This is a genomic window from Streptomyces sp. DSM 15324, from assembly GCF_001514285.1.
Classification (GTDB): Bacteria; Actinomycetota; Actinomycetes; order Streptomycetales; family Streptomycetaceae; genus Streptomyces.
The window spans coordinates 170,832-227,636 of sequence record NZ_KQ949036.1; the positions used below are offsets into that span (position 1 = coordinate 170,832).

The following is a 56,805-nucleotide window of genomic DNA, read 5'->3' on the forward strand; positions in this document are numbered from 1 at the left end:
ACAACCCGCAGGGCGACGTCTTCTTCGGCGTCGACAACACCCTGCTGTCGCGCGCCCTCGACAACGGTCTGTTCCAGTCGTACGAGGCCACGGGGCTCGACCGGGTCGGCGGCGCGTACCAGCTGGACGCGGGCAAGCACCGGGTCACGCCCGTCGACTACGGCGACATCTGCGTCAACTACGACAAGAAGTACTTCGCCGACCACAAGCTGGCCCCGCCGACGTCCTACGACGACCTGATCAAGCCCGCCTACAAGAACCTCCTCGTCACCGAGAACGCCTCCACCTCCTCGCCCGGCCTCGGCTTCGTCCTCGGCACGGCCGCGAAGTACGGCGACGACGGCTGGGAGGGCTACTGGAAGAAGCTCAAGGCCAACGGGGTCAAGGTGGTCGACGGCTGGGAGCAGGCCTACAACGAGGAGTTCTCCGGGTCCGCCGGCGGCAGGAAGGCCGGCGCCGACCGGCCGCTCGTCGTGTCGTACGCCTCCTCCCCGCCCGCCGAGGTGATCTACGGCGACCCCAGGCCCAGCACCGCCCCGACCGGGGTCGCGACCGGCACCTGCTTCCGGCAGATCGAGTTCGCGGGGCTGCTGAGCAACGCGAAGAACGCCAAGGGCGGCAAGGCGTTCATCGACTTCCTGATCTCCAAGGAGTTCCAGGAGGACATGCCGCTCAACATGTTCGTCTACCCGGTCGTCGCGGGGGCGAGGGTGCCCGCGGAGTTCACCGCGTACGGGCCCGCCGCCAAGAACCCCGAGACCATGGACCCGGCGAAGATCGCCCAGGACCGCGACCAGTGGGTCAAGTCGTGGACCGCGCTCGTACTGAAGTGACCAAGCCGGCCGGAAGGCCTTCCGGGAGCGCGGCGCGGCTCGGGCTCATGGCCCTGCCCGTCGCGTTCTTCGGGCTGTTCTTCGCCTATCCCGTCGCCGCGATCGTGGCCCGCGGGCTGAAGGTCGACGGGATGTGGCGGTTCGGGCGGGTGGCCGACGTCCTGGGCCAGTCCGACATCCGGCACGTCCTGTGGTTCACCACCTGGCAGGCGGTCGCCTCGACCGCGCTCACCCTGGTGGTGGCGCTGCCGGGCGCGTATGTCTTCGCCCGCCTGGACTTCCCGGGCAAGCAGGTGCTGCGGGCCGTGGTGACGGTGCCGTTCGTGCTGCCGACGGTGGTCGTCGGCAGCGCGTTCCTCGCGCTCGTCGGGCGCGGCGGTCTGCTGGACGACCTGTGGGGCGTACGGCTGGACACGACCGTCTGGGCGATCCTGCTGGCGCACGTCTTCTTCAACTACGCCGTCGTCGTCCGGACCGTCGGCGGGCTGTGGGCCCAGCTCGACCCCCGCCAGGAGGAGGCCGCGCGGATGCTGGGCGCGTCCCGGCTGCGGGCCTGGCGCACGGTGATCCTGCCCGCGCTCGGACCGGCGGTGGCCGCCGCCGCGCTGATGGTCTTCCTGTTCACCTTCACCTCCTTCGGTGTGGTCCAGATCCTCGGCGGGCCCACCTTCTCCACCCTGGAGGTGGAGATCTACCGCCAGACCTCGGAGATCTTCGACCTCTCCACGGCGGCCGTCCTGACGATCGTGCAGTTCGCCGCGGTCGGCGCGATCCTCGTCCTGCACGCCTGGACGGTACGGCGGCGGGAGACCGCCCTGCGGCTGGTGGACGCGAGTCTGACCGCCCGGCGGCCGCGCGGCGCCGGGCAGTGGGCGCTGCTGGCCGGGGTGCTGGTGAGCGTCGCGCTGCTGCTGGTGCTGCCGCTCGCCGTGCTGGTGCAGCGGTCCCTGGACGCACCGGACTTCGCCTACTACCGGGCGCTGACCGGTGAGGAGGGCAATGTCTTCCTGGTGCCGCCGATCGAGGCGATCGGCAACTCGCTGGAGTACGCCGTCGCCGCGACCGTGATCGCGGTGCTGATCGGCGGCCTGGCCGCCGCGGCGCTCACCCGGCGCGACGCGGGCCGGCTGGTCCGGGGCTTCGACGCGCTGCTGATGCTGCCGCTGGGTGTGTCGGCGGTGACCGTCGGCTTCGGGTTCCTGATCACCCTGGACGAGCCTCCGCTGGATCTGAGGGCCGCCTGGATCCTCGTCCCGCTCGCTCAGGCGCTGGTCGGCGTCCCGTTCGTCGTCCGGACCATGCTGCCCGTGCTGCGGGCGGTGGACCACCGGCTGCGGGAGGCCGCGGCGGTGCTGGGGGCGTCGCCGTGGCGGGTGTGGCGGGAGGTGGACCTGCCGATGGTGCGGCGGGCGCTGCTGGTCGCCGCCGGGTTCGCCTTCGCGGTGTCGCTGGGGGAGTTCGGTGCGACCGTGTTCATCGCGCGGCCGGACCGCCCTACGCTGCCGGTCGCGGTGGCGCGGCTGCTGGGCCGGGCCGGTGAGCTCAACTACGGTCAGGCGATGGCCCTGTCCACGATTCTGATGCTGGTGTGCGCGGCGGCCCTGCTGGTGCTGGAGCGGCTGCGGACCGACCGGACGGGGGAGTTCTGATGCTGCTGGGACTTGAGGCGGCCACCGTGCGGTTCGGCGGGCGGGCGGTGCTCGACGGTGTGGATCTGGCCGTCGGTGAGCACGAGGTGGTGTGTGTGCTGGGGCCGAGCGGCAGCGGCAAGTCGACGCTGCTGCGGGCGGTCGCCGGTCTCCAGCCCCTCGACTCGGGCCGGGTGCTGCTCGACGGGCGGGACCAGGCGGGGGTGCCCGCGCACCGGCGGGAGCTGGGGCTGATGTTCCAGGACCATCAGCTGTTCCCGCAGCGCGACGTCGGCGGGAACGTGGCGTTCGGGCTGCGCATGCACGGCGCGTCACGGCGGGAACAGCAGGAGCGGGTAGAGGAGTTGCTCGACCTCGTCGGTCTCCCGGGTGCCGACCGCCGGGCGGTCGCCGCGCTCTCCGGCGGTGAGCAGCAGCGCGTGGCGCTCGCCCGGGCGCTCGCCCCGCGCCCCCGGCTGCTGATGCTGGACGAGCCGCTGGGCCAGCTCGACCGCTCGCTGCGGGAGCGGCTGGTGGTGGAACTGCGGGAGCTCTTCGGCCGTTTGGGAACCACGGTCCTCGCGGTGACGCACGACCAGGGTGAGGCGTTCGCGCTCGCCGACCGGGTGGTGGTGATGCGGGACGGGCGGATCGCCCAGTCCGGTACGCCCCTTCAGGTGTGGCAGCGGCCGGCTGACGCGTTCGTCGCGCGGTTCCTCGGCTTCGAGAACGTCGTGGAGGCGAACGTCACCGGCGAGGTCGCGGTCACCCCCTGGGGCAAGGTGCCGGTGCCGGAGGGCTCACCGCAGGGCCCGCGCACGCTCCTCGTCCGCCCCGCCGGAGTCCGTCTCGTCCCCGCCGACGAGGGCCTCCGCTGCACGGTCGCCGCCCGTACCTTCAAGGGCACCCATGTCGCCGTACACCTTCAGCCGGACGGCGCGCCGCGGCTGGAGGCGGCGTGCGCGCTGCGGGACGCGCCGGCGACCGGGGACCTGGTCGCAGTGGCCTTCGACGCGACGGAGACGGTGGTGCTGGGCCGCGCCTGAGCGGCCGCCCACGGGGTGTGGCCCGCGCTCCGGGCGGGAGGGCGGGCCACAGGGGTGGTGCGGGGGCGGGTCAGCGGTTGTCGGAGCCCCGTCGGCGCATCCCGAAGAAGACCGCGCCGCCGCCGATGACGACGAGCAGGGCGGCGATGCCGGCGATCAGGCCGGTGTTGGAGGCACCGGTCTCGGCGAGGTTGGCCTCCTGGACCGCGGGCGAGGGGGCGTTGTCCGTGGTGGTGGCCGTGCTGTCGTCCAGGGGAGAGGAGTCCGCGGGGCTCGCGGAGATCGTGTCGGCCGGCTTGGACGGCGTGCTCGACGGCGTCCCGGATGCCGACGCGGACGCGCTCGGGGACGGCGAGGCGGTGTCCTCGTCCGTCGTGCAGGCCTCGGCCGGGGTGGTCAGGTTGCCGGCGATGTCGTCGTCGACGAGGATCTTCTTGTTCTTGACGGCCTTGATATGGATCCGGTAGACGGCGTCGGGCGCCCAGTCCTCCGCGAAGGTGATGACGGCGCCCTTCTTGGACCCCTCGACCGTCTGCTCGCCGACCTGGCGCAGGTCGGCGCCGTTGTTCTCCAGGAAGACGGTGACGACGGCGGGCACGCCCGTGGCGTCCTTGTCGGTCACCGTGATGACGCCCTTGGCGCCGTCGCATCCGGCAGCGGCGGAGAAGTCACCTATCTCGCAGGCCAGCGCGCTGCCCGCGGCGGTGAGCGCGAGTGCGGCGGAGGCGGCGGTGACACCGAGGAAACGCACCGAACGAGCGGCGGTACGGCGGGAAAGGGACACGTTTGTCCTTAAAGGGAAGCGCAACTGCGGGGGGTGGAGGGGGAGATGGCGCCCCCGGTGATGCCGAGTGCGTCACCATCCCCAGCAGACTCACAGATCTATAAGCGTTTCATAAGAAGTGTCAATGCGAGGACCGCTCCCAGCGGTTGCCTTTACCCGCTTATTAACCAGCGAGACGTTTCAATGCCGCCGGAGCCTCCTCGATCCGGTCAACGAGGGCGATACGGGACTCCATCGACCGCTCCCGGGCGAGCGAGCGCAACAGCGGCCAGGCCGGCAGCCGTTCGGTCCAGTGCTCCCGGTCCACCAGCACCATCGGCGTCGGCTCGCCGCGCGACTCGTAGTAGTTGGGCGTCGCGTTGTCGAAGATCTCCTGTACGGTCCCGGCGGCGCCCGGCAGGAAGACCACACCGGCGTTGCAGCGGGCCAGCAGGCCGTCCTCGCGGGTGGCGTTGGAGAAGTACTTGGCGAGGTGCGCGGCGAAGGGGTTCGGCGGCTCGTGGCCGTAGAACCAGGTCGGTATGCCCACCGAGGGCCCGCCGTCCGGCCAGGTGGCGCGGACCTCGAAGGCGGCCCGTGCCCAGTCGGTGACCGAGGGCGTGAACGTGGGCGCCTTGGCGAGCAGCCGCAGGGCGTCGGTGAGCATCGCGGCGTCGAACGGGGCGGCGTACGCGCCGAGGTTCGCCGCCTCCATCGCGCCGGGTCCGCCGCCGGTGGCCACCGTGAGCCCGTCACGGGCGAGTTCACGGCCGAGGCGGGCCGCGCCGGCGTACGCGTCCGTGCCGCGCTCCATGGCGTGTCCGCCCATGACGCCCACCACCCGGGCGCCGGCGAGGAGTTCGTCGAGCGCGTCGGAGACGGCGTCGTCGTGGATCGAGCGGAGCATCGAACCGAAGATGTCCCCGTCGGACCTGGTCCGCTGGAACCAGGCGTAGGTCCGGGCGTCGGGGGTCGCCTCGTACCCCTCGTCGAGGCCGGCGAACAACTCGTCGGGGGTGTAGACGAAGCCGCGGTAGGGGTCGAAGGACAGGCCCGGCACGGGCGGGAAGACCAGGGCGCCCGAGGCGCGGGCCTTGGCCGCCGCGTCCGGCGTCATCGGGCAGCCCAGGAACAGGGCGGCCGAGGTGTCCAGCGAGAGCAGGACGTCCGTACGGTCCGTCAGGTCGACGGACTGGACTCGGAAGTGGTGGAGGGTGCCGAAGTCGCGGACCACCTCGTCGAATTCGGCGAGGGACTCGATCTCACGATCGTGGGAACCGTCGAACGGCTGGGCGGGTGTCGTCGGATGCACCCGCCCATGCTAGGCACTGCCGTGCCGGGCACTGCCGTGCCGGGCACGGCAGTGCGGCCGGGCGGATCAGCCCTCGACGGCCGCCGGGTCCATCCAGACGATCTCCCAGGTGTGCCCGTCGAGGTCGTCGAAGGAACGGCCGTACATGAAGCCCATGTCCTGCGTCTCGCCGCTGGGCGTGGCGCCGAGGGCGAGCGCGCGGTCGACCAGCTCGTCGACCTTCTCGCGGCTCTCGGAGCTGAGCGCGACGAGCACCTCGCTGGTCGTCGTGGCGTCCGCGATCTCCTTCTTGGTGAAGGTCGCGTAGAACGGCTTGGTGAGCAGCATCGCGACGATCGTGTCGCTGATGACCACCGAGGCCGCGTTCTCGTCGCTGAACTGCGGGTTGAGCGAGTAGCCCAGGCCGGTGAAGAACGCCTTCGAGGCGGCGAGGTCGCTCACGGGCAGGTTGACGAAGATCATCTGCTGGTAGGCGGGGGCGGTCATCGGTCTCTCCCATCGGGGTGGTTGCGGTGTGCGATGGGGTAGACCGCGGGTTCGCGCGGAACTCATCGCCGAGCGCGATCTTTTTTTCGTACGGGTCGTGGTCAGTGGGCCAGGGGGAGGGACGCCAGCTCCGCCACCATCAGGGTCAGGGGGGCGAAGAGGCTCAGGAGGGCGGCCGCGCGCAGGACGGCGGCGGTGCGCAGGATCTTGCCGGGGGCGCCGAGGCGGAGCAGGGCGGCGGTGGTGTCGGCGCGAGCCTGCCGGGCCTCGACGGCGGTCGTCAGGAGCGTGGCGACCGTGCAGCACGCCACGACCGCGGCGCCGAGCGTGGTGAGGGGGCCGGAGGAGGGGTCGGCGGGGTCGTACAGGGCGGCCACCGCGTACGCGCCCGAGGCCACTGCGCAGACCACGCCCAGCGGGCGGCCGATCCGGGCGGCCTCCTGCATCAGCCCGCGACCCGCGAGGAGGCGGAGGGCGCCGGGGCGGGCCGTCTGGAGGAGACGGCCGCACAGGTGGGTGAGACCGGGACCGGCGAGGGCCAGACCGATCGCCGTCAGGCACCAGCCGAGGAGGACCGCGGTGGGGGCGGTGGGCAGACCGGTGGGCAGCGGGAGGGCGGCGGCGGTGGGGGTCCGGCTGGCGTAGCCCTCCACGGCGAGGCCGGTGGCCAGGAGGGCGGCGCCCCAGGGCAGGGCGGTGGGGTGGGGCGGCCGGCCGGGGACGTCCGCGGTGCCGTCGGGCAGGGGCCCGGTGCGGTCCGGCGTGGGCCGGGTGCGGTCCGGCGTGGGCCCGGTGCCGTCGGGCAGGGGCCGGGTGCGGTCCGGCGTGGGCCCGGTGCCGTCCGTCGCGGGCCCTGCGCCGTCCGGCGTGGGCCCGGTGGCGCCCGCGCCCACGGGTGCCGCCCCGGCAATGCGGCGGCCCGCGGACTCCCGGGGTGGGCCGGCCCTGAGGATTCCGGAGGCCCGGCGGGCTGCCACGAGGGTGTCCCTGGGGCAGAGCATCAGGGCCACCGAGGCGGAGGTCGTGGCCGGCACCAGGGAGAGCAGGGTGAGGGCCGCCGGCAGCGGCAGGGGGTGGTCCGCGGCCAGGAAGTCGGTCGCCGCTCCGTCGAAGGGCATACCGGTGAGGTCGCCCCGGAGGTGGAGGAAGACGAGGAGGGCCAGCATCGAGCCGAGCAGGGTCGACAGGGCCGTCGTGGTCGCCGAGACGGCCATCAGACGGGCCGGGCCCAGGCCGATGGCCGCGAGACCGGGGCGGGGGCGGGTGCCGGGGTCGGTGCGGGCGACCGCCAGGGCGAGGTGGACGGTGGCGGCCAGGGGGACCGCGCACCAGGCGAGGCGGAGCAGGGAGCCCGGGGAGCCCTCGGGGTGGGTCAGGGCGTGTCCGAGCGTGGAGAGGAGGAGGAAACCGGTGGCCGCCGAGGCCGCCGCGACCAGGAGGCGGCGCGCCTGTACGGCGGGGTGCGCGCTGCGGGTCAGACGGAGAGCGAGCACGCGGCCCCCCGCCCTTCCGCCTCACCCCGACCGTCCGACGCCCCGGGCCCGCCCACCGCTCGCTCCGGATCCGCCGGCCCGTGCTGGGCCGGCCCGGTGCCGTCCGGCCCCGCCCCGGCGTCCGGCTCACCGGGAGCGGCCGGGTCCCCCCGGCCCACGGACGCGTCCGGGCCTTCCGGCTTCGCCCGGCCGGGCCCGGCCTCTCGGTCGCTCGGGAAGGGGGGAAGGTGAAGGGTGGTCACCCGGCGGCCGTCCAGCAGGGTCACGCGGCGGTCGGCCAAGGAGGCGGTTTCCGGGTCGTGGGTGGCGAGGACGACCGTGATGCCGTGGGAGCGGGCGGCGGTGGTGAGGGTGCGCAGGACGTGTGTGCGGTCGGCGCGGTGCAGCGGGGCCGTCGGTTCGTCCGCGAACAGGATGGAGGGGGCGGGGGCCAGCGCACGGGTGATGCAGACGCGCTGGCGTTCCGCCTGGGTCAGTTCGTGCGGCCGGCTGCGCGCCTTCGGGCCGATGTCGAGGCGCTCCAGCCACTCCAGCGCGGCGGCCTTGGCCCGGCGGCGGCTGGTGCCGCGCAGCATCAGGGGGAGGGCCGCGTTCTCCCACACGTTCAGCTCGGGGACGAGCACGGGGACCGGGTCGATCCAGCCGAAGCGGTCGCGGCGCAGCCGCTCACGCGCCATCGGGCCCATGGTGTGCACGGGGACGCTGTTGAACCAGACCTCGCCGCGCTGGGCGGGCAGCAAGCCGGACAGACAGTGCAGCAGGGTCGTCTTGCCGCTCCCGCGCGGCCCGCTGACGGCGAGGATCTCGCCCTCCCGCACACCCAGCGAGACCCCGCCGAGCGCCGGTGATCCGTCGCGGTGCGTGAAGTGCAGCGAGCGTGCCCAGAGCACGTCGTTGTCCGGCGGGGCCTCCATGGGCGTACACCTCGGTTCAGATCCGTGAGTTCCCTGGGTATCCCCCGTCCGGGGGAACGAACGGGGAACGAAGGCAGGGCCGATCGGTCACGAGCACGCTAAGGAGGTGGCGGCGGGCTTGCGGACAGCACACGGCCCCGGTGCGCCGTTTCTCACTCGCACGGCGGACACCGGGGCCGGTGTTGATCACAGGGTCAGTTGATCACAGCTTCGTCCAGGCCTCCGTCAGCGTGGCGCGCAGGATCTGCTCGATCTCGTCGAAGGTCTCCTGGTTCGAGATCAGCGGCGGGGCGAGCTGGACGACCGGGTCGCCGCGGTCGTCGGCACGGCAGTACAGGCCGTTCTCGAAGAGGGCCTTGGAGAGGAAGCCGTACAGGACGCGCTCGGTCTCGTCGGCGTCGAAGGACTCCTTGGTCGCCTTGTCCTTGACCAGTTCGATGCCGTAGAAGAAGCCGTTGCCGCGGACGTCGCCGACGATGGGCAGGTCGTGCAGCTTCTCCAGGGTGGCGCGGAACGCGGACTCGTTGTCGAGGACGTGCTGGTTGAGCCCCTCGCGCTCGAACAGGTCGAGGTTGGCGAGGCCGACCGCCGCCGACACCGGGTGGCCGCCGAAGGTGTAGCCGTGCAGGAAGGTGTTGTCGCCCTTGTAGAACGGCTCGGCGAGCCGGTCGGAGACGATGCACGCGCCGATGGGGGAGTACCCGGAGGTCATGCCCTTGGCGCAGGTGATCATGTCCGGTACGTAGCCGAACTTGTCGCAGGCGAACATCGTGCCGAGCCGGCCGAAGGCGCAGATGACCTCGTCGGAGACGAGCAGCACGTCGTACTGGTCGCAGATCTCGCGGACCCGTTGGAAGTAGCCGGGCGGGGGCGGGAAGCAGCCGCCCGCGTTCTGCACCGGCTCCAGGAAGACCGCGGCGACGGTGTCCGCGCCCTCGAAGAGGATCTGCTGCTCGATCTGGTCGGCGGCCCAGCGGCCGAAGGCCTCGGGGTCGTCGCCGAAGACCGGGGCGCGGTAGATGTTGGTGTTGGGCACCTTGTGGGCGCCGGGCACGAGCGGCTCGAAGGGCGCCTTCAGGGCCGGCAGGCCGGTGATGGACAGGGCGCCCTGCGGGGTGCCGTGGTAGGCCACCGCGCGGGAGATGACCTTGTGCTTGGTCGGCTTGCCCGTGAGCTTGAAGTACTGCTTGGCCAGCTTCCACGCGGTCTCGACGGCCTCGCCGCCACCCGTGGTGAAGAAGACCTTGTTCAGGTCGCCCGGCGCGTGGTGGGCGAGGCGCTCCGCCAGCTCGACGGCCTTCGGGTGGGCGTAGGACCAGACCGGGAAGAACGCCAGTTCCTGCGCCTGCTTGAAGGCGGTCTCGGCCAGCTCCGTGCGGCCGTGGCCGGCCTGGACCACGAACAGGCCGGCGAGCCCGTCCAGGTAGCGCTTGCCCTTGTCGTCGTAGATGTGGGTGCCCTCGCCCCGGACGATGGTCGGGACGGGGGAGTTCTCGTACGAGGACATGCGGGTGAAGTGCATCCACAAGTGGTCGTACGCGGTGCGGCTGAGGTCCTTCTCGGTCACGGTTATCGGGTTCCCCACATGTAGGTCTGCTTCTTCAGCTTCAGGTAGACGAAGCTCTCGGTGGAGCGCACGCCGGGCAGGGCCCGGATGCGTTTGTTGATGACGTCCAGCAGGTGGTCGTCGTCCTCGCAGACGATCTCGGCGAGGATGTCGAACGAGCCCGCGGTCATCACCACGTACTCGACCTCGGCCATCTCGGTGAGCGCTTCCGCTACGGACTCCACGTCACCCTCGACGTGCAGTCCGACCATCGCCTGCCGGCGGAAGCCCACGGTGAGCGGGTCCGTGACGGCGACGATCTGCATCACGCCCTGGTCGAGCAGCTTCTGCACGCGCTGGCGCACGGCCGCCTCGGACAGGCCGACGGCCTTGCCGATGGCGGCGTACGGCCGGCGGCCGTCCTCCTGGAGCTGCTCGATGATGCCGAGGCTGACGGCATCCAGGTGCGGGGTGCTGTTCCTGGACTCGCGGGAACTCCCGCCGTCCCTGTGCTCTGCGCTTCGACTGGCCACGGCCACACTGTGCACGACGTCTCGACAGTTCCGCAAGGCCATGGCGATGAAATTCGTTGTTTACGCCACTGAGATCTGCGGATTCCGCAGTCATTGCCGGATCGGGGGTGTTGAAAACGTGGGCGCGCGGATTACTGTGGGTGTCTCAGTCAATGGACACCCGAACTTGGAGGGCCGGTCAGTGAGCACCGAGCTGCGTCGCCTGCGCAACTACATCGACGGTGAGTTCCGGGACGCCGCCGACGGACGGACCACCGAAGTGGTCAACCCGGCGACGGGCGAGGCGTACGCGACCGCGCCGCTGTCCGGACCCGCGGACGTGGACGCCGCCATGGCCGCCGCGGCCGCGGCCTTCCCGGGCTGGCGCGACACCACCCCGTCGGAGCGGCAGAAGGCCCTGCTGAAGATCGCGGACGCCTTCGAGGAGCGTGCCGAGGAACTGATCGCGGCCGAGGTGGAGAACACGGGCAAGCCCATCGGGCTGACCCGCTCCGAGGAGATCCCGCCGATGGTCGACCAGATCCGCTTCTTCGCGGGCGCGGCCCGGATGCTGGAGGGCCGCAGCGCGGGTGAGTACATGGACGGGATGACCTCGATCGTCCGCCGTGAGCCGGTCGGCGTCTGCGCCCAGGTCGCGCCCTGGAACTACCCGATGATGATGGCCGTGTGGAAGTTCGCCCCGGCGATCGCGGCCGGCAACACGGTCGTCCTGAAGCCCTCGGACACCACGCCCGCCTCCACGGTCCTGATCGCCGAGATCCTCGGCTCGATCCTGCCCAAGGGCGTCTTCAACGTCATCACGGGCGACCGGGACACCGGCCGGCTGATGGTCGAGCACCCCACCCCGGCGATGGCCTCCATCACCGGATCGGTGCGCGCCGGCATGTCGGTCGCCGAGTCCGCGGCCAAGGACGTCAAGCGCGTCCACCTGGAGCTGGGCGGCAAGGCGCCGGTCGTCGTCTTCGAGGACACCGACATCCCGAAGGCCGTCGAGGACATCTCGGTGGCGGGCTTCTTCAACGCCGGCCAGGACTGTACGGCGGCCACCCGCGTCCTCGTCCACGAGTCGATCCACGACGAGTTCGTCGCCGCGCTCGCCAAGGCCGCGGCCGAGACGAAGACCGGGCAGCCGGACGACGAGGACGTGCTGTTCGGCCCCCTGAACAACCCCAACCAGCTCCGGCAGGTCTCCGGGTTCATCGAGCGGCTGCCCGCGCACGCCAAGGTGGAGGCCGGCGGCCACCAGGTCGGCGACAAGGGCTACTTCTACGCGCCGACCGTGGTCTCCGGGCTGAAGCAGGACGACGAGATCATCCAGAAGGAGGTCTTCGGGCCGGTCATCACCGTCCAGTCCTTCAACGACGAGGAGCAGGCGGTGACCTGGGCCAACGGCGTCGAGTACGCCCTCGCCTCCTCGGTGTGGACCAGGGACCACGGCCGCGCGATGCGCATGTCCAAGAAGCTCGACTTCGGCTGTGTGTGGATCAACACCCACATCCCGCTGGTCGCGGAGATGCCGCACGGCGGCTTCAAGAAGTCCGGCTACGGCAAGGACCTCTCGGGATACGGCTTCGACGACTACACGCGGATCAAGCACGTGATGACGTCGCTGGACGCGTAGTCGGCGGGCCGCCGCCGGGAGGGGCGTGCCGCGCGTACGCCCCTCCCCTCCCGCCGCTCCCTGCTGCGTTCCCTCGGCTCCGCCGCCGCGCTCGGCGCCCTCGCCGGCTGCGGGGCCCTCGCTGATGAACCGTCAGCAGACCGGCCGGGACCTGATCGTCGTCAGCGACTGGATGTGCGCACGGTTCGTACGGCTGGGCTGGGTCCAGGAGATGGACCGCGACCGTCAGCCGGTCGCACGTGGCCGAGTACCTGGACCCGCTGCTGCGTTCCCCCGCCTTCGACCCGGGCCGCACGTACAGCGTGCCCCATCAGTCGGGCATCACCGGCATCGCCTACAACCGGCGTGGGCTCGGCCGCGACATCCGGGCCGTCGCCGACCTGTGGGCGAGCGACCTCAAGGGCCGGGTCACCCTCCTCTCCGGGCTGGACGAGGCCGTCGCGCTGCTGATGCAGGGCAACGGCGTCGACATCACCCGGTGGACGGCCGACGACTTCCGCACGGTGTGCGCGCAGGTGGAGCGGCAGGTCGAAAACGGCCACATCCGCCGTGTCACCGGCAACGACTACACCTGGTCGGACTCCCTGATGATCCCCGACCTCGCCCGCCACAAGACCAACGCCGAGCGGCTCGCGACTACTCCTACGGACCCGAGGTCGCCGCCGAACTCGCGGCCCGGGTCACCTACGTCTGCCCCGTCCCCGCCGCCCAGGCGGTCCTCGCCGACTCGGGCGACGAGGAGACGGCCGCCCTCGCCGCCAACCCGCTGATCTTCCCCGACCGGGAGATGCGCGCCCGCCTCGCCGTCGCCCGCGACATCACCTCCACGGAACGGCTGGAGTTCACCCGGCGCTGGAACGCGATCGTGGGGCTGTGACCGTCTGCCTGATCCTCGCGCGCGCCCCGAGCCGGACGCTCAGGCGCCGCGCAGCGCCCTCTCCAGCCGGCGGCTCCAGCGCAGGGCCGCCGTCACGCACTCCCGCGTCCTCGGTTCCAGGCGGTGGCGCGGTCCGACGACCTGGACGGCCGCGACGATCTCGTCGGTGAAGTCGCGGACCGGTACGGCGACCGAGTACAGGCCCGGTTCGGCCTCCTCGTCGACGATCGAGTAGCCGCGTTCCCGGGTCACGGCCAGCCGGCGCAGGAAGTCGTCCAGGCCCGTGGGCGTGTTCGGGCCGTGCGGCGCGAACTCGGTGCGCGCGAAGACCGCGGCGACCTCGTCGTCGTCGGCGTCGCTCAGCAGGGCCTGGCCGCAGTCGCTGCAGTAGGCCGGGTACGGGCGGCCGATCCACGAGCCGAGCTGCCGGCTGCCTGGGGGCACCCGTTCGGCGATGGTCACGGTGGTGTCGCCGACCAGGACGCCCAGGTAGCAGCTCTCGCCGGTCTCGTTGGCCATGCCCTCCAGCGCGGTGAGCCCGTCGGTGCGCAGCCGGTGTGCGGTGAGATCGCGGGCCGTCGCGTAGAGCCGCCAGTGCGGGGTGACACCGCCCGAGACGTCGTCACGGGTGACGAACTCCTCCGCGGTCATCGCGGTCACGGTACGGGAGAGCTGGCTGCGGTCGCGGCCCATCCGGCGGGCCAGTTCCGCGACGGACGCGGCGGAGCCGTGCCGCAGGCCCTCGGCCGTCCCCCGGGCGAGCGCCGACAGGGCCTCCAGGCCCTTCACCACGGTCGAGTCCACGTGCGCACTGTACCGCTCCCCTCGCTTGAGATCATGAAACGTGCAGCATCTGCATCTTGCCGTGCATTTAATGCACGCTTAGCATCCTTGCATCAGCCGCCGCCGAACACCGAGGGACGCATGCGCATGGCTACGACGACGATCACGCCGGAAGCCGCCGGACCGGACCGGGGCTCCGCCGGGGGCGGGACCCGTGAGGGCGTCCGGCGCCGGACGGTCCGGACGGTCAAGGTCTACTGGCCGGTCGCGGCGGTGACGCTGGCCGCGTGCGGGCGGGGCGACCTCGACGTCCTGCGCGCGGACGAGTCCTTCGCCTCGCTGCTGCGGGTCCTGGAGACCACGCCCGAGCTGGGGGACTTCGGGGTCTACGGCGATGTCTTCGAGGTGGCCCTCGGCGCGGAGGGCTTCACCGTCCGGCCCGGCGCCCGGCCCGCCCTCGGCTCGGTCGGCGGACGCTTCCTCTCCTCGACCCTCGCCGTGACGACGCACGTCGACGCCGCGACGGACGACGACGCGCTGTCCCGGATCCTCGCCCGCCTCATCGACGCCCACCCCTGGGAGATCCCGGTCGTCGAACTGTCCGCCCCCCTGGACCTGGTCACCCCCGCCTGACCGACCCGGCACACCCCTGCGGCACACCCCGCCGACGCGCCCGCCCCCGCGCCCGCCCCCGCTCCCACCCCCTCCCTGGCCACGGCCACAGCCCCCGCGCGCCCACCCATCACGTGCCCCCGCGCCCGCACACCGTGACCCCATGCCGCCGACCGCGGCTCCGACCCCCCTCGAAAGTGGCCCCACCCCCCAGCCATGACCTCCCGATCACCCCCCACACCCCACTCGCACCCCCGTCCCCGCTCCGCAGAGGAGACCGCCATGTCCGTCTCAGCCGTACCGGAGAATCCACCGGCCGCCGCCGACTCCGCTTCCCGGCCGCCCGACGAGGGGCTGCGCCGTACGATGCGCTCGCGGCACCTCGTGATGATCGCGATGGGCGGCGTCATCGGCTCCGGACTCTTCCTCAGCTCCGGGTTCACCGTCTCCCAGGCCGGCCCCCTCGGCGCCGTCCTCGCCTATCTGGTGGGTGCCTTCGTCGTCTGGCTGGTGATGGCCTGCCTCGGCGAACTCGCCGTCGCCTACCCCGTCTCGGGCGCCTTCCACATCTACGCCTCCCGCTCGATCGGCCCCGCCACCGGCTTCACCACCGCCTGGCTGTACTGGCTGACCTGGGCCGTCGCCCTCGGCTCCGAGTTCACCGCGTGCGGGCTGCTCATGCAGCGCTGGTTCCCCACCGTCGGCGTCTGGGTGTGGTGCGTGGTCCTCGCCGCCGTCGTCTTCGCCGTGAACGCCGTCTCGGCCCGCGTCTTCGGCGAGACCGAGTACTGGTTCTCCCTGGTGAAGGTGGTCGCCGTGGTCGCCCTCATCGTGCTCGGCGGCGCGGCCCTGTTCGGCTTCCACCCCATGGCCCCGGACGGCTCGCACCCCTTCCTGCTGGAGAACTTCCGGACCCCGGACGGCCTCTTCCCCAACGGCTTCTCCGGCGTCCTCGTCACCGTGCTGGCCGCGTTCTACGCCTTCTCCGGCTCGGAACTGATCGGTGTCGCCGCCGGTGAGACCGAGGACCCGGCCACCGCCGTCCCCAAGGCGCTGCGGGTCACCGTCGTCCGGCTGCTCGTCTTCTTCGTCGGCGCGATCGCGGTGATCGCCGCCACCATCCCGTACGACAGGGTCGGACTGGACGAGAGCCCCTTCGTCACCGTCTTCTCCTCCGTCGGCATCCCCTACGCCGCCGACGTCATGAACTTCGTGATCATCACGGCGCTCCTCTCGGCCGGCAACAGCGGCCTGTACTCCTGCGCCCGCATGCTGTTCTCCCTCGCGGAGGAGAAGCAGGCCCCGCAGGCGCTGCGCAGGCTCAGCCGCCGCGGCATCCCGCTGACCGCGCTCTCGCTCAGCATGCTCGGCGGCCTGGCCTCCCTGGTGAGCAGCGTGACCGCGCCCGAGACGGTCTACCTCGTCCTCGTGTCGATCGCCGGGTTCGCCGCGGTCGGCGTGTGGATGTCCATCGCCGCCTCCCAGCTCATGCACCGCCGGGCCTTCCTGCGCAAGGGCGGTGATCCGCGGACCCTCGCCTACCGCACCCCGTTCCACCCGGTCGTCCCGCTCCTCGCCCTCACCCTGTGCCTGGCCTCGCTCATCGGCATCGCGCTGGACCCGGCCCAGGCCACGGCCCTGTACTTCGGCGTCCCGTTCGTGGCGGGCTGCTACCTGTACCACTGGCTGCGGTTCGGCCGGCACCGTACCCCGGGGGCCACCGCGTGAAGCCGCCCACCTGCGTGCTCCTCGACCTCGACGGCACCCTGCTCGACTCGGCCCCCGGCGTGATCGCGAGCGCGGCCCACGCGCTGCGGTCCGTGGGGGCCCCGGTCCCCGACGCGAGCGCCCTGCGCTCACTCGTCGGCCCGCCGATGTACGACAGCTTCCGTGACGTGGTCGGCCTGGACGAGCCCACGGCGCGCGCGGCCCTCACGGCCTACCGCGCCGAGTACGCCCGCAGCGGGGCGTCGGCCGCCACGCCGTACGCCGGGATCCCCGACCTGCTCGACGCCCTGGCCCGGCGCGGGCTCCCGATGGGTGTCGCGACCTCCAAGGTGGAGGACCAGGCCGAGCTGATGACCCGCCGGTTCGGCCTCGCGCCCCGGCTCCAGGCCGTCTGCGGGGTCTGCGACGCGGCCGGCCGGACGACGAAGCGGCGGGTCATCCGCGAGTGCGTGGCCCGGCTGCGGGCGCGCGGCGCGGACGTGCGTCGGCCGCTCATGGTCGGCGACCGCGCCTACGACATCGAGAGCGCCGCCGCCGAGGGGATCCCCGCCGTGCATGTGCGGTGGGGATACGGCGGCCCGGCGGAGTCGGCCGGCGCGGTCGCCTCCGTCACCGCACCCGCCCACCTGATCGACCTGCTGGACAGCGTCGCGCACGACCGAGCCGAGTAGACACGAAGAGGACGGACAGCCATGACCTTCACCACCACCGAGCCCCCGCTGTGGGCCCTGCACCGGGACCTGATCGCGAAGACGGTCCGGACGGACCTCACCCACGCCTTCCACCCGGGCCAGCCGCACTTCCCCGCCTTCCCGGACGAGAAGCGGGAGATGCCCTTCGACATGTCCCGCGGTGACGGCTTCAACGTGCACCTGTACACGATCGTCGGCCAGTGGGGCACCCACGTCGACCCGCCCGTGCACTTCGTGGCCGGGGCCCGCCCGCTCGACGAGATCCCCGTGGACGAGATGATCCTGCCCCTGGTCGTCCTCGACATCACCGAGCGCGTCGCCGCCGACCCGGACGCCGTACCGACCCTGGAGGACGTGGCGGCCTGGGAGGCGCGCCACGGGCGCGTCCCGGAAGGGGCGTTCGTGGCGCTGCGCACCGGCTGGGGCCGGCGCTGGCCCGACCCGGCCGCGATGGCCAACAAGGACGAGCAGGGCGTCAGCCACTACCCCGGCTGGTCGGCCGAGGTCCTGCGGTACCTCTTCGAGGAGGCCGGGGTCACCGCGATCGGCCACGAGCAGACCGACACCGACCCCGGACTCGCCACCTCCGCCGGTGACTTCAGCCTGGAGAGCTACGTCCTGGAGCGGGACCGCTGGCAGATCGAGCTGATGGCCCACCTCGACCGGGTGCCCGAGGCCGGCGCGCTGATCGTCGCCACCTGGCCCAAGCCGCAGGGCGGTTCGGGCTTCCCGGCGCGGGTCTTCGCCCTGCACCAGCAGGACTGATCCGCCCCGGACCCGCACAGCTGAGCCCCGGCGGCCACCTCGGCCGCCGGGGCTCAGCGTCCGTCGGGAGTCATCACGTCAGGAGACAGCCATGGACACCATCGACGAGCAGATCATCAGCGAACTCACCCGCAACGCCCGTATCTCGCACGCGGAACTGGGCCAGCGGGTGAGCCTCTCCCGCAACGCCGTGCGCCAGCGCGTCGAGCGGCTGGAACGGCAGGGGCACATCTGCGGCTACACGATCGTCCGCCCGTCGGACGGCCCCGACCGCGCGACGGTGACCGCGCACGTCCTGGTCTACCGCCAGGACCGGATGCGCGGCGGAGACGTCCTCGCCGCGCTCCGGCGCATCCCCGAGGTGGTCTCCTGCGACGTCCTCAGCGGCCAGTTCGACCTGCTGGTCAGTGTGGAGGCGGCGTCCCTGGAACGCGTACAGGGCATCTGGGAGCAGATCGCCCAGATGCCCGGTGTACGGGACACGGTGACAGCGCTGGCACTGTCCCGGGTGGTCAGCCGGCGGCGGCCATGAGGGCCCGCGGGGTCCCGGGGCCGAGCCGCCCGCGCCGGGTGACGACCTCCAGCACGCCGGCCCCGGTCGCCAGGGCCTCCCGCGCCACGGCCGACGCGGCCTCGTGCATGATGCCCGGCGCCGGCGCGGTCACCGCGCCGACCGCCGCGTCCGCGGTGTGCGCGCCCCCGTACGCCTCGGCCGGCACGCGCACCTCCCCGAGGGAGTCGGACGCGGTCCGGAAGGCGCCGGATCCGCTCACGTCCCGGCCCCGTTGAGGCAGACGACCTTCGGCTGGGTCATCTCCTCGTACGCGAAGCGCACGCCCTCGCGGCCCATGCTGCCGTACTTGGAACCGCCGAACGGCATCGCGTCGAAGCGGTAGTCGGAGGAGTCGTTGACCATCACGCCCCCCGCCTCCAGCCGACGCGCCGCCGCCATGGCCCGGTCCAGGGACGAGGTGAAGATCCCCGCGTGCAGGCTGAAGTCGATCTCGTTGGCCCGCTCGATCGCCTCCTCGAAGGAGTCGACGGCCTGGAGCACGACGACCGGCGCGAACGCCTCGTCCCGCCAGACGGCCGCCGTGCCCGGCACGTCCTCCAGCACGGTCGGCGGGTACAGGGCACCGTCGCGCTCGTGCCCGCACAGCAGCCGCGCCCCGTCCGCCAGCGCCGCGGCGACCGTGGTCTCGGCCGCGACCGCCGCCGGCTCGCTGATCAGCGGGCCGACATCGGTGCGCTCGTCCGCCGGGTCACCCGTGCGCAGCAGCCGGGTGCGGGCGACGAACGCGTCCCGGAAGGCCTCGTACACGCCCCGCTCGACCAGGATGCGCTGGGTGCCGATGCAGTTCTGCCCGGCCGCCCAGAACGCCCCGGAGACACAGGCCTCCACGGCCGCGTCCAGGTCGGCGTCGGCCAGGACGACGACCGGCGCGTTGCCGCCGAGGTCCATGGCGAGCTTCTTCAGCCCGGCCGAGCGCGCGATGGCCTCGCCGGTGCGGAAGCCGCCGGTGAACGAGACCATGCGCACGTCCGGCGCGGCGACCAGGGCCGCCCCCAGCTCGGCGCCGCCGTTGACGACGGTCACCACCTCCTCCGGCAGCCCGGCCTCGACGAGCGTGTCGACCAGCCGCAGCGCGGACAGCGGGGTGAGCAGGGACGGTTTCAGCACCACCGCGTTGCCGCCCGCGATCGCCGGCCCGAGTTTGTGCGCGACCAGGTTCAGCGGGTCGTTGTACGGAGTGACGGCCGCGATGATCCCGAGCGGTTCCCGGGTGAACCAGCCCGAGCGGCCCTCCGAACCGGCGTACGCGTCGAACGGCACGACCTCACCCGCGTTGCGCCGCGCCTCGGCCGCCGACAGCCGCAGGGTGTTCACCGCGCGCCCGGTCTCCTTGCGGGCCTGGACGATCGTCTTGCCGGCCTCGGAGACGATCAGCCGGGCGAAGGACTCCGCGCGCTCCTCGATGAGGCGGGCGGCGCCGTCCAGGACGGCGCCCCGGGCGGCGCGGGACAGCGTCCGGGCCGTCGTGCGGCCCCTGCGGGCCCGGCGCAGGACCTCGTCCACGGCGTCCGCCGAGGTGAGGCAGACGGAGCCGATGGTCTCGCCGTCGTAGGGGCTGCGCACGGGGGACATGCCCTCGCCGACCGGCAGCGGGGCCGTGTCCACGGTGGTCTCAGCCACGGTGGGCCTCCTGGAGGATGCCGGTGCCGGAGACGGCCCGGTCGTGGATGCCGATGACGTCGGAGAGCAGGGCGTACGCCGTCTCGGTGCGGCCGGCGCCGGGCCCGCCGACCGTGACGGTGCCCAGCAGGTCGGTGTGGAAGGCGAGGGCGTTGGTGGGGCCCGAGACCCCGGCCAGCGGGTGCTCGGCGGGCAGCGCGACCGGCGCGACCCGGGCGGTGACGGTGCCGTCGGCGTGCCGCTCGGCGGAACCGATCAGCTTCCAGCGCAGCCCCTCGGCGGCGGCCCGCCGGACGTCCTCGGCGGTGAGAGCGGAGATCCCGGCGCACGGCACGTCCGCGCGGGTCAGCTCGGCGCCCAGCACCTCGTGCGCGAGGATCATGACCTTCAGCTGGACGTCGTACCCCTCGACGTCGGCCGTCGGGTCGGCCTCGGCGTACCCCAGCGTCTGGGCCTCGGCGACGGCGTCCGCGAAGGACAGACCGGACTCCAGCCGGCCGAGGACGTAGTTGGAGGTGCCGTTCATGATGCCCTCGAAGCCGTTCACGGCCAGGCCGCCGAACATCCGGCGCGCGGTGCGCAGGACCGGCGTCCCCGACATCACCGTCCCCTCGAACTCGAAGGACACCCCGGCCTGCCGCGCCAGCTCCTTCAGCGCGGGACCGTGCAGCGCGACGGGCCCCTTGTTGGTGGTGCACACGTGTTTGCCGGCCTCGATGGCCCACCGCACGTGGGACAGGGCGGGCTCGCCGTCCGTGGGGTTGGTGAAGGTGGCCTCCGCGACGATGTCGGCGGGCACCTCGCGGATCACCCACTCGTTGCGCGGCAGCGGGCTGCCTCCCGGCAGGCCGGAGAAGTCCAGCTCGCCCGGGGCGGCCGCGAGCAGCGGGGCCAGCGCGATGCCGTCGCCGTCGGTCCGCACCAGCGATCCGGCCCGCAGGTCGGTGATGGCCACCACCCGCAGGGCGAAGCCGAGTTCGGCCTCCAGGGTGTCCGAGCGTGCGGCGATCAGCTCGGCGAGCGCGCGGTTCACCCCGCCGAATCCGATGAGCGCGATGTCGTAACGGGCCATCGGGACGTCACCTTCCTCTCCCTCTCGTGTCCGCCGGTCGGGCCACCGGCGGGGACACGCTCAGCCTCGGGGCGCGGGGTGTCAGTGCGGCCCTGCCGATCCGCCCGGGAGGGCTGCCGATGTGCTCGGGCCGCCGGGCGTTCGTCCTGCGGCCTCGCCCCGTCGCCGCGCCGGGGCGGCTGGCTATAGTGCCGAGGTGACGACCAACGGCCCCGCGCCCGGTCGGCCCCAGGGTCCGACCACGGCCTCCTCCCTGCGCATGGCCCTGCGGATGGTGAGCGCGGTGCTGGACCGGGAGACGTCCGGCCGCGGCGGCTTCAACGTCAGCCGGCTCGCCGACGAGGTCGGCGTCGAGCGCAGCAAGGCCTCCCGCACCACCCAGGACCTCTGCGACCGGGGCTTCCTGGAACGCGGTGAGGACGCGACGCTGCGGGCCGGCGAGTCGTTCTTCGCGGTGGCCGCGTCCCTGCACCCGGGGCTGCTGCGGCGCAGCCGTCCCGTCCTGCGCCGGCTCGCGGTCGCGTACGGCGCCGGCGCGCGGCTCTCGGTCCGCGACGGGGTGCAGGTACGGCTGCTGCGGTCGGAGTCCGCCGCGGGCACCGCGCCGGACTGGCTCGGCCGGGCGAGTCTGGTCACCCCGTGCTGGTGCACCGGAGCGGGCCGCGCGCTCCTCCTCGACCACACCGCCGAGGACCTCACCGCGCTCCTCGACGACTACGAGCTGATCGGCGTCGGCGGCCCCAACGCCGCCCGTTCGGTCGCCGAACTCGTCGCCGCGGGCGACCGCGACCGGCTGCGGGGGGTCGTCGCGGCCCACGGCGAGTTCGAGCACGGCGTCACCGAGTACGCCGTGCCGGTGCGGGACGGGGGCGGACACATCCGGGCCGCGGTGTCCGTGGTCGGCAGACAGCAGGACCTGCGGCCGCACGAGCGCGCGATCCACGCGGAGCTCACGGCGGCGGCCGACGCGCTGGCCCGGTCCGTCGGCGGCTCCTGAGTGGCCCGGTCTGTCGGCGGCTCCTGAGCGCCACGGTCGGTCGACGGCTCCCGAGTGGCCCGGTCCGTCGGCGGCTCCCGAGCGGCCCGGCCCCTGCGGCCGGCTCCTCAGGCCGCCTCCACGCCGTCGGCCTCCCGTGCGTCCTTCAGTCGACGGGGAGCGTGCGGAGGGCGGCGATGTCGAACTGGAGCCGCACCTTCTCGCTCACCATGGCGCCGCCCTGGGCCAGCCGCTGGTTGTACGTCAGTCCCCACTCGGACCGGTTGATGGTCGTCGTCCCGTCGAAGCCGACCCGCTCGTCGCCGAAGGCGTCGACGACATGGCCCAGGTAGGCCAGCTCCAACTCGACGGGGCCGGTGGTGCCCTTGATGGTGAGGTCGCCGCTCATGCGGTAGACGTCGGCACCCGTGAGCCGGACCGCCGTACTGACGAAGCGCATCCGCGGGTGGGCCGCGGCGTCCAGGAAGTCACGCCCGGTCAGATGGGCGTCGCGCTGGTCCACACCGGTCCGGACGGACGCCGTGGACAGCACGATCTCCGCGTGGGAGCGGGCCGGGTCGCGTCCGTCGAACCACAGGCGGCTGCGGTACTCGGCGAAGGCGCCGCGCACGGTCGTCACCAGGGCGTGGCGCACGGAGAACCCGATCCGGCTGTGCGCCGGGTCGATCATCCACTCGCCGGTCAGCGCGGCCAGCCGGGGGTCGGGCGCCGGTCTGCCGATCCGGGTTAACGGCCTTGTCTGGTAGGGGAGTTGGGGAGGCATGGGGGGTGCCGGGCGGCGCCGGAACGCAGCACGGTTGAACAGGTTCATGATGCACGTGCTTACGGCACGGGGGAGGCGCCCGCAAGGTGCTTCAGAAAACGCTTACAGGTTCGCCACGACCCCCTCGGCCCGCCCCCGATCCCCCCACGACTCACCCCTGGGCCGGCCCCGTCGACCGGCCGATCAGCTGGTCGATCCGGGCCTGCGGGAGGGCGTCGACGGGGTAGGTGTCGTCGGGCGCGCCGGGCTCCGCGTACGCGTCGAGGTTGTCGTCGGTGATCTCGGGGAGCGGGACGTCGATGGCCGCGGGCACCTTGACCCCCTCGCGCTGGGCGACGGCCGCCTCCAGGGCGACCACCGAGAGATAGGCGGGCTGCGCCGTGGCCCGCGCGGAGAATCCTTCCGCCCGCTTGCTCCGCCACAGCTTCAGGAAGCCGTTGTAGTTCTCGCCGGCGACCGGGACGAGCCTGCCGCCCTCCCCGGCCAGCGTCCGCAGCGCGGCCGCCGACAGCGTCCCGCCCAGCGCGAAGACGCCCCGGATGTCCGGGTGTTCGGCGTACGCCGAGGCGAAGGCCCGAGCGGCGGGGGCCGCGGAGTACGGGCTGTGCACGGTCTTCACGACCCTGATCCCCGGGTGGCGTGCGAAGACGGCGGCGGCCCCCGCCCACCGCTCGTCGTCGCCCGCGGTCGCGGCGGGGCCGGTCATCGCGATGATGTCGCCCCGGCCGCCGACCGCGTCCACCAGCCACTGGGCCAGCATCGAGCCCCAGGCCCACCGGTCGGTGCCCACCTTGAGGACCACGGGGCTGGTCGGCAGCGCGTCGAAGGCGACCACGGTGATACCGGAGGCGACGGCCTCCTCCAGCACCGGGTCGAGCGCGGTCGGCGAACCGGCGTCGACCAGGATCACGTCGTACGTCTGCCGGATCATGGCCCGGATCTGCGCGATCTGGCGTGGGGTGTCGCCGTCCGCGTCGAAGGCCTGGAACGAGCCCACTTTGCCCGCCGATCGCAGCCGGTCGACGTCCCCCTGGAGCGTCGCCAGCGTCTGGCGCATCCACGCGGTCGTCAGCGAGGTCGTCGACCAGCCGACCTTCAGGTTCTTCGCCTGGGCGGGCGCGCCGCTCACGTCCTCGGCGCCGGTGTCGGGCCGGACGGTGCACGCGGAGAGCGCGACCAGCGCGCACAGGGAGGCGGCCACCGCCACCGCACCGCGTACCGAACGAGCGTTCATCGAACTTCCCTCTCATCCCTCGGAAGGGGACAGCATTTCCCGCTTTGCCAGTTCTTTACAACCCGGGTCCGGGCCGCCTCGTCTCTCCGCTCGGTCACCACGCACCGACGAAAGAGAGCGACAGATGCGACTCATGTCCCGAACGGGCGCCGCCGCCCTGGCCCTCGGCACCGCACTCCTGGCGGGCGCCTCCCCGGCCTTCGCCGACGCGGCGCCGTCCGCGGTCCCCAGCCCCACAGGGACCGACAGCCCCGCGGCGACCGACAGCCCCGTTGCCTCGCCCACCGAGGACGCCCATGACACCGGTCACAGCGGTCCCGCCCGGGAAGCTACCAAAGCCCCCTCGGCCGCACCCGGCCAGGTCGGCGTCGTGCCCAGGGGCGCCGCCGACACCGGCGTCGCGGAGGCCGACGGGGGCCACGGCACGCTGATCGGCGGCGGTGCGGCCGCCGCCGTGTTCGCCGCGGCCGGCGCGGGCTTCCTCGTCGTACGGCGCCGGAGGGCGACCGGCGCATGAGCCCGCTCTCCAGGCGCGCCCTGGCCGCCGCGGCCCTCACCGTCGTGCTGACGGGCTGCGGCGGTCCGGCCGGCCGCACCACCGACGGGGCCGGCACCTCCGCCGTCCCCCGCACGCCCTCGGCCTCCCCGACCCGCACCGCCCAGGCCGCGCGCCCCCTGGCGCGCTCGGCGCCGGTCGCCCTGCGCATCCCGGCGATCGGGGTCGACACCCCGCTGATGCGGCTGGGACTGCGGGCCGACGGCACCGTGGAGGTGCCGCCGGTCGAGGCGCACGACCGGGCGGGCTGGTACGGGCACTCGCCGACGCCGGGCCAGACCGGGCCGTCGGTGATCCTCGGTCATGTCACCGTCGGCGAGTACGGCGACGGTGTCTTCCGGCACCTGGACCGGCTGCACCGGGGCGACCGGATCGCGGCGCGCCTGGGGAACGGCACGACGGCCGAGTTCGCCGTCACCGAGGTACGGACCGTCGACAAGGCGCGGTTCCCGACCGAGGACGTCTACGGGAACGTGGACCGGCCTCAGTTGCGTCTCATCACCTGCGGCGGTCCCCGCAGCGGGGACGGCTACCGCGACAACGTGATCGTCTTCGCCGCGCTGACCTCGGACTCCACCCACACCTCCGCGGGAGAACGTTGAAACGGCCCGCCCGCTCCCGGGAGCGCGAGAGGGCGGCGTCCGACCTGTTCGCCGCCCTCTACCCCCGCCTCGCCGGCTGGTGCCGCCGGCTCGTCGACGACGACGGGACCGCCCACGAGATCGCCTCGGAGGCCTTCACCCGGCTCTGGGCCCGCTGGACGTCCGTCGCGGAACCCCAGGGCTTCCTCTACGTCACCGCCGCCAACCTGGTCCGCGACCACTGGCGCAAGCTGGAGCGGGAACGCCGCGCCGTGCGCCGGGCCACCGCCGAGGCCGCGGTGGTCCCGCCCGCCGAACCGGACGACCCCTCGGTCCGGCTGCTCGTGCAGTCGCTGCCGGACCGGCTGCGCGTGCCGATCCTGCTGCACTACTACGCTGACATGCCGATCCGGGAGGTGTCCGTGCTGACCGGGCGCAAGGAAGGAACCGTCAAGGCCGACCTGCACGCGGCCCGCGAACTGCTCCGCGCCCACTTGAGGAGAAGCCTTGATCACACCCACTGACGACTTCGACGACGGCCCGGACCTCGAGCGCCCCGACCCCGACGACCCGCTCACCGTCATCCTGCGCCCCGCCGCGGGCCATCTCGCCCCGCCGCCCGGCCACTACGAGGAGATCCGCCGCGGCGCGTCCCGCCGCCGGCTGCTGCGCACCGCCGCCGGGGTCGGCGCCACCTGCGCCGTCGCCGCGCTCGCCGTCCTGCTGCCGCTGCGGCCGGCCACGCCCGACACCCCCGCCCGCCCGGTCGTCCCGCTGGGCCCGGCCCCGGCGGTCAGCCCCTCCACCCGACCGGACCCGTCGGCCAGCCCCGTCCCCTCTCTCGCCCCGGACGCCTCGGCCTCCGACCGCCCGGACACCCCCACCCCGTCCAAGGCGTCCCGGACCTCCCACCCCCGCGAGGCCGAGGACGCCACCTCCGCCGTCGACACCGCCCGCCCGACCCGCGCCGAGGCGCCGTCCAGCGTGCCCTCGGCGGCGAGTACGCGCCGTTGAGGCCGATTCACACGCCGTAGCCGTGGACCGGTCCCTGCTCCTACCCTGGAAGTCGCCGTCGGGGGAGGGTGGGGGACGTGTCGCGCAGCCAACCGCAGCCGCCGGGACGCCGGCTGGAGGACTCGATCGCCTGGGCCGTCCGCAACGCGGACGGGGTCGTCGCCATCGGGGTCGCCCTGACCGTCGGTCTGCTGGACATCACCGGCCAGGCCTTCGACCGGGACAACAACGTCGTCACCGGATCCATCCTGCTCGTGCTGGCCTCCCTCGTGTACGGCTCGCTGACCGAGCGCCGGCGGCGGATGGCCGACATCCGCGCCGCCACCGCCGCGACCGGCCGGGCCATCGAGGACCTGGCCATGGTGCGCTCCCTGGCCGGACCCGAGGTCACCCTCGCCCACGAACAGGCCCGCCGCTCCACCACCCGCTGGGTGTTCAAGGGCGGCACCGGCACCTATCTGCGGGCCGTCACCCTCCCCCAGTGCGTCCTGGAGGCCCAGCGCCAGCGCCGCGCCCTCAGCATGAAGATCGACATCGTCAACCCGGCCGACGCCCGGGTCTGCGAGGCCTACGCCCGCTTCCGCCGCACCTTCGGCCACGACGACGCGGGCGGCTGGACCACCGAACGCACCCGCAAGGAGTCGTACGCCACCGTCCTGGCCGCCGTCTGGCACCGGCAGCGGCTGGACACCCTGGAGATCGACGTGCACCTGAACTCCGTGGCCCCCGCCCTGCGCTTCGACCTCTCCGACAGCTGCCTGATCATCACCCAGGACGACCCGCGCCGCGTCAGCCTCTGCGTGCAACGGGACCGGCCGCTGTACGACTACTACGTCACCGAGTTGCACCAGAGCCGCGAGCAGGGCCTCAAGCTCGATCTGCGGGAGGCCTGCGAGCTGAGCGACGAGCCCACCGTCGACGAGGTCAGACGCCTGATGGACCGGCTCGGGGTGCCCCTGCCGACCAGCTTCACCGACCGCGACGTCGGCGAGATCGTCGACAAGGCACTGCACGCCGAGGACCCCTACCGCAGCTGAGCGCGTCCGACTCCGGCCCTGGGGGGCGACCATGGACTACCCGGCCCTGGAACGGGCCGCCCGGCGGGGTGAGTCCGCCGAGCTGGTGCGGCACGCCGCATCGGAACTGCAACAGGTCGTGAACGGCCACCGCGTGCTGCGCGCGGTGCGCCATCCACTGGGGTTCGTCTGTCTGCCCGTCCTGCGGGAGGGAGCCGACGGCGTCTGCGTCCACGTCTTCGGACCGACGGACCCGATCCTGACCGATCACCAGGTGCACTCGCACAGCTGGGACTTGATCAGCACCGTGCTGTACGGCCGCCTGGACAACCGGCGGATGGGGGTGGCCGACGGGGCCGCGGAACCCACCCACCGGGTCTTCGAGGTGCTCAGCCGCCCCACCGGCGTGGACGAACTGCGGCCCACCAGACGGCTCGTGCGCTGTGTGCCGGGTCCCCGCCAGACCAGCTACCGGGGCCAGACCTACGCCCTCCCGGCGGGGGAGTTCCACACCACCGTGGTCCCGGACGGCCGTCCGACCGCCACGCTGGTGCTGGGCCGGACCCTGCCCGGCCGGGCGGACCTCTCCCTGGGCCCGCTGCGGGCACCGGGTCACCGGGTGGTCCGCAGGATGTGCGACGCGGCCCAGACCGCCCGGATCGCCCAGGCCGCGCTCAGGAGGATCCATGAGCCCGAACCCCCGTGTGCCGGCTGACCTCGGCCCCGAATGCCGTACGGCGGTGGCGGCCGCCGAGGCCGCGGGCGCCCTGCTGCGCTCGCGCTTCCCGGGCGGCTTCACGGCCCGGCCCAAGGGCGGCGGCGGTGACGTCGTCACCGACCTGGACCTGCTGGCCGAACGACTGGTGACGGACCGGATCCGGGAGGACTTCCCGCACGACCGGATCCTCGCGGAGGAGTCCGGTGACACGGGGGCCGGGGACGCAGGCGGCCGGACCTGGCTCGTGGACCCCCTCGACGGCAGCAACAACGTGGTGATCGGGCTGCCCGTCTACGTCGTCGGCATCGCGCTCTGCGTCGACGCGCTGCCCCGGGTCGGCGTGGTGCACGAGCCGCTCACCGGCCGGACCTGGTCGGCCGTCCACGGGGCCGGCACCCACGGCCCGGACGGCAGGCTCGCCCCCGTCCGCCGCCCGGCCGCACCCGCCGGACCGCTCCTCGCCTGGACCCAGGGGCACGCGGTCCGCCGCGACGACCCCGCCGCCCGCGCCCTGCGCCACACCCTCGAACTGCGCTCGCGCCGACTGCTCCAGCTCTGGGCGCCCCTGGTCGCCTGGGCCATGCTCGCCCGCGGTGACATCGACGGCTTCGTCGGCTACCGCGCCGAGGCGATCGACCTCCCGGCCGGCGCGCTGCTCGCCCGCGAGGCCGGGGTGACCCTGTGCCACCTGGACGGCCGCGACTTCCCGGCGTCCTTCACCGGCCCCGACACGGACCGCTCCTTCGTCGCCGCCCGCCCCGAGCTGCTGCCCGGGCTGCTGGACCTGGTGGCCACCGCCGCCACGGCCACCGCCGCCGCGCCCGCCGCGCCCACCGCGGTCACCGGGTCAGCGCCAGCGCCGTCACCGACGCCCCGACCGCGCTGACCGCCAGCACCGCGCCCGTGCCCATCAGCCGGGCCACCGGCACCCGTACGCCGTACGCGACACACCGCTCGTACCAGAGCAGGGTCGCCAGGGAGGCCCACGGAGTGATGACCGGGCCCGCGTTGGTGCCGATCAGCAGGGCCAGGAGCTGGTCGTGGTTGCCCACCGGGACCGCGCCCTCGCCCGCCAGATAGACGGGCAGGTTGTTCAGGACGTTGGACAGCCCGGCGCCCATCGCCGCGGCACGGAACTGGCCCAGGATGCCGCCTTCATGGCCGACCGCGGAGGACAGCAGCGCGTGCAGCCCGTGCGCGTTGACCGTCTCCACCACCAGGAACATCCCCGGCACCATCACCAGCAGCCGCCACGGCACCAGCGACCAGCGCAACGCCTTCCGCTCCCGCGCCGCGAACGCCACGACGGCCACCGCGGCGGCCGTCGCCGACGCCACCCACAGCTCCACGTCCGCGACCAGGATGGCCAGCAGAAAACCCGCGCACGCCAGCGCACAGGCCCGGAACACGACGGGATCACCGGGCCGGTGCACCCCGGGCGGCACATACCGCAGGCCCCTCTCCGCGCCGCCCTCCGTGCCACCCGCCCGCCGCGCCGCGCCCCGCGTCCCGTCGGCCTGTCCCGCGTCGACCCGGGCCGCGTCGGCCGGTGCCGACGGCGTGGCCGTCCTGCTGTCCCGGCGCCAGTAGAAGCCCCACAGGCAGGCCATCGTCACGGCGATCGCCGCCAGCTGCGGGGCCCACATCCGCCCGGCCAGGCCCAGGGAGGACAGCGCCACCCGGTCCGCCGCCAGCAGGTTCGTCAGATTGGAGACGGGCAGCAGCAGGCTCGCCGTGTTGGCCAGCCACACCGTCGTCATCGCCAGCGGCACCGCCGCGATGCCGACCCGGCCGGCCATCGCCAGCATCACGGGCGTCAGGAGCACCGCCGTGGTGTCCAGGTTCAGCGAGATCGTCGTGATCGACGCGAAGGCCACGCAGAGGAGGAAGAGCAGGGGGTAGCTGCCCCGGCCCGCCCGGGCCACCCGCGCCGCCACCACGTCGAACACCTCGGCCCGGCTGGTCAGTTCGGCCAGCACGATCACCGTGGCGAGGAACGCCAGCAGCGGCGCGATCCGGCGCATCGCGTCCCCCGCGTCCGCGGCCGGCAGCAGCCCCGAGGCCACGCACAGCAGTCCGGTCGCGAGCAGGGCGATCGCCACCCGGTCCAGTACATGCAGACGCCGTATGACAGACACGGGGGAAGGGTCGCACAGTTGTGCTCCCACGTGACCAGGGGGTTGGCGCGAAATCAGTCCAAAACGGCGCTCGTCCATTGCATCATGAATACATGGGGGACCGTCAGATGACCGGTAGCACCGGGCCGTTGGACTTCTTCGTCAGTTACTCGCCGGCCGACGAGCGCTGGGCGTCCTGGATCGCCTGGACCCTGGAGGAGGCCGGCTACCGGACCGTCCTGCAGGCCTGGGACTTCGTGCCGGGCACCAACTTCGTCGACTTCATGGACCGCGGGGTGAGCGAGTCCGCGGCCGTCATCGCCGTACTGTCGCGGAACTACGAGCGGTCGCGGTACGGCCGGATGGAGTGGCAGGCCGCCCTGCGCGCCGACCCGGACGTGCCCGAGCGGCGGCTGATCACCGTCCGCGTCGAGGACATCCCCGTCGAAGGGCTCCTCGCCACCATCACCTACGTCGACCTCGTCCCGGTGACCGATCCGGCCGCCGCCCGCGACCTGCTGCTCACCCGGGTCCGGCAGGCCCTCGACGGCCGGGCCCGCCCCAGTCTGCGGCCCGGCTACCCCGGCGAGGGCCGGCCCGTGCCGCCCGCACCGGCCGTGCCCGTCGCACCCCCACCACCCCGCCCCCTCGGCGGTCTCGGCTGGGCCGGCCGCCGCCGACCTCCCGCCCCGCCCGCCTACCCCCGCACCGGCGCCGACCCCGCCCTCCGCGAGGCGGTCACCGTGCTGCACCTGGCCGGACCCGCCTTCGGACGCGGCCAGGACCCGGCCGAACTCCAGGCGGCGATCTGGGGCGACCTCGTCGAGCTCACCGACTCCGGGGCGCCCTCCCCGGACCTGCTGGTCGTCACCGGCGACCTCACCGCCTCCGGCAGCCCCCGCGAGTTCGACCAGGCGCTCGCCTTCCTCACCGGACTGCGCGCCCTGCTCGGCCTCGAACCGCACCGCGTGGCCCTCGTCCCCGGCGGCCACGACGTCAACCAGGCCGCCTGCCGCGCCTACTTCAGCACCTGCGAGGCCGACGAGATGCCGCCCCGGCCGCCCTACTGGCCCAAGTGGCGCCACTTCGCCCGCGTCTTCCAGGAGCTCTACCAGGGGCTCGACGTCGTCTTCGACAGCGACCAGCCCTGGACCCTCTTCCCGGTGCCCGAACTGCACACCGTCGTCGCCGGCCTCAACTCCTCCATGGCGTACAGCCACCGGCTCGACGACCAGTACGGCATGGTCGGCCGCGAGCAGGCCGCCTGGTTCGCCCAGGCCCTCAGACCGTACGAACAGGAGGGCTGGCTGCGGATCGGCGCCCTGCGGCACGCCCCCGGCACCACCCCGCAGGGCGTCCTGCGTACCGCCGCCCGGGACGGCTCCGGCCCGCTGCGCGACACCGAGGTCCTCGCCCGCCTCACCGCACCCCGCCTCCATCTGCTGCTGCACGGCCCGGCCGGACCCGGCACCCGCCCGCTGCTGACCACCTCCACCGGCGAACTGCCCCTGCTCGGCACCGCCGCACCCGCCCGGCACCGGCTGCTGCGCATCGGCCGCGACGGACTCGCGACCTGGCCCGGCCCCGGCGAACCCCGGCAGGACCGGGTCGAATGGCACCGCGCCCACCGCGCCTTCGGCCCCGCCGACCCCACAGCCGCCGACCCGGAGGCCGCCCGCGCCCCGGACCCCGAGCCGCGCGCCGTGCAGTCCCCGGCCGAGGTGCTGCTCGCCCGGGTCGCCGAGGTCTGCCGCACCCGGCACGAGGGCGCCCAGATCCGCCCCGTCGACGGACCCGTGCCCCAGCTCCTCGTCACCTGGACCCAGTCGGGCTTCGTCCGCCAGCAGCGCGTCGCCGTCCACCCCGGCACCCCCACCGCCCAGGACGTCGACCGGGTCGTCGCCCTGGTGCACGCCGCCGACTCCGAGACCGAGGCCGAACTCGTCCACGACGGCCCCCCGCCCGCCCGCGACCTCAGGGACCTGGCCCGCCGCAGAGGCGTCCGGGTGCGCAGCTTCACCGAGTTCCAGGGCCTGCTCGACCTGCGCGCCTACGTCGGCGCCCAGAGCGAACGGCTGCGCACCGACCCCCGCTACCCCCCGGGCATGTACCTCCCGCAGCGCTACCGCGAGATCGAGCGGCTCGACGCGGAGGACCGGGACGGACTCGTCGACGCCATGCTCCGCCTCCTCGACTCCGACCAGGGCCGCTTCCTGCTGCTGCTCGGCGACTTCGGCCACGGCAAGACCTTCGCCCTGCGCGAGCTGGCCCGCCGGGTCCCCGCCGAACTGCCGCACCTCGTCCCGGTGCTGGTGGAGCTGAACACCCTCGACCGCGCCTACTCCTTCGAGGGCCTGGTCGCCGCCCACCTCGCCGCGCACGGCGTCGACAACATCGACCTGCGGGCCTTCCGGTACATGCTCCAGCAGGGCCGGATCGTGCTGCTCTTCGACGGCTTCGACGAACTCGTCACCCGCGTCACCTACGACCGGGCCGCCGAGCGGCTCCAGGTGCTGCTGGACTCCGCCGTGGACAGCGCCAAGATCGTCGTCAGCAGCCGCACCCAGCACTTCCGGTCCCAGGGCCAGGTGCTCACCGCGCTGGGCGAGCGGGTCGGGATGCTGCCGCACCGACGGGTGCTCGCCGTCCAGGAGTTCACCCCGCGGCAGATCCGCGCCTACCTGGTCAACCGCTACGACGGCGACGAGCGCGCCGCCGACCGCCGGATCCGGCTGCTCGACGCCATCCCCGATCTCCTCGCCCTGTGCCGCAACCCCCGCCTCCTCGGCTTCGTCGCCGACCTCGACGACGACCAGCTGCGCGCGGTCGCCGGAGCCGGCCGCGCCCTCAGCCCCGCCGGGCTCTACCAGGAGGTCCTCACCGCCTGGCTGACCTTCGAGGAACAGCGCGCCGGCGGTGGCCCGGGGCGCGCCCCCGGACTCGGCGTCGACCAGCTGTGGAGCGCGGTCACCGCGCTCGCCCTGCGACTGTGGCAGACCGGCCAGGAGTCGCTGCGGCTCGACGAGCTGACCGATGTCGCCGAGACCCTCACCGGACTCGCCGCGAGCCGGCTCTCCCCGGGGCAGGCCGCGCACGCCGTCGGCTCCGGCAGTCTGCTGGTGCGCAGCGAGGACGGGGTGTTCCGGTTCATCCACGGCTCGGTGGTGGAGTGGCTCATCGCCCGCGAGTGCGCGAACAGGCTGGCCGGCGGGGACAGCGCCCTGCTCGCCCGGCGCCGGCTCAGCCAGCTCGCCGTGGAGTTCCTGTGCGACCTCGCCGACCACCGCGCCTGCCAGGAGTGGGCCGAGCGCACCCTCGCCGACGACGAGGACGAGGTGGCCCGCGCCAACGCCGTGAAGATCCTCTCCCGGCTGCGGGTGCCCGCCCACACCGATCTGCGCGGGGCCGCGCTCGCCGGGGAGGACCTCTCCTACCGCGACTTCTCCGGCGTCGACCTCACCCGCGCCGACCTCACCGACGCCCGGCTGGTCGGCGCCAACCTGGCCGGCGCGGTCCTGCGCGACGCCCGGCTGACCGGCGCCCGGCTCGACGGCGCCGACCTCTCCGACGCCGATCTGCGCGGCGCCGACCTGCGCCGGGCCCGGCTGATCCGCACCGACCTGACCGGCGCCCGGGTCGAGGGCGGCCGCTGGCAGCGCGCCGCCCTGGTCGCCGCCACCGCCGACCAGCGGCTGCTGCGCGCGCCCGAACTGGCCGCCGCCGCCCTGGCCCCGGGCATGGCCGTCGACTCGGGCTTCCGGCCCTCCGCGGTGGGCGTGCCGTACGGCTTCGACATGCGCACCAGCCGGCTGCCCGAACCGATCTCCTACAGCCCCGACGGCGAACTCCTCGCCGTCGGGGCCGAAGACGGCGGGGTGCTGGTCTGCGACGCCGCCACCGGCACCGCCCTGCGCACCCTGGAGGGCCACACCGACCGCGTCTACGCGGTCAAGTTCCGCGCGCGGATCCTCGCCACCGGCAGCGCCGACGGGACCGTCCGCCTGTGGGACCCGGTCTCCGGGCGCTGTCTGCGGGTGCTGGACATCCATCCGCGCGGGGTGTGGCCCGTCGCGCTCGACGCCGACGGCTCCTTGCTGGCCACCGGGGACGCCGACGGCGTGGTCACCGTCTGGGACACCGCCACGGGCACCCCGCTGCACCGGCTGCCCGGCCACGCCGCACCCGTCTACACCGTGGCCTTCGACCCCGGCGGCGCCACCCTGGTCACCGGGGACGCCTCCACCTCCGTACGGCTGTGGGACCTCGCGACCGGGCGGTGGACCGGGGAACTGCCGGGCCATCAGGAGGCGGTGTACCGGGCGCGGTTCAGCCCGGACGGCACCCTGCTCGCCACCGGCGACCGCGGCGACGAGCGGCAGGGCGGCACGGTGCGGATCTGGAACACCGCCGACCGCAGCCTGCGGCACGAGTTCACCGGGCACACCGGCCGGGTCTACACCCTCGACTTCCACCCCGGCGGCCGCTACCTGGTGAGCGGCGACACCGAGGGGGAGGTGCGGCTGTGGGATCTGGCCGAGGGGGCCGGCGCCGGGCTGCTCGGCGGCTGCCGGGGCGCCGTCTACCAGGTGCTCTTCGCCCCGGACGGCACCCTGCTCGCCGCCGGGGACAGCCAGGGCGTGGTCCGGCTCTGGAGGGTCGAGCCGGGCGCCGACCCGGTGGCGGTGCCGCTCACCCGCCAGCCCGCCGAGCACCGCGGGTCGGTCTGGGTCTGCAAGTTCCGCCCGCACGGCGACGGTCCCGCCCCGGACACCGGCGCCCTCCTCGTGACCGGCGGCAACGACGGGGTCGTACGGCTGCACGACCCCGCCACCAGCCAGGGCCGGCGCATCCTGCGCGGCCACGGGCGGCGGATCGGCACGCTCTCCTTCAGCTCCGACGGCTCGATACTGGCGGCGGGCGGCAACGACGGCGTGATCCGGCTGTGGGACCCCGGCACCGGGCAGCGGCTGCGCGAGCTGACCGGGCAGAGCGACCGGCTGGTGTCGGCCGTGTTCAGCCCGGGCGGCAGCCTCCTCGCCACCGCGAGCAGCGACGGCGACATGTACCTGTGGAACGCCTCGACGGGCGAGTACCAGCGCGAGATGGACGTCGAGACCGACCACGTCTGGGCCGAGGCGTTCAGCCCCGACGGCGAACTCCTCGCCACCGCCAACGACGACGACACCGTCCGGCTCTGGTACCGGGCCACCGGCGCCCATGTCGTCACCATCGGCGAGCACTTCGGCCGGGTCCGCTCCATCGCCTTCCGGCCCGACGGACAGGTCCTCGCCACCGGCTGCGACGACCGCCGGGTGCGCCTGTGGCAGCTGGACGAGCGCCGGATCACCGCCGTCCTCGACGGCCACACCGACCGGGTGTACGCGGTGGCGTTCGCCGCCGACGGCTCCTGGCTCGCCAGCGCCTCCTGGGACGGGGACGCCGTGATCTGGCGCGACGGGGTGGCCGTGCACCGGCTGTCCGCCCACACCGGCAAGCTGTGGACGGCCGCCGCGCATCCGCTGCGCCCGCTGCTGGCGACGGCCGGCGACGACCGCACGGTCCGGCTCTGGGACGCCCACACCGGCCGGGAGAAGGCGGTGCTGAGCGGCCACACCGGCCGGGTCCTGGCGGTCGCCTTCAGCCCCGACGGCTCCCTGCTGGCCGGCGGCGGCGAGGACGGCACGGTCCGGCTGTGGGAGGTCCCGGCCGACGGCCCGGCGGCCCTGCGCGCCACCCTGGTCGGCCTGCCGGGCGGCTGGGCCGCGCTGGCACCTTCCGGCGGCTACAAGTACGAGGGTGACGTCACCGGCGAGTTCTGGCACGCGGTCGGCATGTGCCGCTTCGAGCCGGGGGAGCTGGACGGCCATCTTCCGGGCGTACGGAACGTGGCACCGGAGGAGCCGCTGAGGTGAGGGCCAGGACCCCGCCGGGAGGTACCCCGTCACCTGGCGGTGCCGAGGCCGGGCGGCGGCGGCGGCGGGCCACCGTCGCCGCCGCGCAGGCGCCCGTGACCGGCAGGCGCTGGACGAATCCGGGCTGGTGGCCGTCGCCGTGCGTCAGATCCACGACCGGGCGCGCCGCCCGACCGGTCCGTGACACCGGCGGCGACGACACCCCCGTGCCGCAGTACGCCACCCGGGGCGCCCCGGCCGCCGACCCGGCGACGGTCCGTCAGGCCTCCCGGGCCCCGCCGTCGACGGGCTTCGCCATGGGCTGCCGGGGCTGACGGGTGTCCCTGAGGGCGGTCAGGACGTCGATGCGGTTGGTGGTGATCGAGTCGACGCCCAGGGCGATCAGCCGCCGCATCGCGCGGCGGGTGTCCGGGGTCCACACCGACAGCAGGTGGCCGCCCCGGTGGACCCGGCCGGCCAGGGCCCGGTCGACCAGGGAGAAACGGTAGTTCAGCCAGCGCGGCTTGACCGCGTCGAGCAGGACCGGGCGCGTGGGGGCCAGGCTGGTGCGGGTCAGCGCGATCTCGGCGGCCGGGTCGGCCGCGCGGACGGCGAGCATCTCCTCGGCGCCGGCGCAGTAGTAGGCCCGGTCGGCCGCCCCCGCCTCGCGCACGGCGTCCACGACCCGCCGTGCCTGCCGTACGTCCCGGGTGCCCGGCAGGTCGATCATCACCCGGCTCTCGCCGGTCGCCGCGAGCGCCTCCGCGAGCGTGGGTACCCCGCCGTCCGTCAGCCCGCGCACCTCGGCCGCCGACAGCGACCGCAGCGGCCGGTCCGCACCCCACAGCCGCTTGAGCGTCTCGTCGTGCAACAGCACGGGCACACCGTCCCGGGTGAGGCGTACGTCGAACTCGACGGCGTCCGCGCCCTGGACGAGCGCGGAACGCAGTGAGTCGAGCGTGTTCTCACGGAAGCGGTAGGGGGCGCCGCGATGGGCCACGGCAGTCAGCGTCTGCATGGGCCCATTGTGTCCGGGGCCGGAGTCCGCCGATCAGGCGGACAGCCACCCGGTGGTGTAGGTGTCGATCTCGGCCGCGATCCGCGCCTTGCCGGGCGCGTCCAGGAAGGACGCCTCGACCGCGTTCTTCGCGAGGTCCGCCACGCCCCGCTCGTCGAGGCCGAGGAGCCGGGCGGCGACCGCGTACTCGTTGTTCAGGTCGGTGCCGAACATCGGCGGGTCGTCGGAGTTGATCGTGACCAGGACGCCCGCCCGCACGAACTCCTTGATCGGGTGCTCGTCGAGGGTGCGGACCGCGCGCGTGGCGATGTTCGAGGTGGGGCACACCTCCAGCGCGATGCGGTGCTCCGCCAGATGCGCGAGGAGCTTCTCGTCCCGGGCCGAGCTGGTGCCGTGCCCGATCCGCTCGGCCCGCAGGTGGGTGAGCGCGTCCCACACGGTCTGCGGGCCGGTCGTCTCACCGGCGTGCGGCACGGACCTCAGGCCCGCGGCGATCGCCCGGTCGAAGTAGGGCTTGAACTGCGGGCGCGGCACACCGATCTCGGGCCCGCCGAGACCGAAGGAGATCAGCCCCTCGGGCCGCAGCCGGTCGTCGGTGGCCAGCCGCGCGGTCACCTCGGCGGACTCGAGCCCCGCCTCACCGGGAATGTCGAAGCACCACCGCAGCACCGTGCCGAACTCCGCCTCGGCTGCCTTGCGGGCGTCCTCGATCGCGTCCATGAAGGCCCGCTCGTCGATGCCGCGCCGGGTCGAGGAGTACGGCGTGATGGTCAGCTCGGCGTACCGCACCTGCTGGCGGGCCAGGTCCCGGGCCACCTCGTAGGTCAGCAGCCGGACGTCCTCCGGCGTGCGGATGACGTCCACGACGGACAGGTACACGTCGATGAAGTGCGCGAAGTCCGTGAAGGTGAAGTAGTCGGCGAGGGCCTCGGGGTCGGTGGGCACCTTGGAGTCGGGGTGCCGGGCGGCCAGCTCGGCGACGATCCGGGGGGAGGCGGAGCCGACGTGGTGGACGTGCAGCTCGGCCTTGGGCAGCCCGGCGATGAACGCGTGCAGATCGCGGGCTCCGGCGTGCGCGGTGGGGCCGGCGGGCGTGCCGGACGCGGCGGAGGCGTCGAGGCGGTCGGTCAAGGGGTCCTCCCCTGGGACGGCGTCCCCGGCCGTGAGAGGGGCCGGACGGGACGCGGGTGATCGGCTGATCGGTGAGTCAGGATCATCGTAGGCGGCCCGGGCGACGGCATGGGGGGCGGGCGACCGCGTGCGGGGGAGGGCGGACGGTCATGGGTGGGCGTGGCCAGCGCGCTGCCGGCTCCGCGGCACGGCCTTCGGGGCTGCGGCTCGGGCCTTAGCATGACGGAACGTTCGACAGAGGGGATCCCGTGCATGTCCGACGACGCGCCGACTCCGGCCGGTGACGCCGGTCGCGACACATGGCCCGCACCCGCCTCCGCCGAGCCGGCCGGTCCCGGGGACGCTGCCCCCGGGGTGACGCTGGGCAAGACGGCGGAAGGGAGCGGGGCGGACGCGACACCCTCGGACGAGGCCCCGTTGGGCGAGACCCGGTCGGGCGAGGCCCCGTCGGACGAGCCCCGGTGGGGCGGAGCGCGGTCCGGCGACGTGCGAACCGACGACGTGCGAACCGACGAGGTGCGGTCCGGTGACGTGCGGTCCGACGACCTGCCCCTGGCGGAAGGCTCCGCCCCCGAGCCCGCGCCCGCGTCCGCGCCCCCTCCCTCCACCGACGGCGCCGCGCAGCCCGGCCCCTGGGCCGCACCCGTCGCTCCGCAGCCCCACGGTGCCTTCGCCTCCTTCCCGCCCCCGGATCCGGCGACGCTGGCGGCCGGTCCGCCGCCCCACCCCTTCGCGCCGCCCCTCGCCCCCACCGGTGCGGTGCCTCCGCCGCCGATCTCCCCGGACGGTCCCGGCCGTGTGCCGTACGGCCACCCCGGAACCTACGGCCACCCCGCCCTGGCCCAGGCCGGCTACCCCTGGCCCGGTATGCCTCCCGTCGAGAGCAACGGGATCGGTGTCACCGGCATGGTGCTGGGCATCGCCTCGGCCGTGTTCTTCTGCGTGTGGCCGGCGGCGATCGTGGTCGGTGTCCTGGGCGTGGTCTTCGGCGCGATCGGCCGCCGGAAGGCGAGCCGGGGCGAGGCCACCAACCCGGGGCAGGCCCTGGCCGGCATCATCCTGGGCATCGCGGGCGTCATCCTCGGAGCGGGCCTGGGCACCCTGGTCTTCCTGATGCCGGTCTGATGCCGGTCTGATCCCGGTCTGATCCAGGTCTGATCCAGGTCCGAGGCCGGGTCACCCCTCCCGCAACCGCTCCCGCGCCGCCATCAGGGCGAAGCCCAGCAGGTTCGGCCCCCGCCAGCGCTCCGGGTCGGCCGCCGCCTCGTCGGCGGCCGCCAGGCCTATGCCCCAGACGCGGTCCACGGGGCTCGCCTCGACCAGCACGCGGTCGCCGGTGCCGAGGAGGAAGCCGGTCAGTTCGGGGGTGGAGCGGAACTTGTGGACGCTGCCCTCCACGACGATCCGGAACCGCTCCCGCTGCCAGGTCTCCTCGTCGAAGCCGCGCACCAGGCGGCCCGCCTTCTTCGCCTGGGACGGGTGCGAGGCGGCCAGGGCCCGTCGCTCCGCCTCCGGGTCACCGAAGAGGCGGGCCTTCTCCGCCATCATCCAGTGCTCGGCCGTCGCATAGGTCACCCCGTCCACCACGAACGGTGACGGCCACCACTGGCTCAGGCACCCCGGACCCAGCCGGCCGTCCGGGCGCGGCCGGTGGCCCCAGAAGTGCAGGTACGTGATCCTCGCCCCCGCCCGGACCTCCCTGACCAGGGTGTCCAAGCCATCGATCGTCTCCATGCACGCCAGCATGGCAGGCACCACTGACACTGCGTCCTGCCTTTTCCGTCCCGACTCGACACCTGGTCGACAGATTCCGTCGCGTAACCAAAAGGCAACAACGGAATCACTTGTTGGAGTGCCATTGCTCTGTCAGGATCGGCACTCAAATCAGGCTGGAGCTACGCCACCGGCCCCCGCGCAAGGCGGGGCGAAGGCGGAGGAGAGCGACATGCAGAACCCGGGCACCGCCACCCCGGACACCCCCGACCGGTTCCCCGCGCGGGAACGCTTCACGGAAGGCGCTCAGTACATCGCGGGCCGCCTCACCCGGGGCACCTCGGGCCGCACCCACGCCGTGATCGACCCGGCCACCGGCGAGGAGGTGTACACCTACGAGCTGGCGTCCGCCGCCGACGTGGACGCGGCCGTCGCCGCCGCCCGCGCGGCCTTCCCCGGCTGGTCGGGCGCCACGCCCGGCGAGCGCTCGGACGCCCTGCACCGCCTCGCCGCCGTCCTCGCCGACCGTGCCGAGGACTTCGCCCGCGCGGAGTCCCTCCAGTGCGGCAAGCCGCTGAAGCTGACGCGTGAGTTCGACGTGCCGGGGACGATCGACAACACGGCCTTCTTCGCGGGTGCCGCCCGCCATCTCCAGGGCCAGGCCGCCGGGGAGTACTCCGGCGACCACACCTCGTACGTCCGCCGTGAGCCCATCGGGGTCGTCGGTTCCGTCGCCCCCTGGAACTACCCCCTCCAGATGGCCGCCTGGAAGATCCTCCCGGCGATCGCCGCGGGCAACACGATCGTCCTGAAGCCCGCCGAGCTGACCCCGCTGACCTCGCTGCTCTTCGCGCAGGCGGCGACCGACGCCGGCATCCCCGACGGAGTGATCAACATCGTGACGGGGACCGGCAAGGAGGCCGGTGAGCACCTCGTGGGCCACCCCGACGTGGCCATGACCTCCTTCACCGGCTCCACCGCCGTCGGCCGGCGCGTCGCCGAGATCGCCACGGCCACCGTCAAGCGCCTCCACCTGGAGCTCGGCGGCAAGGCCCCCTTCGTGGTCTTCGACGACGCCGACCTGGAGGCCGCCGTCCACGGCGCCGTGGCGGGCGCCCTCATCAACACCGGGCAGGACTGCACGGCCGCCACGCGCGCGTACGTGCAGCGGCCCCTGTACGAGGCCTTCGTCGAGGCGACCTCCGCGCTCATGGCGGGCGTCCGGGTCGGCGACCCGTTCGCGGCCGGCACGGACATCGGCCCGCTCGTCTCCCACCTCCAGCGCGACCGCGTCGCCGCGATCGTGGAGCGGGCCCGCGCCTACGCGCGCGTGGTGACCGGTGGCGAGGCCCCGCAGGGCGAAAGGGGAGAGCTGAAGGACGGCGCGTACTACCGTCCCACGCTCGTCGCGGACGCCGCCCAGGACAGCGAGGTCGTCCAGTCCGAGATCTTCGGCCCGGTACTGGTGGTCCTGCCGTTCGACACCGACGACGAGGGCATACGGCTGGCCAACGACACCCCGTACGGGCTCGCCGCCTCCGCGTGGACCCGGGACGTCTTCCGGGCGGGCCGCGCGACACGCGAGATCCAGGCCGGGTGCGTGTGGATCAACGACCACATCCCGATCATCAGCGAAATGCCCCACGGCGGCTACAAGGCCTCCGGCTTCGGCAAGGACATGTCAGCGTATTCGTTCGACGAGTACACACAGATCAAGCACGTTATGTTCGATAACACGGCGGTCGCCCGGAAGCCCTGGCACCGCACGATCTTCGGGGACCGATAGTCAAGGCCCCGGCCGCCCACCGCGGCCGGCTTCCCGAAAGGGCATCAAGCGCATGAGGCAGTACGAGCCCGACCGCCTGACCCCGGTCGAACTGGCCGCCGTGCGGCGCAGTCTCCGCAGTGGCAGGGCCACCATGACCCGCCGGTCGCTGATGGGCGGCGCGCTCGCGCTGGGCGGCGTCGGGGCGCTGAGCGCCTGCGGCATCCCCGCGGCCGGCAAGAGCCAGGGCGGCGTCTCCGCCGACGACCACTCCGCGCAGGAGAAGGTCGTCAACTTCTCCAACTGGCCCGAGTACATCGACGTCGACGACAGCGGCAAGCGCCATCCGACGCTGGACGCGTTCCGCGAACGGACCGGCATCTCCGTCAAGTACACCGAGGACATCAACGACAACGACGAGTTCTTCGGCAAGATCCAGCCGCAGCTCGCCGCCGGCCAGGACACCGGACGTGACCTCATCGTCCTCACCGACTGGCTGGCCGCCCGCATGATCCGGCTCGGGTACGTCCAGAAACTCGACGCGTCCCACCTGCCGCACGCCTTCGCCAACCTCTCGGAGCAGTTCAGGAGCCCCGACTGGGACCCGGGGCGCGCCTACTCCTACCCCTGGCAGGGCATCTCCACGGTCGTCGCCTTCAACAAGAAGGCGCTCGGCGGCGTCGAGGTGAAGTCGGTCTCCGACCTGCTCGACAACCCGGCGCTCAAGGGCCGGGTCGGCCTGCTGACCGAGATGCGCGACACCGTCGGCATGACCATGCTCGACATGGGGCTGGACCCGGCGACGTTCACCGACGACGACTACGACAAGGTCATCGCCCGCCTCCAGAAGGCCGTCGACAAGGGCCAGATCCGCCGCTTCACCGGCAACGACTACACGTCCGACCTCAGCAAGGGCGACCTGGCGGCGTGCGTCGCCTGGGGCGGCGACATCGTGCAGCTCCAGGCCGACAACCCGGACGTCGCCTACGTCATCCCGGACAGCGGCTACATGACGTCCACCGACAACATGCTGATCCCCAACAAGGCGCGCCACAAGACCAACGCCGAGCGGCTCATCGACTACTACTACGAGCCCGAGCCGGCCGCCCAACTCGCCGCGTACATCAACTACGTCAGTCCGGTCGCGGACGTGAGGCCGTACCTCGCCAGGATCGACAAGTCGGCGGCGGACAACCCGCTGATCCTTCCCGACAAGGCCACGCAGGCCAAGTCCCACGCCTTCCGCTCCCTGAGCTCGAAGGAAGAGACGGCCTACCAGCAGAAGTTCGCGAAGCTCACAGGGGCGTGACGACCATGACCAAGGACAGCAGCGGCGACGTCCGCCTCTCCGGCATCGGCAAGACCTACGGCGCCTTCACCGCCGTGCACCCGCTCGACCTGACCGTCCCGCAGGGCTCGTTCTTCGCTCTGCTCGGCGCCTCCGGCTGCGGCAAGACCACCACCCTGCGCATGATCGCCGGCCTGGAGGAGCCCACCAGCGGCACCGTCCACCTCGGCGACCAGGACGTCACCGCCCTGCCGCCGTACAAGCGCCCGGTGAACACCGTCTTCCAGTCCTACGCCCTCTTCCCGCACCTCGACATCTTCGAGAACGTCGCCTTCGGCCTGCGCCGGCGCGGCATCAAGTCGGTGAAGAAGCAGGTCGAGGACATGCTGGACCTGGTGCAGCTCGGCGAGCAGGCCCGCAAGAAGCCCCACCAGCTCTCCGGCGGCCAGCAGCAGCGCGTCGCCGTCGCCCGCGCCCTCATCAACCACCCCAAGGTGCTCCTCCTCGACGAGCCCCTCGGCGCCCTCGACCTCAAGCTGCGCCGCCAGATGCAGCTGGAGCTCAAGCGCATCCAGACCGAGGTCGGCATCACCTTCGTGCACGTCACGCACGACCAGGAGGAGGCCATGACCATGGCCGACACGGTCGCCGTGATGAACGCCGGCCGCGTCGAGCAGCTCGGCTCGCCCACCGACCTCTACGAGAACCCGCAGACCACGTTCGTCGCCAACTTCCTCGGCACCTCCAACCTCATCGAGGCCGAGGTCGACACGAGGAACGGCGACGACATCGTGCTGCGGGCGGGCGGCGGCAAGCTCGTCCTGCCCGTGGCGCGCTGTTCGGCGCCCACGACGGCGGGCGGCAAGGTCCTGGTCGGCGTCCGCCCGGAGAAGATCTCCCTCACCCACGCCGACGACGCGGGCGAGATCCCCGAGGGCCGCAACCGCATCACCGGGAAGATCGCCCACTCCTCCTTCATCGGCGTCTCCACCCAGTACGTCATCGACAGCGCGGTCTGCCCCGAGTTCGAGGTCTACGCCCAGAACATCGACCGGGACGCCCGACTGGCCCCCGGCGCCGACGTCGTCCTGCACTGGAGCCCCGGCCACACCTTCGGGCTGGACGCCGCCCAGGACATCGACGCCGGCATCGACGAACAGGCGGCGGTCTGAGATGGCCACACTGACCGAGGCGCCCCCGCCGCTCTCCCCGGCGGAGCCCCAGAAGAAGCCGCCGCGCAAGCGGGGCCGGCTGACGCCGTACTGGCTGCTGCTGCCCGGCCTGCTCTGGCTGGTCGTGTTCTTCGCCCTGCCGATGATCTACCAGGCCTCCACGTCCGTGCAGACGGGCTCCCTGGAGCAGGGCTACAAGGTCACCTGGCACCTGGCCACCTACTGGGACGCGCTGAGCGAGTACTGGCCGCAGTTCCTCCGCTCGGTCCTCTACGCGACCGCCGCGACGATCCTGTGCCTGATCCTCGGCTACCCGCTGGCGTACCTGATCGCCTTCCGCGCCGGACGCTGGCGGAACCTGATCATGATCCTGGTGATCGCGCCCTTCTTCACCAGCTTCCTGATCCGCACCCTCGCCTGGAAGACGATCCTCGCGGACAGCGGCCCGGTCGTGTCGTTCCTCAACACCGTGCACGTCCTCGACGTCACCGACTGGCTCGGCTGGACCTCCGGCGACAGGGTCCTCGCCACCCCGCTCGCGGTGGTCTGCGGACTGACGTACAACTTCCTGCCGTTCATGATCCTGCCGCTCTACACCTCGCTGGAACGCATCGACGCCCGGCTGCACGAGGCGGCAGGCGACCTGTACGCCACCCCGCTCACCACCTTCCGCAAGGTGACCTTCCCGCTGTCGATGCCCGGAGTCGTCTCCGGCACGCTGCTCACCTTCATCCCGGCGGCCGGCGACTACGTCAACGCCGAACTCCTCGGCTCCACCGACACCCGCATGATCGGCAACGTGATCCAGACGCAGTTCCTGCGCGTGCTGGACTATCCGACGGCGGCGGCCCTCTCCTTCATCCTGATGGCCGCGATCCTCCTCATGGTGACCCTCTACATCCGCCGGGCCGGGACGGAGGATCTCGTCTGATGCCTGTCCTCAACTGGTTCAAGCGCCATCTCGTCGTCATCGCGGGACTGCTGACCCTCGGCTATCTCCTGCTGCCCAACATCGTCGTCACGGTGTTCTCCTTCAACAAACCGAAGGGACGCTTCAACTACGAATGGCAGCAGTTCTCCCTCGACGCCTGGAAGGACCCCTGCGGCGTCGCCGGGATGTGCGGCTCGCTCTCGCTCAGCCTCCAGATCGCGATCTGGGCGACCATCGGCGCCACCCTGCTCGGCACGATGATCGCCTTCGCGCTGGTCCGCTACCGCTTCCGCGCGCGGGGCGCCGTCAACTCGCTGATCTTCCTGCCGATGGCGATGCCCGAGGTCGTCATGGCCGCCTCGCTGCTCACACTCTTCCTCAACCTGGGCGCGCAGCTGGGCTTCTACACGATCCTGATCGCGCACATCATGTTCTGCCTCAGCTTCGTGGTGGTCGCCGTCAAGGCACGCGTGCTCTCCATGGACCCGCGCCTCGAACAGGCCGCCCAGGACCTCTACGCGGGGCCGGCGCAGACCTTCCTGCGGGTCACCCTGCCCATCGCGGCCCCGGGGATCGCCGCCGGCGCGATGCTCGCCTTCGCGCTCTCCTTCGACGACTTCATCATCACCAACTTCAACGCCGGCTCGACCGTCACCTTCCCCATGTTCGTGTGGGGATCGGCCCAGCGCGGCACGCCCGTCCAGATCAACGTCATCGGTACGGCCATGTTCCTGATCGCCGTCCTCCTCGTCCTGACCTCCATGGTCATCGGCAACCGCCGCAACCGACAAAAAGCGTAGGGAGTTGACATCATGGCCCCGAGCGCCATGAACCGGTGGATCACTTCTCTTTCCGACGCCCAGCCGTCGCCGTACTGGCTGGAGGACCCCGGCAGGCCCCGCCCCGAACCCGCGCTCACCGGCGCCGACACCTGCGACCTGCTGGTCGTCGGCGGCGGCTACAGCGGATTGTGGACCGCGCTCGTCGCCAAGGAGCGCGATCCGCGCCGGGACGTGGTGCTGCTGGAGGGACGCGAGGTGGGCTGGGCCGCCTCGGGCCGCAACGGAGGCTTCTGCGCGGCCTCCCTCACCCACGGGCTGCCCAACGGGCTCGCCCGCTGGCCGGACGAGATCCGCACCCTCCAGGAGCTGGGCGCCCGCAACCTCGACGGGATCGAGGCGGCGATCGCCCGGCACGGCATCGACTGCGACTTCGAGCGCACCGGCGAGATCGACGTCGCCACCGAGACGTACCAGGCGTGGGAACTGCGCGACTGGTACGAGGAACTCCACCGCAAGGGCCTCGCCGACGGCCTGGAGTTCCTCGACGCCGATCAGGTCCGCGAACAGGTCGCCTCACCCACCTTCGAGGCGGGCCTGTACGACCGGCGGGGCGTGGCCATGCTCCACCCCGCCAAACTGGCCTGGGGCCTGAAGGAGGCGTGCGTCCGGCTCGGTGTCCGCGTCCACGAGCACACCCCCGCGCTGGACCTCAAGCCGTACGGCGCCGGGATGACCGTGCGCACGCCGTACGGCCGGGTCCGCGCCCGGCAGGTCGCCCTCGGCACCAACATCTTCCCGAGCCTGGTCAAGCGGGTGCGGTCGTACACCGTCCCGGTCTACGACTACGCCCTGATGACCGAGCCGCTCACCCCCGAGCAGCTCGGCGCGATCGGCTGGAAGAACCGGCAGGGCCTCGGCGACTCCGCCAACCAGTTCCACTACTTCCGGCTGTCCGCCGACAACCGGATCCTGTGGGGCGGGTACGACGCGATCTACCCGTACGGCGGCCGGGTGCGCGCCGAGTACGACGACCGGCCCGAGACGTACGCCAAGCTCGCCGGCCACTTCTTCACCTGCTTCCCGCAGCTGGAGGGCGTCCGCTTCACGCACGCCTGGGGCGGCGCGATCGACACCTGTTCCCGTTTCTCCGCGTTCTTCGGCACGGCCCACCACGGGAAGGTCGCCTACGCCGCCGGGTACACCGGCCTGGGCGTCGGGGCCACCCGGTTCGGTGCCGAGGTGATGCTGGACCTGCTGGCGGGGGAGGACACCGAGCGGACCCGGCTGGAGATGGTCCGCAGGAAGCCGCTGCCCTTCCCGCCCGAACCGTTCGCCTGGACCGGCATCGCCCTCACCAAGTGGTCGCTGGCCCGGGCCGACGCGCACGGCGGGCGGCGCAACCTGTGGCTGCGGACCATGGACCGGCTGGGCCTCGGCTTCGACAGCTGACCCCGCCCCGCCTTCCGCGGTAGCGGGCGGTGACCTGGTGCACAGTGACCTGCTTCACTCCAACGGGTGGCGAGAACCCGCGTAATGCCCGGCCAGGACCTCCCTCTCCCTCCCGACGCGACCGCGTCGACGACAGAGGGAGGTCTTCTCATGGCTGGGGCGAAGTCGGCGGCCGAGTGGCTGGCATCCGTCGCACCCGATCCCGAGGCCTGCCGCTGGGAGTGGGAGCGGGGCCCCCTGCGGGTCGCGCTGCTGCCGGCGGGCAGGGCCTGGGACGTGCTCATCCTGCCGGGCGTACTCGGCTACCCCACGCTCGATGTGCTCACCCGCATCCTCGACCGGCCCGGACCGGTGCTGGTCGACTTCGGGGACGACCGCATGGGCTTCTTCGTACCGCCCGGCACGGCCGCCAACTGGCTCGGCACCGGCATCCGCACGGCGGGCGCGGGCACCTGGATCGTCGTCCCCCACCCGGGGCACTCCACGGGCACGGTCCGCTGGCTGATCCCCCCGGACGGCACCGGGATCCTCACGGACGCGGCGCTGCTGGAACGGGCGATGCACGAGGCTGCCGCCGGCTTGGCCGACCACGGATTGGCCGACTAGACGTGTGCCGGGGCCTGTCGCTCTTCGGCTGCGGCGCCGTCGTGGCCGGTCGCGCAGTTCCCCGCGCCCCTGGGCGGTGCTGCGTGACCGCTTCTCACTCCGGTGCCGTCGCCTTCAGCGCCAGCCACAGCTCCATCCGTACGTCCGGGTCGTCCAGGGAACGCCCGAGGATCTCCTCGACCCGCCGCATCCGGTAGCGCAGCGTGTGCCGGTGGACGCCCAGGTCGGCCGCTGCCGCGTCCCACTGCCCGTGCCGGGACAGCCAGGCCCGCAGGGAGGCCACGAGGTCGCCGCGGCCGGTCGCGTCGTGCTCGCGCAGCGCCCGCAGCAGACCGTCCGCGAACGCCTTCACCGCGTCGTCCGCGAGCAGCGGCAGCACCGAACCCGCCGCCAGCCGCTCGTGCTCGACGAGGACCCGGCCGCGGCGCCGGGCCACCGACAGCGCCTGTTCGGCCTGGCGGTAGGCCGCTGCCGCCGCGATGGGACCGGCGGGCGCCGACAGGCCGACGACCGGTTCCTCGTCCGCAGGTTCCCCGCCGTCGGCGCGGTGCGCCTCCAGGGCCGCCGCGTACCGGTCGACCGCCGCGACCGCGCCGCCCCCGTCGGCCGCGAGCACCACGAGCCGCTCGCCCTCGGGCACCACCAGCACGGCCTCGCCGGACCGGGCGGCGGCCGACTCGACCACTTCGGCCAGACCGCCGAGGGGGTCCCCGTCCGCCTCGGCCCCCGCGGGCCCGGCCGGCCCGGGTTCCGCCACGATCACCCGGAACGGGGCGTCCAGCAGCGCGCCGTACAGGTCGCCGGCGACCGCTCGGGCGTGGTCCGGTTCGCCCGCGAGGAGCATCCGCAGCACCGCCGTGCCGATGCGCTGCTCGGCCGCCTGGAGGGACCGGGAGCGTTCCGTGGTGAGGGTGAGCAGGGCGATCGCCGAGTGGACGGCGTAGCGCTCCGCCGTGCCGAGGGCGGCCGCCGTGCCGACGGCGAGCGCGGCGCGCGGGCGGCGGCCGGTGCCCAGGGTGTGCAGCTCGACCCGGTCGGTGTTCTCGGCGCCCTCGCCGCCGTCGGCCGGACCGGCCCCGCCGACCACCGCGGAGGCGGGCGCCGGGCGCTCGCGCAGCCGCTCCACGTCCGCCGTGAGGCGCGCGGCCCGCCGGCCCGCCCACTCGGGGGCGGCGGCGACGACGGCGCCCGAGGCGTCGTAGAGCGCCGCCCAGCCGTCGACCTGCGCGGCGAGCGCGGTCAGCAGCCCCTCCGGGCCGTCCGTCAGCGCCTGCTTCGTCAGCTCCCGCTGCGCGGCGAACCCGGCCGTCACCGCCCGGTACTGATCGGCCGCGATGGCCGCCGACACCGCCTTGCTGATCGCGAGGAACGGGGTGCGGCGCGGCACCTCGAGCAACGGCAGGCCCTCCTCCTCGGCGGCGTCCACGAGCGCCTTGGGCACCTCGTCGTAGGTGACGCCGACCGCGAAGCCGAGCCCGACCACCCCGGCCCCGGCCAGACGCTTCACATAGCGCCGCATGGCCTCGGGGTCCTCCGCGTCCAGCTTCACCGCGGTGATCAGCAGCAGCTCCCCGCCCTCCATGTACGGCACGGGGTCGGCCAGCTCGCTGACGTGCGCCCAGCGCACCGGCACGTCCAGACGGTCCCCGCCCGCCCGCACGGTCAGCTTCAGCGCGGAATGGTGGACGAGCGAGGCGAGCGTGGGAGGCATGGGGCCTTCAGACGGGGAGGGACCGGGTTCGACGGAGGAGTGATCCTTGGCCGCTTCGTATGAAGGGCCTGTGCCGATTCTGCCTCACTGTACGGTCCCCCGTACGTCCCTTCAGCCCCTCAGTCGCCTCAGCCCCTCAGGTCGACCAGCAGCGGCGGGGTGTGCTCGCCGCCGACGCTCGTCAGGGACAGCACCGCGTGGCCCGGCGGCACCTCGTGCGCCAGCTGGGACGCCGACCAGCGCTCCCGCTCGACCTGGCGCACGGTCACCGCGTCCGTGGTCACCGCCTTGCCGGTCACCAGCTTGCGCAGGGCGTGGATGGCCCGGGTCATCGGCTGGTCGGCGAAGACGGTGTGCCGGGCGACCTCGGTGGTCTCCACCCACTCGGTGCCCCAGGTCTGCGCGAACCGGCCGCCGTCCCAGGTGGTGATCCCGGAGAACGCCATCCGGCAGCCCACCGCCCCGTACAGCGGCCCGTGCAGCGCCTCCGGCACGTCCGCCACCGAGCGCAGGGCGAGGACCACGCCCGCGTTCTGCGAGCGCAGCCGCTGGATGCCGCGCACCGAGCCGGCCGTCACCGTGCCGGTGGCGTCGTCCAGGACGAGACAGGCGAAGTGCGCCCGCCGCCCCTCCCGTACGACGGTCCGGAACTGGGCGAGGAGCAGCCGGGTGATCAGCCGGCCCGCCTCCTCGTGGCCCCGCTCGGGCAGGTCGACGCGGACCCGCAGCGGATGGTGGGCGACCGCGCGCAGCGAGAACGCCCGGTGGCCGTCGCCCCCGTCGCCGCCGCCGAAGAACCCGGCGAACGCGGGCCGGTTCAGCAGCGCGAGCCGGTCGGCCAGGGCGCGGCCCGGGTCACCCGGCGTCCCCGTCTGGCGGATCCGTGCCTGAAGTTCCCGGCGCATCACCTCGTCCCCGGCCACCGCCTCCCGCAGCGCGCCCAGCGCATCCGGCTCGCCCTCCAGCAGTTCGCGCAGGTCGGTGAGGGCCGGGAAGCGGCCGTGCGCGGCCCGGTAGGGGCCCAGCAGCTGGGCGAGCACGGTCGCCGCGCTCTGCCCGCCCACCGTGTCCAGGTCGCCGACCAGCGCCTCGGCGAGGATCGCGGCCGCCTCGTCGGGGTCGTCGGACTCGGCGTAGGGGTCCAGGTCGTACACCGAGGACGGGTCGCCGATCCGGACGATCACGTCGTAGGAGGAGTCGGCGCCGAGCGGGCCGCCACCGGGGGAGGAGACCGCGACGACCGCGCAGCCGCCGGTCAGCGCCTGGAGGGCCAGGGCCTCCGTCAGCGGTTCGACCAGGGTGCGGGTCTTGCCGGAGCCGGACGGGCCGATCGCGAGCAGCGAGGTGCCCAGCACGTCCGGGCCGAGCGCGGCGCCCGCGTCGTGGTAGGCGGCCGGGGCGCGCTCGGCGGCCACCCAGCGGCCGATGCGCACCTGACCCGCGAGCAGGTCGTGGCGGGCGCCGCGGCGGGGCAGGTCACGGGCGCCGGAGGGGTGGACCCAGGCGGCCCCGCCCTGGTGCAGCACGGTCTCCCGGAACTCCGGCAGCCCCACCGTCCACGCCCGCCGCACCCGGGCACAGTCCACGTCGTTCATCCGCCCGGCGGCCACCTCACGGGTCAGCAACTCGGCGGCCTCGACCTGCCCGGCGTCCCGCAGCTCGGGCCACTGGGCGGGGGGGCGCGCGACGGCGGGCGCGGCGGCCTTCGGGTTCCCGCGGGCGGCGAGTCGTTCCTTCAGGTACGGCCACCAGTCGCCGGCCAGCGCGAACGGCCACACCACGAGCAGCGTGATCACCGCGTACAGGGTGTCCGTGAACAGGACGGAGGCGAACAGGTCGTAGCTCCCGCTGATCAGGACGATCAGCGAGAACAGCGGGTCGACGACCGGCAGCGCGTCCCAGCCGACTCCGAAGGCGCCGGGGAACACGAAACTGAGGGCGGCCAGCGCGCACAGCAGTGCGAGCAGGGCGCGGGCGGGCTGCGGGCGCCGGCCCACGAAGTGCCGCAGCGCCTGCGGCCAGCCGCCCAGCCGGCCCATGGAGAACAGCAGGACCGCGAGGAAGACGCCGTCGTAGACCACCCGGGCCTCGGCGCCCTCGTTGGTCTTCGGCGAGGCGATCGTGCCGCCCCACCACCAGTCGCCCGGCGTGAACAGCCGCAGCAGCGTGAACTGGTACGGCAGGCTGCCGCGCCGCCACAGCGACCACAGGACCAGCGCCACCACCAGCGGCACCAGCATCCCGATCACCGTCACCGGCGCCAGCCGCTCCACCGCCCGCTCACCCTTCGGCGGCCGGTACCCGAAGCGCCAGATGCCGGGCTTCGCGGCCGGCCGGGGCTCGTCCAGCCAGCTCCCCACGGCCGACGAGGGCGGCGGGGCCGCGGGCCGGGGCGGCACCGCGGGCGGTCCCGCCGGGCGCGGCACAGGATTCGCATGCGTGCCGCGCGCGTCCCGCATCCCGTCGCTGTCCATCGCCCTTGCCCCCTGACCAGCCGCTCCGTCCACCATCAGCGGTCAATCTAACGCCCCCGCAAGGGGAGTTCACCGCATACGGGGCCGGACCGCACGGATCGCCGCACAGCCGCCACTGTCCACGGCGGACAACCGGCCCCGCCGACAACGCCCACATGGAGCATGCCGACCCTCCGTTCCCCGCCCTAGCCTGCGAGAAAGGAAACGAAGAAGGACCGCGTCCGCGCACCGCGTGCGTGAAAACCCCCAGGAGCCCGACATGACCGCCCTTCCGCAGGAGCGCCGGATCGTCACCGCCATCCCCGGCCCGAAGTCGCAGGAGTTGCAGTCCCGCCGCCTCGCCGCGGTCGCTCAGGGCGTCGGCTCCGTGCTGCCGGTCTTCACGGCGCGCGCGGGCGGCGGCATCATCGAGGACGTCGACGGCAACCGGCTGATCGACTTCGGCTCCGGCATCGCCGTGACCAGCGTCGGGGCCTCCGCCGAGGCCGTCGTCCGCCGTGCGTCCGCGCAGCTCGCCGACTTCACCCACACCTGTTTCATGGTGACCCCGTACGAGGGGTACGTGGAGGTCGCCGAGGCGCTGGCCGAGCTGACCCCCGGCGACCACGCCAAGAAGTCGGCCCTCTTCAACAGCGGTGCCGAGGCCGTGGAGAACGCCGTCAAGATCGCCCGTGCCTACACCAAGCGCCAGGCGGTCGTCGTCTTCGACCACGGCTACCACGGCCGCACCAACCTCACCATGGCGCTGACGGCGAAGAACATGCCGTACAAGCACGGCTTCGGCCCCTTCGCGCCCGAGGTCTACCGGGTCCCCGTCGCCTACGGCTACCGCTGGCCGACCGGCCCGGAGAACGCCGGTCCCGAGGCCGCCGCGCAGGCCATCGACCAGATCACCAAGCAGGTCGGCCCGGACAACGTGGCCGCGATCATCATCGAGCCGGTCCTCGGCGAGGGCGGCTTCATCGAGCCGGCGAAGGGCTTCCTGCCGGCGATCCGCCAGTTCGCCGCCGACAACGGCATCGTCTTCGTCGCCGACGAGATCCAGTCCGGCTTCTGCCGCACCGGCCAGTGGTTCGCCTGCGAGGACGAGGGCATCGTCCCGGACCTGATCACCACCGCCAAGGGCATCGCGGGCGGTCTGCCGCTCGCCGCCGTCACCGGCCGCGCCGAGATCATGGACGCCGCGCACGCGGGCGGCCTGGGGGGCACCTACGGCGGCAACCCGGTCGCCTGCGCGGGCGCGCTCGGCTCCATCGAGACGATGAAGGAGCTCGACCTCAACGCCCGGGCGAAGGCGATCGAGGCGACGATGAAGGCCCGGCTGTCGGCCATGGCCGAGAAGTACGAGGTCATCGGTGACATCCGGGGCCGCGGCGCGATGATCGCCATCGAGCTGGTCAAGGACCGGACCACGAAGGAGCCGAACCCCGAGGCCACGGGCGCCCTCGCCAAGGCCTGCCACCAGGAGGGCCTGCTGGTCCTGACCTGCGGCACCTACGGCAACGTGCTGCGCTTCCTGCCGCCGCTGGTCATCGGCGAGGACCTGCTGAACGAGGGCCTCGACATCATCGAGCAGGGCCTGGCCGGGCTCTGACGCACAGCCGTTCCCCAGGGACGGCAGGCGGTGTGAAGAAGGTGTGCGGGGAGCATGGCGGGTCGTGCATCCGGCTGTCGTACCGCCCGTCACTGCCGTACGTTCTTCCCAGATGAGAGATACACCCGCCCGCAGGTGACTGCGGGCGGACTCCAGGCCGGGGCCTCCCCAGCTTCGACCTGGTCGTGCCCTGGCGCACACAACAGGAGCCTCAGGGCTCCGCATCTCCTCACCGATCGGACGGTCGCCCGCCCCAAACCCCCCGGGGCGGCCGGCACTCCGATCCGGACGGCCACCTCGGAACCATCCCCCCTGTTCCGGGGTGGCCGACCTCCTTTCCGCCGGTCGCCGCAGCGTTTCGCAGCCCGCAGCAGTTCGTGCTGAGAGGCTGTACCTCATGGCCACCAGCCCCCACCAGGAGACCGAGGACGGCAGCCCCACGGCACCCGCCACCGCCCCGAGACGGCCTTTCGGCCTGCGGGGCCTCCTCCTCGCCCTCCCCGCTCTGCTCCTCGCCCTGATCACCTGGCAGGTGATCGCCGACGGCCCCCTCCTCGCCCTCGACGCCCGGCTCAGCGACGCCCTGCGCCACCCGGACCGCTTCTCCGAGCTGCTGTCCGACCTGGGGAACGTGCAGGTCGCGGTGCCCGTCCTGGTGCTGGTGGCGGTGTACGTGGCCCTGCACGGCCAGTGGGAGGGCCGGCCGCGCTGGTGGCTGCCGCCCGTGGCCGCGCTCGTCGTGCTGACGCTGGTGCCGCTGATCGTCGTTCCCCTGAAGGAGTGGACCGCGCGCCCCGGCACCCCCGCCGTGCCGCCCGCCACCGGCTACTACCCGTCGGGACACACGGCCACGGCCGCCGTCGCCTATGGCAGCGCGGTGATGATCCTGCTGCCGTGGCTGCTGACGGCCCTGGCCCGGCGCCTGGCGGTCGCCACGGCGGCCCTGCTCGTCCTCGCCGTCTCCTACGGGTTGGTCCGGCACGGCTACCACTGGCCGCTGGACGTACTGGCGAGCTGGTGCCTGTGCACGGCACTGCTCGGCACGCTCGGACTCTTCCTCCGCACGGCAGCCCCCCACGACCGCACGGCAGTCCCGGCCCGCGCTGCCGATGCCGGGGGCGCGGCTGGTCCGGCCTGCGCTGCGGGTTCGGAGGGTCATTCCGAGGGCGCGGCTGGTCCGGCCTGCGCTGCCGGTTCCGGCAGGGCCGCCGGTCCCGAGGGGGCCGCCTGTCCCGAGGGGGCCGCCGATTCCGCCGGTTACGAGTGTGCCGCCGGTCCGGCCTGCGCCGCGGATTCCGACCGCGCCGCCCGTTCCGACCGCGTCGCCGACCCCGCCCGTCCCGCCCGCTCTGCCAAGCCCGCCGGTGCCGTCGGGCCTGCCCGCTCCGGTAAGCCCGGCCGCTCTGTCGATCCCGACCGTGCCAAACCGTAGTACGCCGGCCGTCCACCCGTACGACTCGGACAAACGCTCCCGTGGCCCGGCGCGCCTACCGTGGAGGGCGCAGACCCCAGCACACAGCTCACCCCCATGCGGAAGGGCCGGTAACGCCACTATGACTGCCACCCACGCCTTCTGGCTCGCCGGCCGCCAGGCCCACGGCGAGGACAGCTTCGACGTCACCTCCCCGTGGGACGGACGGCTCGTCGCCAGGGTCGGTGTGCCGACGGACGCCCAGGTCGAGGAGGCCGTGGCCGCCGCCTACGCCGTACGCGAGGAGTACGCCGCCACCCCCGCCCACGTCCGCGCCGCCGCCCTCGACCACGTCAGCAGGCGGCTCGCCGAGCGCACCGAGGAGATCGCCCAGCTGATCTCCGCCGAGAACGGCAAGCCGATCAAGTGGGCCCGGGGCGAGGTCGGCCGGGCCGTCTCCGTGTTCCGGTTCGCGGCCGAGGAGGCCCGCCGCTTCAACAGCGGCGAGGCCCAGCGGCTCGACACCGACCTCGGCGGCCAGGGCCGGCTGGCGCTCACCCGCCGTTTCCCGAAGGGCGTCGTGCTCGGCATCGCGCCGTTCAACTTCCCGCTGAACCTGTGCGCCCACAAGGTCGCCCCGGCGATCGCGGCCGGTGCGCCGATCATCCTCAAGCCGGCCCCCGCGACCCCGCTGTCCGGCCTGGTCATCGGTGAGCTGCTGGCCGAGACGGACCTGCCGGCCGGCTCCTGGTCGATCCTGCCGGTCTCCAACGACCGCATGCCCGCCCTCGTCCAGGACGAGCGACTGCCGGTCATCTCCTTCACGGGCTCCGAGGCCGTCGGTTACGCGATCATGGACTCGGTGCCGCGCAAGCACTGCACCCTGGAGCTGGGCGGCAACGGCGCCGCGGTCGTCCTCGGCGACTACGCCTCCGACGCCGACCTGGACTGGGCCGCGACCCGGATCGCCACCTTCTCCAACTACCAGGGCGGCCAGTCCTGCATCTCGGTGCAGCGGGTCATCGCCGACGCCGCCGTCTACGACCGTCTCCTCCCGCGGATCGTCGCGGCCGTGGAGGCCCAGGTCACCGGCGACCCCTCCGACCCCACGACCGACGTCGGCCCGCTCGTGAGCGAGGACGCCGCCAAGCGGGTGGAGACCTGGGTGGACGAGGCCGTCGCCGCGGGCGCCTCCCTGCTCGCCGGCGGCAAGCGCGACGGCGCCTCCTACGCGCCGACCGTCCTGACCGACGTACCGGCCGACACCAGGATCGCCTGCGAGGAGGTCTTCGGGCCGGTCCTCACCGTGCAGAAGGTGGACGGCGAGGCCGCGGCCTTCGCGGCGGTCAACTCCTCCAAGTACGGCCTCCAGGCGGGCGTGTTCACCCACGACCTCCAGGCAGCCTTCCGCTCCCACCGCGCGCTGGAGGTCGGCGGCGTCGTCATCGGCGACGTCCCCTCCTACCGCGCCGACCAGATGCCCTACGGCGGCGCCAAGCAGTCCGGCGTCGGCCGTGAGGGCGTGAAGTTCGCGATGGACGACTACACCTACGAGCGCGTCCTGGTCCTGACGGGCCTCGCGCTGTAGCGGCAGTCTCCCCGAAGGGGTCCGGCACCGGTGCCTTCCGGTGCCGGACCCCTTCCTGCCGTCGGCCTGCTCCGGACCCTCAACCGGAGAAGCCGACGTGCGCGAGCCGCAGCGGGCCGCGCAGCCCGAGGTGCAGATCCTGCACGCCGTCGGCGGCGAAGGGCGCCTCGACGGTGACGTAGTCGTACGGCCCCGCCGTGGGCGTCCCGAGCGTCAGCACGGCGGTGGACCCCCCGCCTCCCAGCGACAGCTCGACCGTGCCCCGCCCGGCCACCGTCACCGTCGCCCCGGTCGTCCCGGTCCCGAAGTCGCAGGCCCGGTAGACCAGTTCGCCCGAGCCCCCGCCGACCGGCGTCACCGCGTCGCCCGCCACCCTGGTCAGATCGA

At 73.3% G+C, this 56,805-nt stretch carries 48 protein-coding genes and 2 pseudogenes (2 of these 50 running past the window's edge); 30 read left to right on the top strand and 20 right to left on the bottom strand.

The window, feature by feature from the left end:
- The 3 genes in view from AQJ58_RS34740 to AQJ58_RS34750 are tightly spaced (at most 47 nt apart) and all read left to right on the top strand, a layout consistent with a single transcriptional unit that may run on beyond the window.
- Window positions 1-833: the 3' portion of a thiamine ABC transporter substrate-binding protein gene (locus AQJ58_RS34740; RefSeq protein ID WP_067257482.1), read on the top strand. Its footprint begins 247 nt before the window's first position; only the last 833 of its 1,080 coding nucleotides appear in the window; its start codon lies beyond the left edge, outside the window; it ends in the stop codon at window positions 831-833.
- Between the two features lie 47 nt (window positions 834-880).
- Window positions 881-2,482: an ABC transporter permease gene (locus tag AQJ58_RS34745; protein WP_067257485.1), complete on the top strand. Its 1,602-nt coding sequence runs from the start codon at window positions 881-883 to the stop codon at window positions 2,480-2,482.
- Window positions 2,482-3,507 carry an ABC transporter ATP-binding protein gene (locus AQJ58_RS34750; protein ID WP_067257487.1) on the top strand — a complete coding sequence of 342 codons (1,026 nt, stop codon included), beginning with the start codon at window positions 2,482-2,484 and terminating at the stop codon, window positions 3,505-3,507. Before AQJ58_RS34745 ends, AQJ58_RS34750 begins: the two co-directional genes overlap by 1 nt.
- Window positions 3,508-3,577: 70 nt before the next feature.
- On the opposite strand, the gene AQJ58_RS34755 is transcribed toward AQJ58_RS34750, so the two are convergent.
- The 7 genes from AQJ58_RS34755 to AQJ58_RS34785 form a co-directional block, all read right to left on the bottom strand.
- Window positions 3,578-4,291 (bottom strand): LAETG motif-containing sortase-dependent surface protein, encoded by a 714-nt coding sequence (locus AQJ58_RS34755; RefSeq protein WP_067257490.1) that lies wholly within the window; start codon window positions 4,289-4,291, stop codon window positions 3,578-3,580.
- A gap of 163 nt (window positions 4,292-4,454) precedes the next feature.
- Window positions 4,455-5,582 carry an LOG family protein gene (locus AQJ58_RS34760; protein ID WP_067257493.1) on the bottom strand — a complete coding sequence of 376 codons (1,128 nt, stop codon included), beginning with the start codon at window positions 5,580-5,582 and terminating at the stop codon, window positions 4,455-4,457.
- Window positions 5,583-5,648: 66 nt separating this feature from the next.
- Entirely contained in the window at window positions 5,649-6,068 is a 420-nt protein-coding gene (locus tag AQJ58_RS34765) for a VOC family protein (RefSeq protein ID WP_067257502.1), read from the bottom strand.
- A 101-nt stretch (window positions 6,069-6,169) separates the two neighbouring features.
- The gene (locus AQJ58_RS34770) at window positions 6,170-7,561 is read right to left on the bottom strand and encodes a hypothetical protein (protein ID WP_067257505.1); all 1,392 of its coding nucleotides are present in this window, start codon (window positions 7,559-7,561) and stop codon (window positions 6,170-6,172) included.
- Window positions 7,543-8,475, bottom strand: coding sequence for an ABC transporter ATP-binding protein (locus AQJ58_RS34775; protein WP_067257509.1), 933 nt, complete (start codon window positions 8,473-8,475; stop codon window positions 7,543-7,545). Before AQJ58_RS34775 ends, AQJ58_RS34770 begins: the two co-directional genes overlap by 19 nt.
- 202 nt (window positions 8,476-8,677) lie before the next feature.
- Window positions 8,678-10,042 (bottom strand): aspartate aminotransferase family protein, encoded by a 1,365-nt coding sequence (locus tag AQJ58_RS34780; RefSeq protein ID WP_067257512.1) that lies wholly within the window; start codon window positions 10,040-10,042, stop codon window positions 8,678-8,680.
- 2 nt (window positions 10,043-10,044) lie between these two features.
- Complete coding sequence (locus AQJ58_RS34785; RefSeq protein ID WP_067257514.1) at window positions 10,045-10,569, bottom strand: Lrp/AsnC family transcriptional regulator; 525 nt, start codon at window positions 10,567-10,569, stop codon at window positions 10,045-10,047.
- A 166-nt stretch (window positions 10,570-10,735) separates the two neighbouring features.
- On the opposite strand from AQJ58_RS34785, the gene AQJ58_RS34790 reads away from it, so the two are divergent.
- Together AQJ58_RS34790 and AQJ58_RS34795 are read left to right on the top strand one after the other, a co-directional pair.
- The gene (locus tag AQJ58_RS34790) at window positions 10,736-12,175 is read left to right on the top strand and encodes a gamma-aminobutyraldehyde dehydrogenase (protein WP_067257516.1); all 1,440 of its coding nucleotides are present in this window, start codon (window positions 10,736-10,738) and stop codon (window positions 12,173-12,175) included.
- A gap of 115 nt (window positions 12,176-12,290) precedes the next feature.
- Window positions 12,291-13,052: pseudogene (locus tag AQJ58_RS34795) on the top strand (ABC transporter substrate-binding protein); the annotation flags it as partial.
- Window positions 13,053-13,091: 39 nt separating this feature from the next.
- Here AQJ58_RS34795 and AQJ58_RS34800 read toward each other — a convergent pair.
- On the bottom strand, window positions 13,092-13,856 hold the full coding sequence (locus tag AQJ58_RS34800; protein WP_067257517.1) for an IclR family transcriptional regulator: 765 nt from the start codon (window positions 13,854-13,856) through the stop codon (window positions 13,092-13,094).
- A gap of 126 nt (window positions 13,857-13,982) precedes the next feature.
- Here AQJ58_RS34800 and AQJ58_RS34805 point away from each other — a divergent pair, with 126 nt between their 5' ends.
- The 5 genes from AQJ58_RS34805 to AQJ58_RS34825 all read left to right on the top strand — a co-directional run bounded on the left by AQJ58_RS34805 (window position 13,983) and on the right by AQJ58_RS34825 (window position 18,164).
- Window positions 13,983-14,468, top strand: coding sequence for a hypothetical protein (locus AQJ58_RS34805; protein WP_234360382.1), 486 nt, complete (start codon window positions 13,983-13,985; stop codon window positions 14,466-14,468).
- Window positions 14,469-14,729: 261 nt separating this feature from the next.
- Entirely contained in the window at window positions 14,730-16,175 is a 1,446-nt protein-coding gene (locus tag AQJ58_RS34810; RefSeq protein WP_067257519.1) for an amino acid permease, read from the top strand.
- On the top strand, window positions 16,172-16,846 hold the full coding sequence (locus tag AQJ58_RS34815; protein WP_067257522.1) for an HAD hydrolase-like protein: 675 nt from the start codon (window positions 16,172-16,174) through the stop codon (window positions 16,844-16,846). The genes AQJ58_RS34810 and AQJ58_RS34815 overlap by 4 nt, the downstream gene beginning before the upstream one ends.
- 21 nt (window positions 16,847-16,867) lie before the next feature.
- The gene (locus AQJ58_RS34820; RefSeq protein ID WP_067257523.1) at window positions 16,868-17,632 is read left to right on the top strand and encodes a cyclase family protein; all 765 of its coding nucleotides are present in this window, start codon (window positions 16,868-16,870) and stop codon (window positions 17,630-17,632) included.
- A gap of 91 nt (window positions 17,633-17,723) precedes the next feature.
- Window positions 17,724-18,164 carry an Lrp/AsnC family transcriptional regulator gene (locus tag AQJ58_RS34825; RefSeq protein ID WP_067257526.1) on the top strand — a complete coding sequence of 147 codons (441 nt, stop codon included), beginning with the start codon at window positions 17,724-17,726 and terminating at the stop codon, window positions 18,162-18,164.
- Here AQJ58_RS34825 and AQJ58_RS44025 read toward each other — a convergent pair.
- Genes AQJ58_RS44025 through AQJ58_RS34840 form a run of 3 tightly spaced genes read right to left on the bottom strand, consistent with a single transcriptional unit; the run spans window position 18,145 to window position 20,898 of the window.
- Window positions 18,145-18,405, bottom strand: coding sequence for a hypothetical protein (locus AQJ58_RS44025; protein WP_067257527.1), 261 nt, complete (start codon window positions 18,403-18,405; stop codon window positions 18,145-18,147). The two genes, AQJ58_RS34825 and AQJ58_RS44025, sit on opposite strands and share 20 nt — an antisense overlap.
- On the bottom strand, window positions 18,402-19,826 hold the full coding sequence (locus AQJ58_RS34835; protein ID WP_234360383.1) for an aldehyde dehydrogenase family protein: 1,425 nt from the start codon (window positions 19,824-19,826) through the stop codon (window positions 18,402-18,404). The genes AQJ58_RS44025 and AQJ58_RS34835 overlap by 4 nt, the downstream gene beginning before the upstream one ends.
- Window positions 19,819-20,898, bottom strand: coding sequence for a homoserine dehydrogenase (locus AQJ58_RS34840; protein ID WP_067257530.1), 1,080 nt, complete (start codon window positions 20,896-20,898; stop codon window positions 19,819-19,821). Before AQJ58_RS34840 ends, AQJ58_RS34835 begins: the two co-directional genes overlap by 8 nt.
- 196 nt (window positions 20,899-21,094) lie before the next feature.
- Here AQJ58_RS34840 and AQJ58_RS34845 point away from each other — a divergent pair, with 196 nt between their 5' ends.
- Window positions 21,095-21,895, top strand: a complete 801-nt coding sequence (locus AQJ58_RS34845; protein ID WP_079079413.1) for an IclR family transcriptional regulator — start codon at window positions 21,095-21,097, stop codon at window positions 21,893-21,895.
- Window positions 21,896-22,040: 145 nt separating this feature from the next.
- Here the strand turns inward: AQJ58_RS34845 and AQJ58_RS34850 are convergent, their stop codons facing one another.
- Together AQJ58_RS34850 and AQJ58_RS34855 are read right to left on the bottom strand one after the other, a co-directional pair.
- Entirely contained in the window at window positions 22,041-22,706 is a 666-nt protein-coding gene (locus tag AQJ58_RS34850) for a YceI family protein (protein ID WP_067257536.1), read from the bottom strand.
- A 103-nt stretch (window positions 22,707-22,809) separates the two neighbouring features.
- A complete protein-coding gene (locus AQJ58_RS34855; RefSeq protein WP_067257539.1) occupies window positions 22,810-23,892 on the bottom strand; it encodes a substrate-binding domain-containing protein in 1,083 nt (360 codons plus the stop codon).
- Between the two features lie 133 nt (window positions 23,893-24,025).
- Here AQJ58_RS34855 and AQJ58_RS34860 point away from each other — a divergent pair, with 133 nt between their 5' ends.
- The 7 genes from AQJ58_RS34860 (at window position 24,026) to AQJ58_RS34890 (ending at window position 28,663) form a co-directional block, all read left to right on the top strand.
- A complete protein-coding gene (locus tag AQJ58_RS34860) occupies window positions 24,026-24,409 on the top strand; it encodes a hypothetical protein (protein ID WP_067257713.1) in 384 nt (127 codons plus the stop codon).
- The gene (locus AQJ58_RS34865; protein ID WP_067257541.1) at window positions 24,406-25,050 is read left to right on the top strand and encodes a class F sortase; all 645 of its coding nucleotides are present in this window, start codon (window positions 24,406-24,408) and stop codon (window positions 25,048-25,050) included. Before AQJ58_RS34860 ends, AQJ58_RS34865 begins: the two co-directional genes overlap by 4 nt.
- Window positions 25,047-25,553, top strand: coding sequence for an RNA polymerase sigma factor (locus AQJ58_RS34870; protein WP_067257544.1), 507 nt, complete (start codon window positions 25,047-25,049; stop codon window positions 25,551-25,553). The genes AQJ58_RS34865 and AQJ58_RS34870 overlap by 4 nt, the downstream gene beginning before the upstream one ends.
- Window positions 25,537-26,043: a hypothetical protein gene (locus AQJ58_RS34875; protein WP_067257546.1), complete on the top strand. Its 507-nt coding sequence runs from the start codon at window positions 25,537-25,539 to the stop codon at window positions 26,041-26,043. Before AQJ58_RS34870 ends, AQJ58_RS34875 begins: the two co-directional genes overlap by 17 nt.
- Before the next feature lie 77 nt (window positions 26,044-26,120).
- Window positions 26,121-27,080 carry a hypothetical protein gene (locus AQJ58_RS34880; RefSeq protein WP_234360384.1) on the top strand — a complete coding sequence of 320 codons (960 nt, stop codon included), beginning with the start codon at window positions 26,121-26,123 and terminating at the stop codon, window positions 27,078-27,080.
- Between the two features lie 31 nt (window positions 27,081-27,111).
- Entirely contained in the window at window positions 27,112-27,774 is a 663-nt protein-coding gene (locus AQJ58_RS34885; RefSeq protein WP_067257549.1) for a hypothetical protein, read from the top strand.
- On the top strand, window positions 27,746-28,663 hold the full coding sequence (locus AQJ58_RS34890; protein ID WP_067257551.1) for an inositol monophosphatase family protein: 918 nt from the start codon (window positions 27,746-27,748) through the stop codon (window positions 28,661-28,663). Before AQJ58_RS34885 ends, AQJ58_RS34890 begins: the two co-directional genes overlap by 29 nt.
- Here the strand turns inward: AQJ58_RS34890 and AQJ58_RS34895 are convergent.
- A complete protein-coding gene (locus AQJ58_RS34895; RefSeq protein ID WP_234360385.1) occupies window positions 28,617-29,915 on the bottom strand; it encodes an ArsB/NhaD family transporter in 1,299 nt (432 codons plus the stop codon). The two genes, AQJ58_RS34890 and AQJ58_RS34895, sit on opposite strands and share 47 nt — an antisense overlap.
- Window positions 29,916-30,022: 107 nt before the next feature.
- Between AQJ58_RS34895 and AQJ58_RS34900 the strand changes: the two genes are divergently transcribed.
- A complete protein-coding gene (locus AQJ58_RS34900; RefSeq protein WP_234360386.1) occupies window positions 30,023-35,806 on the top strand; it encodes a WD40 domain-containing protein in 5,784 nt (1,927 codons plus the stop codon).
- A gap of 259 nt (window positions 35,807-36,065) precedes the next feature.
- Here AQJ58_RS34900 and AQJ58_RS34910 read toward each other — a convergent pair whose 3' ends face one another.
- Window positions 36,066-36,803, bottom strand: coding sequence for a glycerophosphodiester phosphodiesterase (locus AQJ58_RS34910; protein ID WP_067257563.1), 738 nt, complete (start codon window positions 36,801-36,803; stop codon window positions 36,066-36,068).
- Between the two features lie 33 nt (window positions 36,804-36,836).
- Window positions 36,837-38,033: pseudogene (locus AQJ58_RS34915) on the bottom strand (adenosine deaminase); the annotation flags it as partial.
- Window positions 38,034-38,186: 153 nt separating this feature from the next.
- Here AQJ58_RS34915 and AQJ58_RS45040 point away from each other — a divergent pair.
- Window positions 38,187-39,059 carry a DUF4190 domain-containing protein gene (locus tag AQJ58_RS45040; protein WP_234360389.1) on the top strand — a complete coding sequence of 291 codons (873 nt, stop codon included), beginning with the start codon at window positions 38,187-38,189 and terminating at the stop codon, window positions 39,057-39,059.
- Window positions 39,060-39,110: 51 nt separating this feature from the next.
- On the opposite strand, the gene AQJ58_RS34925 is transcribed toward AQJ58_RS45040, so the two are convergent.
- Window positions 39,111-39,668: a riboflavin biosynthesis intermediates N-glycosidase gene (locus AQJ58_RS34925; RefSeq protein WP_199844757.1), complete on the bottom strand. Its 558-nt coding sequence runs from the start codon at window positions 39,666-39,668 to the stop codon at window positions 39,111-39,113.
- 211 nt (window positions 39,669-39,879) lie between these two features.
- Here AQJ58_RS34925 and AQJ58_RS34930 point away from each other — a divergent pair, with 211 nt between their 5' ends.
- The 7 genes from AQJ58_RS34930 to AQJ58_RS34960 all read left to right on the top strand — a co-directional run bounded on the left by AQJ58_RS34930 (window position 39,880) and on the right by AQJ58_RS34960 (window position 47,640).
- Window positions 39,880-41,433: a gamma-aminobutyraldehyde dehydrogenase gene (locus AQJ58_RS34930; RefSeq protein WP_067257567.1), complete on the top strand. Its 1,554-nt coding sequence runs from the start codon at window positions 39,880-39,882 to the stop codon at window positions 41,431-41,433.
- A 52-nt stretch (window positions 41,434-41,485) separates the two neighbouring features.
- Window positions 41,486-42,721 carry an ABC transporter substrate-binding protein gene (locus tag AQJ58_RS34935; protein ID WP_067257570.1) on the top strand — a complete coding sequence of 412 codons (1,236 nt, stop codon included), beginning with the start codon at window positions 41,486-41,488 and terminating at the stop codon, window positions 42,719-42,721.
- A 5-nt stretch (window positions 42,722-42,726) separates the two neighbouring features.
- Window positions 42,727-43,872, top strand: coding sequence for an ABC transporter ATP-binding protein (locus tag AQJ58_RS34940; protein ID WP_420712202.1), 1,146 nt, complete (start codon window positions 42,727-42,729; stop codon window positions 43,870-43,872).
- Window position 43,873: 1 nt separating this feature from the next.
- On the top strand, window positions 43,874-44,803 hold the full coding sequence (locus tag AQJ58_RS34945; RefSeq protein WP_067257574.1) for an ABC transporter permease: 930 nt from the start codon (window positions 43,874-43,876) through the stop codon (window positions 44,801-44,803).
- Entirely contained in the window at window positions 44,803-45,603 is an 801-nt protein-coding gene (locus tag AQJ58_RS34950) for an ABC transporter permease (RefSeq protein ID WP_067257577.1), read from the top strand. Before AQJ58_RS34945 ends, AQJ58_RS34950 begins: the two co-directional genes overlap by 1 nt.
- Window positions 45,604-45,615: 12 nt before the next feature.
- The gene (locus AQJ58_RS34955; RefSeq protein ID WP_067257580.1) at window positions 45,616-47,034 is read left to right on the top strand and encodes an NAD(P)/FAD-dependent oxidoreductase; all 1,419 of its coding nucleotides are present in this window, start codon (window positions 45,616-45,618) and stop codon (window positions 47,032-47,034) included.
- Window positions 47,035-47,184: 150 nt separating this feature from the next.
- Window positions 47,185-47,640 (top strand): hypothetical protein, encoded by a 456-nt coding sequence (locus AQJ58_RS34960; RefSeq protein WP_067257582.1) that lies wholly within the window; start codon window positions 47,185-47,187, stop codon window positions 47,638-47,640.
- A gap of 94 nt (window positions 47,641-47,734) precedes the next feature.
- On the opposite strand, the gene AQJ58_RS34965 is transcribed toward AQJ58_RS34960, so the two are convergent.
- Window positions 47,735-49,351, bottom strand: coding sequence for a PucR family transcriptional regulator (locus AQJ58_RS34965; protein WP_067257585.1), 1,617 nt, complete (start codon window positions 49,349-49,351; stop codon window positions 47,735-47,737).
- Between the two features lie 128 nt (window positions 49,352-49,479).
- Entirely contained in the window at window positions 49,480-51,825 is a 2,346-nt protein-coding gene (locus AQJ58_RS34970; protein WP_067257587.1) for a type IV secretory system conjugative DNA transfer family protein, read from the bottom strand.
- A gap of 259 nt (window positions 51,826-52,084) precedes the next feature.
- On the opposite strand from AQJ58_RS34970, the gene gabT reads away from it, so the two are divergent.
- The 3 genes from gabT to AQJ58_RS34985 all read left to right on the top strand — a co-directional run bounded on the left by gabT (window position 52,085) and on the right by AQJ58_RS34985 (window position 56,418).
- Window positions 52,085-53,419, top strand: coding sequence for a 4-aminobutyrate--2-oxoglutarate transaminase (gene gabT / locus AQJ58_RS34975; protein ID WP_067257590.1), 1,335 nt, complete (start codon window positions 52,085-52,087; stop codon window positions 53,417-53,419).
- 397 nt (window positions 53,420-53,816) lie between these two features.
- A complete protein-coding gene (locus AQJ58_RS45745) occupies window positions 53,817-54,851 on the top strand; it encodes a phosphatase PAP2 family protein (protein WP_079079416.1) in 1,035 nt (344 codons plus the stop codon).
- Between the two features lie 121 nt (window positions 54,852-54,972).
- A complete protein-coding gene (locus tag AQJ58_RS34985) occupies window positions 54,973-56,418 on the top strand; it encodes an aldehyde dehydrogenase family protein (protein ID WP_067257592.1) in 1,446 nt (481 codons plus the stop codon).
- Between the two features lie 79 nt (window positions 56,419-56,497).
- Here the strand turns inward: AQJ58_RS34985 and AQJ58_RS34990 are convergent, their stop codons facing one another.
- On the bottom strand, window positions 56,498-56,805 hold the 3' end of the coding sequence (locus tag AQJ58_RS34990) for a glycoside hydrolase family 3 C-terminal domain-containing protein (protein WP_067257594.1). It continues 2,542 nt past the right edge of the window; the window shows 308 of its 2,850 coding nt (coding positions 2,543-2,850); the start codon falls outside the window, past its right edge — the gene reads right to left on this strand; it ends in the stop codon at window positions 56,498-56,500.

Excerpts from the sequence above, each read along its gene's own strand:
- AQJ58_RS34970 (WP_067257587.1), bottom strand. The coding sequence starts at position 51,825 with ATGGACAGCGACGGGATGCGGGACGCGCGCGGCACGCATGCGAATCCT.
- AQJ58_RS34820 (WP_067257523.1), top strand. The coding sequence starts at position 16,868 with ATGACCTTCACCACCACCGAGCCCCCGCTGTGGGCCCTGCACCGGGAC.
- AQJ58_RS34890 (WP_067257551.1), top strand. The coding sequence starts at position 27,746 with ATGAGCCCGAACCCCCGTGTGCCGGCTGACCTCGGCCCCGAATGCCGT.
- AQJ58_RS34860 (WP_067257713.1), top strand. The coding sequence starts at position 24,026 with ATGTCCCGAACGGGCGCCGCCGCCCTGGCCCTCGGCACCGCACTCCTG.
- AQJ58_RS34965 (WP_067257585.1), bottom strand. The coding sequence starts at position 49,351 with ATGCCTCCCACGCTCGCCTCGCTCGTCCACCATTCCGCGCTGAAGCTG.
- AQJ58_RS34840 (WP_067257530.1), bottom strand. The coding sequence starts at position 20,898 with ATGGCCCGTTACGACATCGCGCTCATCGGATTCGGCGGGGTGAACCGC.
- AQJ58_RS34850 (WP_067257536.1), bottom strand. The coding sequence starts at position 22,706 with ATGAACCTGTTCAACCGTGCTGCGTTCCGGCGCCGCCCGGCACCCCCC.
- AQJ58_RS34865 (WP_067257541.1), top strand. The coding sequence starts at position 24,406 with ATGAGCCCGCTCTCCAGGCGCGCCCTGGCCGCCGCGGCCCTCACCGTC.
- AQJ58_RS45040 (WP_234360389.1), top strand. The coding sequence starts at position 38,187 with ATGTCCGACGACGCGCCGACTCCGGCCGGTGACGCCGGTCGCGACACA.
- AQJ58_RS34775 (WP_067257509.1), bottom strand. The coding sequence starts at position 8,475 with ATGGAGGCCCCGCCGGACAACGACGTGCTCTGGGCACGCTCGCTGCAC.
- AQJ58_RS34930 (WP_067257567.1), top strand. The coding sequence starts at position 39,880 with ATGCAGAACCCGGGCACCGCCACCCCGGACACCCCCGACCGGTTCCCC.
- AQJ58_RS45745 (WP_079079416.1), top strand. The coding sequence starts at position 53,817 with ATGGCCACCAGCCCCCACCAGGAGACCGAGGACGGCAGCCCCACGGCA.
- AQJ58_RS34910 (WP_067257563.1), bottom strand. The coding sequence starts at position 36,803 with ATGCAGACGCTGACTGCCGTGGCCCATCGCGGCGCCCCCTACCGCTTC.
- AQJ58_RS34955 (WP_067257580.1), top strand. The coding sequence starts at position 45,616 with ATGGCCCCGAGCGCCATGAACCGGTGGATCACTTCTCTTTCCGACGCC.
- AQJ58_RS34885 (WP_067257549.1), top strand. The coding sequence starts at position 27,112 with ATGGACTACCCGGCCCTGGAACGGGCCGCCCGGCGGGGTGAGTCCGCC.
- AQJ58_RS34745 (WP_067257485.1), top strand. The coding sequence starts at position 881 with ATGGCCCTGCCCGTCGCGTTCTTCGGGCTGTTCTTCGCCTATCCCGTC.
- AQJ58_RS34935 (WP_067257570.1), top strand. The coding sequence starts at position 41,486 with ATGAGGCAGTACGAGCCCGACCGCCTGACCCCGGTCGAACTGGCCGCC.
- AQJ58_RS34750 (WP_067257487.1), top strand. The coding sequence starts at position 2,482 with ATGCTGCTGGGACTTGAGGCGGCCACCGTGCGGTTCGGCGGGCGGGCG.
- AQJ58_RS34950 (WP_067257577.1), top strand. The coding sequence starts at position 44,803 with ATGCCTGTCCTCAACTGGTTCAAGCGCCATCTCGTCGTCATCGCGGGA.
- AQJ58_RS34960 (WP_067257582.1), top strand. The coding sequence starts at position 47,185 with ATGGCTGGGGCGAAGTCGGCGGCCGAGTGGCTGGCATCCGTCGCACCC.
- AQJ58_RS34985 (WP_067257592.1), top strand. The coding sequence starts at position 54,973 with ATGACTGCCACCCACGCCTTCTGGCTCGCCGGCCGCCAGGCCCACGGC.
- AQJ58_RS34805 (WP_234360382.1), top strand. The coding sequence starts at position 13,983 with ATGGCTACGACGACGATCACGCCGGAAGCCGCCGGACCGGACCGGGGC.
- AQJ58_RS34945 (WP_067257574.1), top strand. The coding sequence starts at position 43,874 with ATGGCCACACTGACCGAGGCGCCCCCGCCGCTCTCCCCGGCGGAGCCC.
- AQJ58_RS34810 (WP_067257519.1), top strand. The coding sequence starts at position 14,730 with ATGTCCGTCTCAGCCGTACCGGAGAATCCACCGGCCGCCGCCGACTCC.
- AQJ58_RS34900 (WP_234360386.1), top strand. The coding sequence starts at position 30,023 with ATGACCGGTAGCACCGGGCCGTTGGACTTCTTCGTCAGTTACTCGCCG.
- AQJ58_RS34940 (WP_420712202.1), top strand. The coding sequence starts at position 42,727 with ATGACCAAGGACAGCAGCGGCGACGTCCGCCTCTCCGGCATCGGCAAG.
- AQJ58_RS34925 (WP_199844757.1), bottom strand. The coding sequence starts at position 39,668 with ATGGAGACGATCGATGGCTTGGACACCCTGGTCAGGGAGGTCCGGGCG.
- AQJ58_RS34825 (WP_067257526.1), top strand. The coding sequence starts at position 17,724 with ATGGACACCATCGACGAGCAGATCATCAGCGAACTCACCCGCAACGCC.
- AQJ58_RS34765 (WP_067257502.1), bottom strand. The coding sequence starts at position 6,068 with ATGACCGCCCCCGCCTACCAGCAGATGATCTTCGTCAACCTGCCCGTG.
- gabT (WP_067257590.1), top strand. The coding sequence starts at position 52,085 with ATGACCGCCCTTCCGCAGGAGCGCCGGATCGTCACCGCCATCCCCGGC.
- AQJ58_RS34855 (WP_067257539.1), bottom strand. The coding sequence starts at position 23,892 with ATGAACGCTCGTTCGGTACGCGGTGCGGTGGCGGTGGCCGCCTCCCTG.